Genomic DNA, 51,714 nt, shown 5'->3' with positions numbered 1-51,714 from the left:
GCTCAATCGGAGCTATCTCGGCGAGCTTCTCCGCAAGGAGAAGCGGCTCAACCGGAAAGCCGTAGATGAACGTGAAGTGGATTAACCGGTCCGCCTGCTCTTTTATCGCCTGGACAACGCGGGGATTGTTGTGGCCAACGTTCTGAACGGCGGCATCGCTCAGGAAATCTATGTACTCCCTGCCTTCGATGTCCCAGACGCGGGCGTTCTCGGCCTTAACCCCAACTATCGGAGCGTAGGTAACGCGCGCCGACCTCGGAAAAACCCGTGAGTATCGCTCCAGAACCTCCTCCTTGCTCGTGGGATAGTCCATGCTCTCACCGTACTGCTATACGCGCTTGGAATTAATAGCAATTTCGCCCAAATTTTGCTAATTTCGCAGAAAGAGTTAAATGGATAGCAAGATAATGACAAAAATCGGGGTGAAAAAATGCGTGTTAATGAACATCTTGACGAGCTTGACAGGATGATACTGCATATCCTTCAGGAGGACGGAAGGGCCAGCTACTCCGAGATAGCGAGACGGCTGAAGGTGCCGGAATCGACGGTCAGGCTCAGGGTAAAGAAGCTCATCGAGAGGGGTGTTATAAGAAAGTTCTCCGCGCTCATAAATCCCTTCAAGGCGGGCTACTCGATAGTGGCTTTCATAGCGGTCGACGTTGAGCCGAGCAGGGTCAAGAAGGCCGCAGAGGAGCTGAGCAAACTGCCGGAAGTGGATGTTCTCGGAATCGCCACCGGAGCGCACGACATACTCATGCAGGTGACTGTGAGGGATTTACACGAGCTTGAGAGCTTCCTCATCGAGAAGCTCGGGAGAATAGAGGGAATAAAAAGCACGGAAACGTCAATCCTCACGAGCGTCAGGAAGTGGGGCTACGCGAGGGTGTTTTAGGTCACCCTCTCCAGCCCGTCTTTCTTGACGATGTAGGTGTCCTCGTGCTTTATCGCGCCCTCCGGAATCATAAGCGGTGGATGTATTATCGTCAGAACCATGTTCTCCTGAACCTTCGCGGCCCTTTGAGGGACGACTATGGTGGCTATAGGCGGTTCCTCGATGAGCAGGCCAACGCCATGGGTGTAGCCAGCTATGTACGCATCTCCAAAGCCTTTCTCCCTAAAAAAGCTCGCGAGCTTCTTCTCAACGGCGTTGATCGGCACTCCCACCTTTGTCTCATTCAGTGCAAGCCTGTAAGCCTCCTCCTTAACCTCGATGGCCTCCCTGACCCTTTCGCCCGGCTCTCCTACAACGAAAGTCCTGGCCATGTTCGCGTAGTAGTGGTTCCAGTCGGATCCGATAACCACGGTAACGACGCCGTTCTCAGGAACCCTAAGGTCGCGGAACGGCTCCGCATGTGCCCTCGGAGTGACTGAGACGTAGACCTTGGGATCCTCGCTGCCGTTGAGCATCAGCTCACTAACAACTTCCGCCGCTATCTCAAGCTCGCTGAGGCCGGGCTTTATCGTCTCTTCAGCCACCTTCATGCCCTTCTTTGCTATCTTCCCGGCCTTCCTGATGTTGTCGAGCTCCCACTCGTCCTTTATCATTCTCAGCCCCATCGTGAGGTCCAGGATGTCAACTATCTCAATCGTGGGGTTAAGGCGCTTGAATATCTTGAAGAATATCAGGTAAGCGTCGCGCTCTATACCGAACTCGAGTCCAACGCGCTCCATTCCGTTGGAGTGTATCCACGTCACTATGCCGGCCATTAAATCCTCGACGCGCTGAAACTCGATGACGTTCTCTATCCAGCTCTTTTCCCGGAAAAGCTCTGCCTCCCCCTTGACCACGTAAACAACGGGCTCTCCTTCGGCTGGAATGAGGAGACTTGGACGCAACCACTTTGTTCCTGTGAAATATATGAAGGTGGAGAGGGTTCTTATGACGGCCCCATCAATGTCGTTCTCCCTCAGGAGTTCCTGAAAGCGCTCAACTCTTTTTCTGAATATCTCCCTATCCCCTCGCATCTACATCACCTTGATCACGAGGAATGCCATGTCAAGGCTTCCCTCGTTGGAAACCGCATGGGGGACTTCCTTCGGCAGGTATACTGCGGCCCCCTTTTTAACCTCAACCCTTTCCCCGCCAACCTCCACAGTACCTCTCCCTTTAATGACGTAAATGAAAGCATCGACAGGTGTCGTGTGTCTCTTCAGGCTCTCCCCCGGCTTCAGGGTTATGTAAAATATCTGGGCGCTTTTCTCATCCATCAGCTTCCTCACATCCACTCCGTGTGGGTTGTCCACCCGCGGGGCGTCTTCAACACTAACAACAATCATCTCAGTCCCTCCAGTCGAGCAGTCTCTTCTCGCCTTCAATCTTTTTATATGGTGCGATGTCCATCGTCATCTCCAGCGTCCCCAGGTAGTTTCCGTTCTTGTCGAAGAGGGGCACGTACTTTATGTAAACGTACTTGGGGCCAAGCCTGAGCCAGAAGGTCGCCTCCTTCTTCCGCCCCTCCTTGAAGGCCTTGAGGATTTTGTTCACGATGTGGACGCTCTTCGGCGGGTGGCAGAGCTGGACGGGCCTTCCGAGGACCGAGGGAGTCCTCGCGAATATCCTCTCGCCGGGTGAGAAGAACCTCACCCTGTCGTCCCTGTCTATGAAGGTAACATCAACGGGCAGGGCCTCGAATATCGCCTTCAACTCCTCGACGCTGACGTAGCCCGTTCCGAGGTCTATGTCCCCCTCGCGCCTCAGCTCTGTCCTGTCGAACTCCAGTGGCTGGCCCCTCAGTGCCTCCTGAACCTCCCTCGGAAGGTTGAGGAGTTCCTCGGCGCTCAGCTCGGGATCAATTTCCCAGGGGTGGAGGGGCTTAACGTCCTCCCCGGGGTCCCATGCGGGCGGATTTACCTTGTAAAATCCTATCTCATCTTCCTGAAGTCGTATCGCCTTCCACTCCCCGTCGCTCAGAAGGGCCTTCAGCGTGGGGTAGTAGATGTTGTTCTCCCTGAAGACCATGTCGCTCAGGGCAAATGAAGCTTCACCAGCTTTGTTTTTCAACCGCTCCACGAACTCCTCCCAGGGCATTTCGTCCCTCTTCCTTAAAAGCTCGGCGAGGTACTTTATCATGAACCTTATCTCGTCGTGCTTCGTCCAGAGGACGGTGGCTATGGCGGTGAGACCGCGGCGCTCGATGTAGGGGAATGTGAGCATCTCGTCACGGTTGTAGTGGGTGAAGCCGACCTTTCTGAGGTTACCAACTATCTCCTCCAGAACGCCGAGGATTTCCTGTCGCATGCGTTCGTCCTTCGTCGTCGCGAGGGTTCTGGCGTAGAGGTTGAGCATCTCCGCGTCCTTCATTATCTCCTTGTTCTCGTCGTACCTTATCTTGAGCGGATGTCCGTCGGGCAGGCCCTTCTCCTCGAGCTCATCTGTCCCGGCGACGGCCTCCCTCACGAGCTCCACGTGCAGGTCGCACATCTTCGCTATGTCCTTGGCGGAAACGCCCTCCCTCACGAGCTCCTGCTCTATGATAGGAATCTCTAGGGGTGAGATCGAACTCAATATCTCCTGGAACTCCTTCTTCAGGCTCTCAACGCTCTCTCCCTCATGGATTCTGAGGAGAAGTCTCTTCAGCTGCTCCTTCTTGTATTCACGATTGTTCAGTAGCTCAGTCATCTTTACCACCTTCATGACAGGTGTCATGAGAGATATTTATAAGCATTGCTGGGCATATTTGCCCAGCAAAGTTTATATGTCGCGCGTCATAAAATGGGTGGTGATGAACATGATGCTCGATGTTCGGGGATTACAGCCCCCTCAGCCGGCAGTTATGATTCTGGAGGCCCTTGGAAAGCTAAAGACCGGAGAAACGCTCGAAGTGATTGGTGATAAACCCTTCATTGACATGGTGGGGAAGCTTGAGGAAGCGGGCTACCTTGTTGAGCTGAGGGAGGTCGGCAGGGCCTTCGTGCTCAAGATAACCAAGACCGAGAACTCGAAGGAACCTGCAATGGAAGTCAAGGAGTGCGACGATAAGCTGGAGGAAATAAGTGAGAACACCAACGTGGCCAAGCTCCTGAAGGCCTACCCGGAGGCACTTAAGATACTCATCAAGTACGGTTTCTCACCTCTTGAGAATCCGGTCATGAGGAAAACGCTCGCCAGGACGATAACGCTGAAGCAGGCGAAGAAACTCATCGGGATGAGCGACGAGAAGTTCAAAGAGATGATGAAAGAACTGAAAGGGCTGGAAGAAGGTAGATAGTTCAGTTCAAAACATTTCCATTTAGGTTTATTTGTTTTTAGTAATCTCAACACCTACGATGAATTTATTGTTTGTTAATCCTTAAAGCCACCAAACTTTGGGGAGGCCGTTACCCGCTCAATATGGTTCAGCCCCTGTTTGAGCTTTAAAGTATTCCTCGGTCCTCTTGATTAAGAATTCGTTTTTAATTTTCTTTCCAATATGCTTGAAGATCAACGTGGTTACCTCTCCGCCGAACCATGCTTTGTCTTCAATTAACTCTCGGTAGCTCTCTTCATCGGTTAAATCGCTTTCTCTTACTGAAACAAGTATTTTATATCTATCCAATCTCTTGATTAGGACATACTCTTCCTCCTCCCTTCCGGGTCTTTCAATCAGCTCGTAGAGACCATTCTCCAAGCCTAAGAGTTCTTTCTCCACAATGGTAACGCCAGAGGGAATGACTTCAAGCTTTCCCCGTTTTACGGTTTCGACCAACCATTCGTACAGGAGGAACTGGTTGTTTTCTTCAAAGCCTGCATCTCTGAGGTCGTGGTCGTCCGTGTAACCACAGATGAAAACCGCCCCAACCCTCATCAGCTTTCCGAGGAACTTCATAAGTTCGGGGCTCAGGACGAACAGCCACCTGCCGGTGGAGACCCCAATCTGGAGGAGCGTCATGTTCTCCTTTGAGTACGTTTCAACCTCAAGCCAGTCAAAGGAATCTCCCTCAGTGGTCTTCAGCCCGTAGTGCAGTTCTCCCACTGCAACCAGCCTAAATCCCCTCATATCAAAGATGAACTTCAGGTGCTCTTCTCGTCTTTCCCGCTGGTACGCGAGTTCACGAGTGTACTTGAACTCGCGCGAGAGCTTATCAAGCACTTCCTTCCAAGATTTATCAAACACGGCAACGGTATAATAAGTAGTCCCCATTTCACTCCCCCCATGATTCATTACATGATGAAAAATCCCCAATGCTGTTCACGTGGATAATAAATCCAGACTTTAAAAAATCTACTATTGAAAATATTAACACAGCGATAGCAGTTAAAATACAATTACTGCTCCCAGGAAGTTCAGATTGCAACCACCAAAACAGGACAATCAAAGAACCGGCAGAAGCCTGATAGAATAAAAGAGAAAAAGAAGAGTTGATTTAATCAAGCTCCTCAGCGAGGGGTGAACCCTCTTCTATCTTTATTCCCCTGCTCAGCATGTCTCTGAGGTCGGCCTCGGGATCACCGGTAAGCCTGAGGTCAAACTGCCTCCGGAGGACTTCAAACACGTTGGGGGTCAGGAACTCAGGTGGTTTTGGTCCGATGTAGATGCCCTTGATTCCGAGGTAGAGGAGAGAGTAGAGTATCGCTATGGCTTTCTGCTCCATCCAGCTCAGGACTATGCTAACCGGCAGGGAGTTCACGTCGGTTCCGAGCTCGTTCGCGAGAGCAATTGCAATCTCGATTATCGAGTAGACGTTGTTGCACTGGCCGAAGTCGAGGAACCGCGGGATTCCTTCGATGGTGCCGTAGTTCCTTGCATTGTAGCGGAACTTGCCGCAGGCCGCCGAGAGTATCAGAGCATCGTCGGGGATCAGCTCGGTGAGCCTCTCGTAGTAGCCCATGCCCTTGTGCGGCGTATCACAGCCGCCCACCACGAAGATGTGCCTTATCTTGCCCTCCTGGATTAGTTCTATCAGCCTGTCCTTCATGGCCAGGACGTTTGTGTGGTGGAAGCCCGTGAGGAGCTTTCCGCCATCTATCTTCTTCATCTTCGGCGTCTCAAGGGCGCGCTTTATGAGTGGCTCGAAGTTGTAGTCCTCGATGTGGGGGACACCTTCAAGGCCGGCTATTCCAACGGTGAAAATTCTATCCTGATATGCCTTCGTTGGCTGCTGGACACAATTGCTGGTTCCGAGTATAACGCCCGGGAACTCCGCGAACTCCTTCTTCTGGTAGAGCCACGAGCCTCCCCAGTTGCCGTAGAGGGCTTTGAACTTCCTCAGCTCTGGGTAAGCGTGAGCTGGAAACATCTCGGCGTGGGTGTAGACCTTCAGCTCTTCCTCAAGGTCCATCTCTTCAATCTGCCTGAGGAGTTCGTAGAGGGCTTTGTAGCTGTGGCCGGTAACGAGTATGCCCTTCCCCTCTGCAGTTCCGGTCGGAACTTCAACGGGCTCGGGTCTTCCGAAGGTCTCAACGTAAGCTTTGTCGAGGAGCTTCATCGCCTCAAGGTGCACCCTTCCGTTCTCAAGGATGAGCTCTATGAAGCGGTTCTTGTCGAAGTTTACGTTGGTGAGGGTTGAGTAGAGGGCCTCAGCTAAAAAGTGGCCTATCCTCGGGTCGTCGTAGCCGACCTCAAGGGCGTGGTAGTAGTAGGCTGAGGTTCCTTTTATACCATACAGCAGGGCCTCCTGAAGGGAGTTGAGGTCCGGGTCTTTGCCGCAAACTCCCCTTATAGTGCATCCTCCAGCTAAACTCATCGAGCACTGGTTGCAGAGCATGTCCAGATTTTTGGGCGCCTTTATCATTTTCAATCCCCCTTTATGACACGTGTCATATCCTTCGATTATAGATGAAGCGTCCTTCATAAAAACCTTGCGGTTTCTTAACCTAAAGCGGTTATATGACTTATGTCATAGAAACGTGAAGGGGAGCTTGACAGAAACCCTTAAATATTCCACACGTCATAAATGATACCATGAAAACGAATGCGTTCGAAGTAGCTTCACGTTACGTCTATCCTTCGCTTAGGAGAAGGCTCGTGGAGATACTGTATGAAAATGGACTGAAACAGACGGAGATAGCGGAGCTTCTCCACATAACCCAGTCGGCCGTTTCAAGGTACCTCAACATGGGCCGGGGGGCGCTGATAGACGTTTCCCAGTTTCCCGATATAGATTCAGAGCTCTCAAGGCTCGCAGGGAGGATAACAGAGGAGCGTCCGAGCGAGTACGAAATACACTCCGAGCTCGTAAGAATTTCGCTCGAACTGCTCGGGAAGGGCTACGCCTGTTCCTTCCACGCCAGGATAGACCCGGAGGTAAACCCCGCCGAGTGCAATGTATGCCTCGAACTTTTCGGCTGAGCTAAGGCTTCTCGGAGTCTCTAAGGGAAGGTTTAATACCTTTCAATGCCTATTTTAGCCCGGTGATTGGCGTGAAAAGGGCACTCGTAACTTTAACCCCTCCGGAGAGCAAGAGGCTTATCGCAAAGGCGGTCGTAGCTATGCCGGAAGTTCAGCGTGCCCTAAAGCACGGTTTCGTTTACATAGCGACCGGCACCACCGCTGCTTACATAGCGGAGGAGATACTGGGGGAGGAAATCGAAAAGGAGAAGTGGACCGTTGGAGTGATAAGCAGGGGCAGAACCTGCGTTACGCCTAGGGAAACCTGGCCCAAGCACCTCGTCCTCTACAAGGGTGAACCCTTCGACGACCCTCTCGAAGCGCTCAAGCAGATGGGCCCGAAGGACGTCTTCATCAAAGGCGCCAACGCGATTGACATAAACTGGAACGTCGCCGTTTTTGCCGCCGCCCCCGACGGAGGGACGATAGGCAAGACCTTCGGCTGGACGATAACGAAAGGTGTCTTCACGATAACGCCGGTAAGCCTTGAGAAGTTCGTGCCGACGCCCGTCGAGGAGAGTGCCAAGCTGACCGGAATATACTCCTTCGACTGGGGGACCGGGCTTTATTCCGCTCTCGTGCCGATACCCCACTCCCACCCGGTAACGGAGGTTGAAGCATACAGGATACTCGCCGGAGTTGAGGCAATTCCGATAGCGGCAGGAGGAACCGGTGGGGCCGAGGGGAGCGTCACCCTCGTGCTTCAAGGCGAGGACGAGGCAATGGAGAGGGCAAAAGAGATAACGAAGGCCGTTAAGGGAGAGCCATACCTCAAGCCCTACACCGAGGACTGCTCGGTCTGCCCGTTCGCGAAGATATGCGGACTTGGAAGCGGGGTGTTCTGATATGTCGAGGAAGAAAACGTTTTTCGCCCTTTTGCTTCTCGTGCTGCTGGTAAGCCCACTGGCGCTTGCAGATGACTACGAGGAAGAAGATGAGTATCAGGCACGCTACATACCTCTGGCGGTTCTGGGCGTCGCGATGATAGCGATTGGAGTTGTCTACTACTCTCTGACGAAGAGAAAGCTAATAATAACTCATGAGACCTCGTCCGAGTGGGGCTTTAAGCTGAAGATGGAGAATCCCTACATGACTGTTATAGGCCCTGTTTCACCGATGACCGTTCACCACTTCTTCACGATAACTGGAACGGTACTTGCGCTGATTCACTTCTCCTCCTGCAACAACTACACCGGGACCGCGGGCGCCACAGGACTCGGAATGGCCATTGTGCTGATCCTCCTGAATTCCACCGGATTTATAGGCCGCCACCTGAATCGGAAGATCATAAGTGAAGCCAACGGTGGAGACATGGAAACCACCAAAAAGTACGTTGAGATATACGAGAAGTGGAAAAAGGTTCACATCATGCTGACTGTGATATTCGTGGTCCTGCTGATAGCACACATAAACGCAGTTGGTTGAATCTTTTTAAGTTTAAATTTTTTAAGCCAGTGCATTTCTATCCTTGAGGGGGATAACATGGACGAGCTCGAGATGATAAGGAGAAAGAAGATGCTCGAACTCATGAAGAGAGCCGGAATGATAGAGGTCAAACCAAAGGGGCCTAAGGTTGTAATTGAGGTCATAACTTCACCCGGCTGTCCCTACTGTCCGATAGCGTGGGCGATGGCCCAGGAGCTTGAGAGGAAATACGAGGGCGTCATAGCGAGGGAATTAAGCGTTGCAACACCCGAAGGCCAGAGGAAGGCCATGGAGCACAACATAATGGGAACCCCCACCATACTCATAGACAACAAAGTGGAGTTCATAGGGGTTCCGAATTTTGCGGAATTTGAGAGAAGGGTAAGGGAAAAGCTCGGTTTACAGTGAAGCACCCGTAAGAACCCACACCCCTATCGCAATCAGCAGTATCCCCGCTATGACCGACAGCTCCCGGCTGTGCCTCACCATCGCTTGCGAGAAGTGCTTGCTCTCGGTGACGCTCCCCATCGCCAGCAGGATTACAACGAGCGGGAGCACGAAGACGAGGTTGTAGAGAGCAAGGAGAAGGAAGGCGAGAGCTTTCCCGGCCTTTGAGATTATTATGGCGTAGACGAGGTAGCTGCCGGCGGAGCACGGGAGCAGGGTCGTCGAGACGATGACTCCGAGCGTGAATGCCCCGAGAGCGGTCGCGTCGCTGCTGAATATTTTCCTCCGGATTTTGCTTTTGTCGCCCACGCGGGACTTCTCCATCAGACCGGTTACTATCGTGTACCCTCCGAATACTATCGCCGCAATCCCTGCGACCCAAAGGGGCAGATAACCGGCAAAGTACAGCAGGCCAACTCCAAGGAGATAGTAAGAGACGTAAACGGCAGCAATGAAGGCCGCACCGATGAGGTAGAGCCTTCTCTTCGACACCTCCCTGACGGAGAGTGCTATTAGAAGCATCGTGTAGATAACGAAGGTGCATGGGTTTATCGAGTCGCTCATAGCGAGGGCAAAGAACTTTGGTACAAAGTCCACCATGCCCAGCGCCCACAGCGCGAGGGAGCTAACCCCAAAGGAGGCCAGAAGGATTATCGCCAGTCCCTTTACCTCACTTCTCATGGTAGAAAGTTATCGCGGGCCTTTTTGTGGATTTCGAAAACAAAAAGTTGGGAACAAAAGTATTCAGCTGGAGTCAGGCATCTTGTGCTCGACGAAGAGGACGTAGAGTTCGTCTATTACCTTGGCCGAGTCCTCCTTGTCGCGCGGCAGTATGTATGCCTGGCCGCCAACAAAGAGTATCACGCCATTATTGCTCATGGCTGCCTGGATTATCCTAGGCGTTGCGGTGACGTTGAACTCTCCTTCGATTATTGCGTAGAGAGTTCCGTTGTAGGTTATGGCTATTGCCGGGACGCCCTGTATTCCTGTCAGCTGGTAGATCTGCTGGAAGAGCTTTGTGTTCTCTTCGTTGTCCACCAGCTCGTAGTAGGTGAGGCTATCCTCTCCGTAGGTCTCAGGAATGAGCTTCTTCATGTTCTGACAGTGCGGACAGGTCTTCATACCGTACATGTAGAAGTGAATCTCGTCGAGGTATATCTTTGTCCCGTTCACGACGACGTAATCAGGAATGCTTGAAGTGGTCGTCTGGGTCGCCGTTGGGCCATTGGAGTTCGAAATACAGCCTGAGGCCACCCCAACGATCAGAAGGAGGACCAGTACAACCCCGGTTTTTCTCAATTTCATCACCCTGTGATAGTTGTACCCCGGAGTTATAAACCTTGGCCGCGGAACCCTTAAATTCTTCAACATCGATTATTGTAGGGGGTAAACATGCAGGAGTGGTACCGCTCCAGGGCACTGTACGAGGCCGTTCAAAAGCTGGTGGAGTCAGGCAGGATCGATGAGGCTCTCGAAATGGCTGAGGGGATACCCGATGGCAACATACGATCGAAGGCGTTCTCACACATAGCCGTGGAGGTGGCAAAGTCGGAAAGGGATTATCACGAGGCGCTGGAGAGGGCAGTTAAGGCGGCTCTCGACATCGACAACCGCGACGAGAGCACAAAAGCCCTGATGAGCCTGGCCTTTGAGTTCCTGAACATGGGCAATCCGGAGGAAGCCCTCAGAATTTCCCGGTACATAACCGACCTCCCGAATAAGTCAAAGGTCGAGGCGGAGGTGGCGCTGGTCCTCGCCAAATCCGGCAAGGTGAGCGAGGCGATGGAGATAATCAACGGCATCATGGACGACGACGTCAAGACCTGGGCCATGTCGAGGCTCGCCAGCCAGCTTTAGCGCGAATCTGTATATTTTCTGCCGATTTCTCCAGAATTTTGACATCGGAGGGGCCACAAGACTTTTTTAAGCTTCCCCCCTCCAAGGAGGGAGGTGAGAAAAGGTGGAGAGCGGAGCGATAATCGGACTTATTGGAATGCTTCTCCTGGTCAGCTCATGGGTTCCGCAGACGATAGAGACCATAAAAACGAGGAAATGCCCCCTGAACATGCAGTTTATACTGATCTACGTCACCGCTTCGACGCTGCTAACTGTTTACTCCTACATCATAGGGGACTGGATATTCTTCGCCCTGAACTTCCTGGCGGCCTTCCAGAGCGCCATAAACCTCGTCGTGAAGCTGATGGAGAGGAAGGGGTAGCTCACTCCCTTCCGTACAGTCCCACCAGCTCCCCCATCTGGATCACGTGGCCCTCCATGGCCCTCTCCAGCTCTTTTCTGCTCGCTCCCGGATCAAGCTCGAGGACTGTGTCGAGGGCGTAAACCCTGAAGTGGTAGTGGTGTACCCCGTGACCCTTGGGCGGACACGGGCCACCGTAGCCGATCTTTCCGAAATCGTTCCTCCCCTGGACCATCTTCACAGGAGCATCAACGACGCCTTGGGGCGGAACGCCTTTGGGAATTTCCCCCAGCGGCGGTATGTTCCAGGCTATCCAGTGGGTGAAGGTCCCTCCAGGTGCGTCGGGGTCGTCCATTATGATGACGAGACTTTTAGCGTTCGGATCTATGTGCCCTATGAATATCGGGGGGTTCACGTTCTCACCGTCGCAGGTGAACTCGACGGGTATGTAGTTCCCGTTGTGAAACACCGAACCTATCTCAAGATCCATTTCTACCCCTCCATCGGGCTTTTTCTCGGCGGTACAGCCGGCAGTACCGGCAATAAAAACCAAGAGCAGCACCACCATCAACCTCTTCATATGAAGAAATTGATTTTCAAACGTAAAAACATTTCGGGACCAGACTTTTCAAAACTTCACTAGGCCGGGAATTGATTTTTAAAGATGTCACCCATATTCTTTTGATGCCCCATGAAGGTGCTCTGGGAGAAGGAGATACCTGCGGAGAGCATAGTCGTCTCGCCGAGACCGGTCTGGAAGTGCCGGGCCTGTCCGATGTACGGAAGGAGGCCAAGCTGTCCGCCCCACGCTCCGGACTGGAGGGAAACCAGGGAGTGGGTGCGGCACTTCAGGAGGGCCCTGATAATCAAGTTCGAAATCGACATGGAGCGCTTCGAGGAGGAGAAGCGGGAGGCGATCCTCTACCTGCTCAGGCGCGAGGCCGAGCTCTTCAGGGAGGGGAAGCTCTACGCGATGGCGCTCTTTCCCGGGAACTGCAACCTCTGCGACGACTGCCCCTTCGAGAGGGGGGAGCCGTGCAGGCTTCCAACGAAGGTCAGGCCGAGCATAGACGCTGTAGGGATTGAGATCGGAGAACTCGTCGGGATAGACTTCTCCGAAAGCGTTTTGTACGGGATGGTGCTAATTGAGTGAAGGTGGTAAGATGAGGGAAAACGTTTCACCCCCGCGCCTGAAGTGGGGAATCTCGCTCATCATGACGCTCGTCTACGCCTTCGGAGCCACGTGGTTCTACTACCTGCCGTCGAGGGGGGAGCCGGAGCTGGACGTCACGTTCTGGGGACTGCTCGCCCAGTTCCTCGTTTTGAGCTTCCTGTTCTGGATAATCCTGATCCCGGAGAGAAGGTCAAGCAGGGCTCCCGATATGCTCATGCTCACAGTTCTAACCGTTCCAGCTGGAGTACTAGCGTCCCTGCTCTTCATCTTTGCGGTCACTTCCTTCGGGATTCACGAAACCTACGGCGCTGGCTACTTCGTCCTTGCCCTTGTGCCGTTCCTAATAGCCCACAAAACTGTGAAGAGTCGCATTTCCTGGATTCCATTTGCCCTTGCACTGGTTTATGGTCTCGTGGCGTACATATGGGGGAATATGCCATGGTGAAGGTGGCCTACATAACCCTTCTCGGCCGCTCCCCCTGGGCGGTCGTGAACACCTACTACAAGCTCCTGACGAGGGGCGGGAAGGCGGAGAGGATATACGTGTTCACCGAGGAGAGGTACAAGCACAACCTTCCAAAGGTGGTCTCGGCAATCAGGGCAATATCTGAGGCCTACAACCTCCACCCGAAGATAGAGACCGAGGTGGTGCCGGACTACGGGTTCTTCGTGGCGGACAGGAAGTTCAGGGAACTTTTCTCGAAGCTGGAGCGCGAGGGCTACCGCATGGGTCTGGACATAACCTCCGGCAGGAAGGCCCTCGTTGCAGCCGCCATAGTCCAGATAAAGGAGTTTCCGGTGTCGTTCATCGTCTACATGGGTCTCCTCGACACCGAGTTCCCGGACAGGCCCTACATGATGATTCCAACCCATCTCCAGCCGATAAAGAACTTCCTGGGTGATGAGAGTGAGGGAGATTAGCGAGGTCATCGAAAAGCCGGAGCTCCAGATACTCCTCAACGTCCTGGGGGAAATAAGGGTCAGCTATCCCCTCTACGGCCTTCCCCTGCTGAGGGCGAAGCCGACGGAAACCGGCTACCGCGTCGAGCTCACCGTGAGCAGGAGGGAGTTCAACGAGAGGGTCCCGGAAAGGCTCTCCAGCGAGCTTCCAACCTGGACCGACTTCTACGAGTGCTTCATATCCGCCGGAATAGTGCGGTACGCGAACATCGACGAGTTCCTCCAGAACCTTGAACTCTACGAGAGGCTCAAGAAGGGCGTCGCCTTCGCGCCCGACACCAACCTCTTCTACCATCGCTTTATCTCAGGGTTCAGACCCCTCGACGGGTACCAGATAGTCGTGGCCGAGGGGGTCAAGAAGGAGATAGAGAACGCCATGAACTACAAGTACAGGCACAGGGAGCTGGAGGAGATAAGGCGCGAGGTGAGGAACGCGAGCCTGCTCCGGGAGTTCAGCAACAGGAGGACAAAGAGGAGCAGGAAGGCTGCCTACATAGCCCTCAAGGAGTTCGAGAGGCTGAAGGACAGGATAATCATAGCCGAGAGCGTTAAGGAGCCGGCCCACAACAACGACGAGATAATCGTCAAGTCCCTGAAGCACTACGACAACATGACGCCCACGCTTCTCGTCTTCCTCACCGCCGACATAGCGATAACCGATGTGGCCGAGATGGAAGGCCTGGAGTACTTCCTCTTCAGGTACCCCCGGCAGGAGATTGGAAGGCACGAGGTTTCGGCCTACCAGCTCAGGACGCTCCTCTTCAACCTCGCGGCCGTCTTCGGCGTCATAGAGGTGAACGGGATAACCGTCTTCGGCGAGTTCGGCGGCAAGCAGGGTCTCAACGAACTGAAGCTCGTCTTTCCGGCCGAGAACAGGGCCTACCACGAGTTCGAATTCCACCTCAAGCTGTCAAGGAAGCTGATGGAGATAATGAACGGTTAAGCCTTCAGCTTGAATTTCACGAAAAGGGCCGCCAGCTCGAGCACGAACATGAAAACGGCCAGGAACTCCGCAAGGGTCTGGCTGATGGGGAGGAGAAGCAGGGGCACCGAAACCCCGAGCGCAACCAGCTCTTCCCCTTCCCTGCTCCCGCCACCGTAGCGGTACTCCAGCGCGAAGGTGAGCCAGCCAAGAAGGACGACAGCGGCCCTCGCGACCGTGGGCTCCCAGAACAGCAGGCCCAGCCCAAGGACGAGGAACGGGAGCGCATAGAAGAGCCGCCTCATTGGTCCACCCCCAGTACCCCCGACGACACCTCTGTGCCGTTGTGGAGGACCACAAACTTGAAGCGGTTGGGTTCCGTGACGTTGAGGGCAAGCTCAAGTTCCCCAGCCTCCAGAAGAACACTCCCCGAGGCGTTGTTCAGGTACTCCGCGCTCCACCTGCCCGACACTGCCTTTTCGTCCTCCGGGTGAACCGTGAGGTATGAAGTCGTCTCAAGGCTTCCTTCCGCCGACCAGACCGCGACGGGAAGCCTCTCGGCGTAGGGGACGTAGGTGACGCCCGTAACCATGTGCCCGTTGATGCTCACGTTGAAGTCCCTCGGAACGAAGGCCGGAGAGAGCCTAAGGACGGGAATGCTCATGCTCGCGTTTAGCTCCTTCCCCGTCACCTCGACGGTGAAGACGTAAAGGGTGACGTTGATAGAATTGAGAAATGCGTCCGTTTCGTTTAGGAACCTCCTCGGGACGGTGAGGTAGCCCGTGAAGGGACCGGTTACCTCGGCCGTGCCAACGGAGACCGTCACATTGGAGTTCCAGTGAGATGATGCGTTTTCAAATTCTCCCTTGGGAAAACCGCCGTCGATGTGGGTCCACCCAACGAGCAGGACATCGACGAGCAGAAGGGCCACGACCGTTAAAACTCCTCCCCGCATTATCCCACCGGAAGTGTTAAGGTGTCAAGACTTAAAAGTGTTACTTCAAAAACGAGTGGAAAGAGGAAAATCAGCTGAGCATGCCCTCAAGCTTCTCCACGAACTCAATGCTTCTCCTGAGGTCGGCGAAGTACTCCTTGGCCTTCTCGACGTGCTTCCTCTCAACCCTTCCGCCCTTGGCAAGAACGCTCGCCGGCGCAAGGAGCTGGACGGCGTAGCGGAGGCTGGTCTTCTCACCGAGCTCCGCGAGGTACTCGATTGCCTCCTCGCTCACCTCAATCTTCTCCTCCCTCGCCCTTATCTTGACTATCTCTCTGATTTCGTCCTTCTTGTAAGGCTCGGTGTTGATTATCAGGAGCCTGTCGAGCATGTCTATCGGCATTCCGTGCGGCGCCTCAAGGTCGGTGCCCCTTATCTTCGTCCTTCCGCGGTTGGTGGCGAGGATTAGGATCGGCGCCAGCTCGCTTTCCATGGCCCTCGCGAGGAACGAGAAGGCCTCGATGTCGAGCATGTGAACCTCATCTATGAAGAGCACTCCCGGAACGAGGGTGGCCTTCCCCTCCTCAATCCACTTCTTGACGGTCTCATCGACGCGCTGCCTTATCTCGTCGCTTATCTCGGCCCCGGTGCTGAAGAGCAGGCCGAAGATGTTGCCCCTGGCGTTGGCAACGTCGAGGTCGTGGAGCGTAACGGTGTAGGTGAACTCCTTTATCTTGAGCACCGGACCGCTCGGGAGGTTCACCTTCCTCTTGAAGAAGAGCCCCTCTTCCTCCTTGGTGGTTCCAATCTTGGAAATCCTGCCGGTCTCGGCGTCTATCTGTATGACGTCGCCCTCCTCGATGCCCATCTCAAGCAGCTGGTAGGCTATCTCCCTTCCTGCCCTAATCGTCTTCTCGTCGTCCTTGGTGCGGAGGGTTATGATGACGCTCTCCGGGATTTCGACGTAGGGGTTGAAGGGGTGCCTCGTCTTGTTGATTTTAATCTCCTTGACTTCACCTTCGTAGACCTTCCTCTCCTCGCTTATCCTTACTCCTATCGCCCTCCTGAGGGCCCCCTTCAGGAACTCCGTCTTCTTGACCTCGGCGGAGTAAATCTCGCTCCCTGCTATCTGAACGAAGGGCACATCTTCGCCAAGCTCCCTGGCTATGCCCATCGCTATTGCAGTCTTACCGCTTCCTGTCGGGCCAACGAGGAGAATTCCCTTTCCGGCGAGCTTGCCGCGCTTGATGAGCTCAACCGCTATTCCGGCGGCTTCCCTCGCCTTGACCTGGCCCACCATTCCGTCGGCCATGAACCTGGCCTTTCCGTTCTCATCAAGACCAAGGCCCTTAATGTGGGAGTGGCTTCCGATTCTCTCAAAGCTCTTGGTGGTCACTTCCTCGATAACCGCCATGCCACCACCCCCGATTTTAATCTTTCCAGGGGTTACTAAAAGGGTGGAGATTTAAAAATTTGACGGCGCGGCTCAGGCCGTCGATCCCGGGCATCGCTCACCCCAAAGGCCAATGTCATCATCGCCGGAAAAAGTTATGATGGACCCTTAAAAACCCTCTCAAAGCACGTTGAGATACTTATGAACCTGGAAGCTCAGCCCGACGTTCTTTCTCCCCATAACCAGGGCCGCCTCGCGGTAAATGTCCATCAGCTTTTCCTGGCTTATCTCTATTGGCTCCCTCGGCTGGATTACGAGGGGAGCCAGGCCCTTCAGCAGCTCCGCGTACCAGCGGACGTTCCCGGGCCTCGTCTCGGACGTAACGACGAGCTTGGCGTAAACTTTGGCCCCAGCTTCCTTCAGAATCCTTACGCTCTCGACCTCGCGGAGAACCAATGAGCGCCAGTCTTCAGTTGCCTTGGCAGTCTCGTCCTTTATGTCCACGCTCGCGTAATCTGTAACGCTAGCAACCTCCATGATCAGCTCCGGAAGGCCGCCGTGCGTCTCCAGAAAGTTGTCGAAGCCGAGGCTTTTCATCTCCTCCATTAGAGCTTTAAGCGGTTTCACCTGAAGCGTCGGCTCGCCCCCGGTGTAGCTTATCGAGTGTATATCGCCGGTATCGAGGCGGAGTATCGCTTCAACGACCTCATCGAGTGAAGCGGGGTTCGGCCTGTACTCGAACTTCCCGGTGAAGGGTTCAACCTCGTAGCGCCAGCGGGAAACGCGGGAGGCGTTGATGTACTCCCGGGAGTCGCACCAGAGGCAGTTAAGGTCGCAGCCGGCGAACCTTACGAAAATCTGCCTCCTGCCAAATGCTGAGCCTTCAACGCTCCCCCCTTCACCCTGCCAGCTGTTGAAGACCTCTGCCATTATGAGCCTCATGTTCACACCTCATCGAGCTCGATTCCCTTAACGTGTTCGCTCACATAGCCCTCGAGAATCTCAATGCGGACGCTTCTATCTTCACCCCTCATGTCCGCCATTAACTGCACTCCCCTCGCATAGTCCCAGAGGCGCCTCTTGGCTTCCTCGGTTACGCTTTCGGCCATGACTATTATTTCGCTGGCATCCTCACTGCTCGCTATCTCAATGACCTTCCTGGCGTCCTCCTCGGTGAAGGTTCCCCTCTTCTTGAAGAGCAAGCGACCACCCCCACAATTGCATAATTATGTGATTGCGTAATTGCATGGTTAATGGAGGCTCAAAGGTACCGCATCAGCAGTTCAACGGCCTCCTCAAATATCTCCCTGTCCCCTCCGTCGAGAACGCTCTCGAGGTAGTTGAGCGAGACGAGGTTGAGGATTATGTAGGCCGTGTTTCTGTCCAGGCCGAGTGAGTAGGCGTCGTAGTAAACGCGCTGCTCGCCGAGGGCCTCGTTGAGCATCTCGACGAAGTAGTTTATCTCCTCGACCGTCAGCTCGTCCCACCTGCTCTCCATCTCGTCGAAGTAGCGCTCCATCGTGCGGAGCGTTTCGAGGTCGAGCTTCAACGTCCCCTCGAAGTAGGGAAACTCCCCGACGCGGAAGACCTTTATCCCCTCGTCGTCCCGGATTCCAACATAGTCCCACAGGAGAACGCCTTCTATGGGATTGTGGCCGTACTTGCTCGCCAGATAGGAGAAGCGCTCCATCACCGCGTCCACATCCTCCAGGAACTCCTCCTCATCATGGAAGTGGATTATCTTGCTTATCGTTCCTGCCATGTCTTGCACCTATGGGGGAATAGGGCCAACTGTTATAAGGTTTTATGCATAGGGACGAATGCCCGACGAGTATTGGGTTGCGATGACGTCGGGACCCCCAGGGGGGCGACAGCTCAAATGCCCCCCTTACAAACTTCGCCTGCGCGAAGTTTGATCAAGGTTCGTGATTCCTTTTGGAATGACTATCAAGAGTGGATTTCTTCGAGAGTTATCTTTGAGTGTGGATTCTCTCATAGAAATGCTTTTTTGGAAGGGTTCAAGTTTTTAGCGCTCCGTAGGAGCGCGGTTTAAGTGGAACCCGTGTGGGAAAAACTCCGTCTAGTGAATCATCTTTCCAAGGACTAAATTGGGTGTTGAAATCCCTTTTCAAAGGAGCCTCGGGGAGGAATCACACCCTTTTATGAAACCTTGCCCGGCAAAGTTTCCAGGCAAAGGTTTATAAAACGTCCCCGGAAACACTCTCCAGTCGTGAAAATCGGTTGGTAATTAGGGGTGATGCTCATGGGAAGGACTACTAAGGTCGGTTCCGCTGGAAGGTTCGGTCCAAGGTACGGTCTCAAGATTAGAAGAAGAGTGGCCGCCGTTGAGGCCAAGATGAAGCAGAAGCACGTCTGCCCGGTCTGCGGAAGGAAGGCCGTCAGGAGGATAAGCACGGGCATATGGCAGTGCCAGAAGTGCGGTGCCACCTTCGCCGGCGGTGCCTACCTGCCGACCACTCCGGCGGGGAAGGTCGCCAAGCGTGTCACGGCCTCCAAGGCCTGATTCCTTTCCTTTACCTGGTTTTAGGGTGATAAACATGGTGATGGCCGTTTACCGCTGCGCGAAGTGCGGAAGGGAGGTCGAGCTCGACCTCGAGAACACCAGGGAAGTCCGCTGCCCCTACTGCGGCAGCAAGATACTCTACAAGCCCAGGCCGAGGGTGGCCAGGCGCGTAAAGGCGATCTGATTCTTTCGTTTCGAAAGCCTTTTATCGACCAAAGCGGGTTTTAAGTGAGGACCATGATGCTGATAACGACTTCCCACAGACCCACCAGAAGAACGAGGAGCTTCGGGCACGACCTGGAGAAGGTGTTCCCCAACTCCCTCTACCTGACAAGGGGAAAGAAGACGATACAAGATTTGCTCATGGAGGCCTACGATAGGAACTACGAGAGACTCTTGATAATCAACGTCTGGAAGGGCAACCCGCTCAAGATGACCTTCATCAAGGTCGACCCCGAGGACTGGGGCTACCTCGGCTACCTCTACCTCCACGGCATAAAGCTCCAGCGCGAGATCGGTTTCAGGGACGTGAGGCCGATACGGGAGGAGATGCCCCTCGTGGTGACCACCGCCAAGCGCGTCGGCCTCGACCACGTTGCCTTCGCCCAGGTTTTTGCAGAACTCACCGGTGGAGTGTTCGTCCCGAGGAAGGAGCGCTCGCTCCTCGGCATAGCCGACAGGTACAACACCGACGTCCTGAGCGTCATCGAGAGGCACCCGCGCGGAATGGCGATTAACTTCTACCGCCTGGACGTCAGCAGGGAGAAGGCCGTCGGCCCTCTCATAAGCGTCAAGATATGGATTATGGAGGACGGGCGGAGATGGGACTACAAGGAGGCGTCATGGCTGAAGAGGAAAACTGGCCCATCGAAGGAGTGATAGAGCTGTCCTTTCCAGATGAAGAGGTCGCCAGGGTCATCTATGAAAGCGTCCTCTACGAGCACGAGAGCGTGCCCTACAGGAGGAGCAGGATAGAGTTCCTCCGCGAGGGGAACAGGATAGTAATCCGCTTTCTCGCCAGGGACAACTCCGCCCTGCGCGGAACGCTGAACTCTTACCTCCGGTGGATAAAGGTAGCCATGGATTCCCTGGAAGTTTAGCCGAAACTATTTAAAGCCAGCCCCTTATTCTAACCCGGCATCGCGATTACGGAGGTGTTGTTAATGCAGAACATTCCGCCCCAGGTTCAGGCCATGCTCGGTCAGCTTGAGAGCTACCAGCAGCAGCTCCAGCTCGTCATTCAGCAGAAGCAGAAGGTCCAGCTCGAGCTCACCGAGGCAAAGAAGGCCCTCGAAGAGATCGAGAAGGTCGATGATGGAGCTACCATATACAAGACCGTCGGAACGCTCATCGTCAAGACCGAGAAGGGCAAGGCCGTCGAGGAGCTGAAGGAGAAGGTCGAGACGCTGGAGGTCAGGCTCAACGCCCTCGAGAGGCAGGAGAAGAAGCTCAACGAGAAGCTCAAGGAACTCACCGCCCAGATACAGTCCGCCCTCAGACCCACCGCGGGCTGACCTCTTCTCTTTTCCTTCGGGGTGAGAGCGATGGACGAGGGAACCAGCGGAAGAAGGGTCGTCCACATCGGTCTGCCGGAGTTGAGCGAGGAGCAGCTGATGGAGATAGGCGAGATGGCACAGGAAACTGTGATAAAGCACGTCTTCGACGCCCTCAACCGGAGCGACGTTAAGGACATCGAAGTGACGATGAGGATAAACCGCGACGAAACCCTCGACCTTGAGATAGAGGTTTACCTGGAGGTTCCGGTCTTCGTCAGGGTGGACGTCGATGGGCTGATAGAGGAGGCCGTTGAGAAGGCCTACGAGGCCGTTGAGAGGAAGCTGAGGGAGATTGCCAATGAAGGGAAAACTGGAGCTTAAACGCTTCCTTGAGCGCTCAGGGGGCAAATCCTTCCTGCTTCTCTGCCACCACAACGCCGACCCCGACTCCCTCGGCTCGGCGATAGCCTTTGCCCTCTACCTCAAATCAATCGGGGTCGAGAGGATTAGAATAGGCGTCGCCCAGAGCGTCTCCTCCTACGCCAAGCGGCTTTTAGCACTCTCACCCGTCCCCCTTGAAAAAGACCCGGTGGTTAAAGAAGATGTGGTTGTAATCTTCGACACCTCCTCCATCGAACAGCTTGAACCCATCGAGATCCCGCACGGTAAGGCCGTAATCGTCGTAGACCACCACATCGAGAAGGAGAGACCGATTAGAGCTGACATAGCGGTCGTTGATTCATCGCGCACCTCAACTGCCGAGATAGTCTGGGAGCTGTTCAAATACTTCGGCTTCTACGACGAGACCGCCGTTAAAGCCCTCCTGGCGGGAATAGTCACCGACACCGCCAACTTCCGCTTCGCCAACGCGAGGACCTTCAAAGCGGTAAGTGAGATGCTGGAGCGCTTCCCGGTTCAGATGGGTGAGATTTTCCAGCTTGTAGCCCCTGCCAGCGACGAGAACATCGACCAAGCAAAGCGCATGGCGGTCCTAAAGGCCTGCCAGAGAATGGAGATAAGGAAGTTCAGGAGGTACATCATTGCCGTCTCGAAGGTTTCCGCCTACGAGTCGCTCGCCTGCAAGGTCTTCCTCCAGCTCGGGGCCGATATAGCGGTTGTGGGGAGCGAGAAGAAGGGAGTGAGGATTTCGGCGAGGGCAAAGGAGAGTCTCGTCAAGAAGGGCCTCCACCTCGGTAAAATCATGGAGAAGGTCGGACCGGTCATAGATGGTTCCGGTGGTGGACACGCCGGTGCCGCCGGGGCGAACGGAAAGGGGAACCTTGACGAAGGAATCAAGTTAATCTTGAAGGAGATAGAGAAGTTTTTGAGGGAGGTAGATTGATATGGCAAAGTGTCCGCTCTGCGGAACGGCCCTTGACTGGGGGGAGCTGATCGAGCAGATGCTCGTCATTGAGGACGCCGAGGAGGTTTTCCAAGACCGCGAAAAGTTCACGGAGGCCTTCAAGGGCTTCGTCTTCAAGTGCCCCCACTGCGGCGAGGAGTTCTACGGGAAAAATCTGCCGACGAGGGAAGCGGAGAAGGTGTTTGCACTGCTCAACGAGTTTAAAGGCTCCATAGACTGGGAAAACCGGAAGGTTCGCCTCAGGCTCAACAGCCTTCTGGCACTCGACGCGATGCTTGAGAACTGGGACAGAAAGGTCAAGGGTTAGCGATAGCCTTTTTTACTTTCGCCCCCTATTTCTACCGGCTGGTGGTTCTCGTGGAGGCCGTTGAGCTTTACGTGTCGAAGGGCGACTACCGGGGCGCCCTCAAAAGCGCGTTGGAAATAAAAGACCCAATAAAACGCCTGATAGCCCTGACCGAAGTCCTGACGGCCTTTCCGCGGGACGAGGTTCTGAGCCATATGCTCGATGCTCTGGAATCCACTGGTGGTGCACCCGAGAGGGCCCTGGCATATTCAATCCTCGGAAGGGCGCTCTACACGCTTGATAGGGATCGGGACGCCGAGACGTACTTCGAGAACGCTATTGTCATGGCGAGGAGCATAGACTCGCCGAGGGTCCGGGGAGAGGTTCTGGCGGGAATAGCGAGGAACCTCGTCCTTTCCGACCGTTACAAGGACGGACTGGAGCTGTTCAGGGAGGCCGTTGAGCTGCTCCAGGCTTCTCGGGGACTGTCATCGGCGGCCACTTCATCGCTCATAAAGGTCGCCCGGCTAATTGAGAAGAGCGCCGACGAGATACCCAACGAGATTGCACTGGAGTTCTACGAACTGGCCAGGGACGTTTACGCCTCTATATTCTTCAAACTTCAGGCGAAGTACATGGAAGACAAAATGGAGCTCATCAAAGACGTTCTCAAGAGGGGCAAGGCAGCGGTGGAGGAGCTCCTTGAAAGGGGAGAAGTCGAGCTGGCCATCTCCATGATGCGCTTCCTCCCTCTGGAGGAGAGGGCCATAGCAATGCTTGAGCTGGCCTACTGGCTATGCCTCCACGAGCAGCCCAGGCTCGGCAGGAGGGTCTTTGACGATGCCCTGGAGATAGTCTTCGTCGGAAAGTTCAGGCCGACCGACAGGGAGCTGGGGGGAATAGCAAGGCGCTTCCTGCGCATAGGCTTCCTGGAGGAGCCGCTGATTCTGGCGGGTGTTATCAAGGACGATAGAATCGCCTCGGAGCTCCTTGGAGAGGTGGCCTTGGCCTACGCTCGCTGGGGTGACAAAGCCAGGGCACGCTCGATAGCCGAGGGAATAAGGGACGAAAGCGTTAAGAACCGCGTTTTAGAGGCACTGGAGGGTGAGAGCTATGTGGGACACGAGCAAGGATTACCGCTTACTGGTGGCGGAGAAATCGGTGGAGCTGTTCCTGAAGACGGTGGAGGGCGCGAAGTTCAAGGGGAAGTGGAACAAGAAGGGAGCGATTCAGCTGGCGAAGGAGATGATTCCGGAGATACAGGCGATGAGGTACAGCTACGTGGAGCCGAAGGAGCTGATTGAGACACCGCAGATGAAAGCTTTGAAAGAGAAGGCCTTAGCTATAATCGAGGCCCTTGGCGGGGAGGATTGGCACCACAAGTTCATCAGCCTAGCCGATAAAAGCGAGCGCGAGAAGGTCGAGGAGCAGGTTGCAAAGGTCCGCTTCTTCCTGAACACCATCCTCGGCCTTGACAAGCGCCTCGCCCTCGGGAAGATAAACGACCCGGTCATAGCGGTGGACATCAAGGTAGGTGAGGTCATGAGCGTCGGCAAGCACCCGAACGCCGACAGGCTTCTCGTCACCAACGTGAACATCGGCGACAGAGCCATTACCGTCGTTACGAACGACCTGACGGTGAAGGAAGGAAACCGCGTTGCCGTTGCCCTGCTCCCGCCGGCCAACTTTAGGGGAATCGTCAGCGAGGGTATGTTCCTTGGCGCTGGCGAGGGCGTCCTCAAGGACGTGAAGGGGGAGATAGGTGGCCTGCCCAAGGGGATTCCGCTGGAGGCCTTTAACGAGACGAGGAACCTCGTGGAGGCGTTTTTGAAGGGGTGATTTTTTACGCAATCAAAAAATTTTTAACTTTTTGGCGTGGGATAGTAACGTGGTAAATGTGAGAAAATTCATCTCGTCCATGCTCATACTGGTGATGGCGCTATCCCTCCTCTGGGCACTTCATTCAAAGGGAGATTCCGAACCGGAGAGGGTTTCTCCGATTCTCTCCGCGTACTTTCAGATTCAGGAACTGCTGGAGGAAGAGTATGGAATCCACGTGGAGATTGCTCCACTATACACCACCCTCTGGGTAAGGGGCGAATGTCCAAACTGCACGGTGGTGAAGGCGGAAGGTCTGGTAAACCGCTCGAACGAAACTTATTTGGTATCCGTTGATTTAGAAAATGGAAGCGTGAGACTAATTCTGGCGAACGAAAGCGTGAGGAAGAGCTATATCCACTTCTTTATGGAGCACGGCGGGAAAGTCTCCGACTGTAATTCAGTCGTGAAAAGCGCCTACAACGGGAGCTGGACCGCAGGAAATGTCGATGGAACGTGCGTTGTTCCGGCGATTGTTCGGGTTGGGTGAGGGGGTTCAAGGTGGCGTTGCTGCTCATCACGCCATTATTGCTTTACGGGTTGCTCTTCCTCCTGCCGGCACTCTATGATAAACTGCCCCCGAAAAAGGCCGACCTCGTTGCGGTGGCCCTCTACGGGTTTCTGCTCTTTCCATTGTCCTTCTACTTTACCTTTGTGAGTGCCGCCATGGCGGACACTTTCGGCATCTATGAGCACCTACCCGAAGCAATAGCGGTACTCATGGTGGCACTGGTCGCCGCTACGCTTTTCACAATCCTTGTCTCGCTCCCACTCCTGCTCATAAGGAAAAAGAGAGAAATCAAAAGGCTAATCGTCCTGCTTTTCATGGCGAGCTTCTTCTTTGACCTGGCCATAATTATCCCCGCAGGGTAATTCAAGACCGGCTGCCGTTCACCACTTTCCACAACCTCCAGTGCTCTCTCCACGATTACTCTTCTTTCTTTTAGCTTATCTCCATCATAAACCAACTCTGAATAAATTTATACTTAAAAAAAGAAGGAAGATATTTTATGAATAGTAAAGGAAAAGCTTATATATCACAACATCCATAAATGTTGTGGAAATTATTAGGATATGAACCATATGAGATGGAGGTATCTGATAGCAGTCCTTTTGGGACTGCTGATGATTGGAGTGACAGCAGTAACCACCACAGCATTGCCGCAAGATACCCCAGGCATATCAGCTGAGATCACTCCTCAGATTGCGGAAAAAGTTGCTCTGACTTATGTTGAGTGGATATCAAAAAACATCCCCCTGTATAAAGAATGGGAAGGCTCGGAAGTGTCAAAGACACCTCAGCCCTATTATTTACCCGATGGCAGTAAAGTTGCATACGAATTCACAGTCCTTAAAGATGGTAAGGTAGTAGGGTACTTGATGATAAGTGCCAGAAAAGATCTTCCGCCAGTTCTTGAATTTGGGAAGTCTAAGCCTCCAAGCATGAACATTGAGAAAGTTAATGCCAGGTACAGGGTTAAAAGACTCTTGTATCTTGGAGCACTCCTTTATGTTGCAGATATCGGAAACGGTAAGGCAGTACACCTTGGAGACATGAGACTCATGAACTATCCCCTGAAAGTGACTTTCAACGTGAATCGTAAAGCAGCTGAAGCATCATGGGAAGGCATTCTGAAAAACGTGAACAACGATATGTTTTCAAAGTCCGATGTTGGGATGGAGTCCTCGACGCCCGTTGTCTCAGACTGGGGGTACATATGGGGAGTCCCTTCTTGGACCTCAGATGATGCTGGAAATGCTAACATTCAGTATCCAGACAACGTTGGGGACCTTCCTGATCCATGGGACACATGGGATGGCTGTACTCCGATAGCAGCATCAATGGTTCTCGGGTATTACATAAGTTATCCTGACAAAGAAAGTATAATTGACATTCTTCACCACACAATGAATACGAATGATGATGGGGTTACTATGTGGTGGGGATATATCGATGATGGAATTGACAACTTTGCAGAGGAGTATCATAGGATATCTGGACAAACCATTCCCTACGACTTCGACGGAAGCAACGACTATTATGTTTCAATGGATGATGTAAAACGCCAAATCAAAACATATGGACGCCCCTTTGTTCTGTCTATTAATGGGGGCCCCTATGGATTAACTACAGGCCACAGTGTTGCAGTCGTAGGGTTTACAGAGTGGAAAAACTTGGAGAGCGGTGCCACGTGGATGTACCTGACAATTCACAACACGTGGTACAATGGAGAGGAAGGCGTGGATAGTATCCTGTTTGGAGATTGGACAATTGCAGTTGCAACCTACGTAACGGCGAATAGTTAGGGGATAGTCCATGAAAGGCTCTGACATCATTGTAATACTACTTTACGGGATTTTTCTCTTTATTTCCTCTTTATATTTTATCCTCGCAGGCTCGGCCCTTGTTGACAGCCTTGGGATTGACAGGCACGTACCTTGCCTACTAACCCCCGTTATTGTGGCTTTTACCTCATCCCTCATGTTTACGGCCCTGTCCTCGGTGCCTCTGGCCTTCACAAAGAGAAAGGGCATAAGAAGAGCCGTTTTCATGCTGTTTTCGGCCAGTTTTGCTTTCTATTCAATTGTCGTCTGGTTCTTTCTTGGTCTCAAATAATCCGAGAGTTGGAGAAAAAACTAAACTCCCACCCTCTTCCTCACGACCTCCAGCGCCCTCTCTGCATCTCCCCTGAACTCCTCGTAACCGAGCTCCTTCATCGTCTCCGGCAATGGAACGCCAAGCTCCTCGTGCCAGCCCCTGAGCCGGTAGAACTCCCTCCTGGCCTCAAGGAAGTCGTTGTGGTCAATGAAAGCTTTGTTGCCCTCCGCCGGCCCGTCCGGCTCCGGCTCCCACCAGCGCGGCGGAATTACATCGTCGAGCGGCGGCGTGACCCAGTCGAGGGCGTCGTGTATGCGCGCGATGCTCTCAACGGCCTGGGCAACCTTTCTGAGCTTCTCAACGGTCCACTCCTCGCCCGTCGCGAGGGAGTAGAACCTGGCCAGGTCTTCCATCTTGTAGGACACGAACTTGCAGGTTCCGAGCATGTCGGTGATGTAGCTCTCGTCCCTCGCCTCGATGAGCGAAGGCACCAGTTCCTTCGCAGGCCCCTGGTTCGGAAGCTGGTGGGGCCTCGGCCAGCCGCGGAGGTGGCTCGCTCCGACGTCTGCCGTGGCGTAGCTTAAAGCGTAGGTTCTCCTTCCGCGCGGGTCCCAGGCGGGGGCCTCCATGCCCTTGACGTGGACAGCCAGTTCACAGCCCCTGCCGAGCCTCTCGCAGGCCCTCTTCACACCGTCCGCCAGAACCGCGCCGATGCCCTTCCTCTCCGCCATCAGCCTTATGAGCCTCTCCTCGGCCTCCTCGTCGCCCCAGCCTTTAACGGGGAAGCCTATCTCCTCCTCTCCGATGAGACCGCGCTCGACCATCTCGAAGAGCCAGCCGATTGTGTTGCCGGTGGCTATGCTGTCCAGCCCGAGGTCGTTCGCCAGCCAGTTGAAGTACGCAACGGCTGGAAAGTTGAAGACCCCCGTGGCAGCGCCGAGCATGGCTATGCTCTCGTACTCGGGCTTGACGCGGATTTTTCTCCCCCTGTATTCCACCTCGACGTAGCGGGCGCACTTTATCGGACAGCTCTTGCCGTGGACGAACCACTCCGGCTCAACCTCGTACTTCTTCACCTCGTCTCCGGCCAGCTTGCTCGCCAGCTCGTCAGGTATGTGGGGCCTTGAGAAGTTGTAGGCCGGGCTCATGCCGAGGGAAGCTGAGCTCCTTAACCCATCGCTCGTGCCGTAGTTCCTGCTGTGCTCGTACTTGGGGTCGGTGGCGAAGTGGTCGTAGAACTCCCGCCAGAGCCTCCGGAACTCTTCCGGCTCCGCAACCCCGGGCTTTTCACCCGGCTCGACGACAACGGCTTTGACCTTCTTGCTCCCGAGGACTGCACCGAGGCCGCCCCTGCCGCTGGCCCTCTCGGTGTCATAGATGACGTTGGCTATCCTGCTCAGCTTTTCGCCGGCTGGCCCGATTGAGGCTATGCTCGCCTTCGGATGCTCCTTCCACAGCTCCCCGGCAACCTCGTAGTTGCCCTTCCCCCAGAGATGCTTCGCGTCCCTGATTTCGACTTCGCCATCGCTCACGTGGAGGTAAACCGGCTCCTCGGCCTTTCCCTCTATGACCAGCGCATCGAAGTGGCCCTTGAGCTTGGGCCCGAAGGCGTCCCCGCCGCTGGAGTCGCTTATCAAGCGCGTTTCGGGGCTCTTGCTCGCCGCTATGACCTTGCTCGAACCCGGAATCAGGCCGGTCAATCCACCGGGGGCGAAGACGAACTTGTTCGCCTCGCTCAGCGGGTCGGTCCCCGGCGGAACCTCGCGGTAGATCAGGTAGTAGCCGAGGCCCTTTCCGCCGATGAACTTCCTTATGACCTCGTCGGATAGCTTCTCGTAGGTAACCTTTCCAGTTGTCAGATTTACCCGCGCTATTTTGTTGTTGTAGGCAAACATCAGACGCACCCCCTAGCTTTCTCCCTGTCTTCCTTACTCAGCCTCCAGCCCATCGCCCCGGCGTTTTCCTCGACGTGCTCCTTCCTCCCCGCCTTGGGAATCGCGATAACGTTCTCCTCCCAGATGAGGTAGTTGAGTGCGACCTGAGCGGAGGTTCTGCCGTACTTCTTCCCAATCTCCGCCAGGCAGGGGTTCCTCGCGAGCGAGCCCTTCTCAAGGGGCGTGTAGGCTATGAGTGCAATCTTCTCCCGCTTCATGTAGTCGAGCAGGCCGCTCGTCTCGGGCCAGCGGTCTTTTAGGGAGTACTTCACCTCGTTGGCGACTATCTCGTACCTCCTCATCGCCTCCTGAGAGCGTCTGAGTAGCTCAAGGTCGAAGTTGCTCACACCGATGTACCTTATCAGCCCCTTATCGACCAGCTCCTCCAGCGCGTGGAGCGTCTCCTCTATCTTCCTCCAGCTATCCCCGGGCCAGTGGAGGAGGTAGAGGTCTATGTAGGTGCCGAGCCTCTTTGCACTCGCCCTCGCGGCCCTCTTGGCTTGACTGTAACCGAAGTGGCTCGGCCAGACCTTGCTAATGATGAAAATCTCCTCCCTGTCGAAGCCCTTGATTGCCCTTCCGACGAGCTCCTCGGAATGGCCTGCCCCGTAGAACTCGGCCGTGTCGATGAGGTTGATCCCCAGCTCAAGGCCGTGCCTCAGAACCTCGACGCTCTCATCGTCTCGGGAGTAGTCAGGGCTCTCGTAGCCGCCTATGCCTCACGTTCCCAGACCGATGGCCGTTACCCTATCATCGCCGACAACCTTCAAGTCCCTAAAAGCGCTCAAGCTATCACCTAACAAACAGAAGCGCTTAACCTCTTTTAAAGTTTCTGTCTGAACGCTAAAATGTGGGGTACAAAAGTGGGGAATCAGACTTCCTCAAGCTTTTTCTTAACCTCCTCTGTGTTTCTCCTCGTCTCCTCAAGGGCGTTCTTCAGCTTCTCGAGCTCGACCTTGAACTCGCCCAGGGTCTTGTTCACCTGGTAGAACGCGAATATGAGCACGACGAGGATTATCAGGCCCAGGATTATGCTTATCCACCCGCTCGGGGTTGTCATTGGCTCACCTCCCCACGGCATTTATTACACCTCCTCCAGCTTCTTCAACAGCTCGTTGTCGATGACTATCCTGAACTGCTTCGCGCGGTAGTATTTCTTCGCCCTCGGGTCGCCAGGCTCGAGGCGGAGCTCGCTTTCCACCAGCCCGGCCTTTTCGAGCTTCTTGAGGTGGAGGTAAAGGAGCTGTCGTGATATGCCAAGCTTCTTGGCCAGCTCGTAGACGTACCACTCCTTTTCGCAGAGCATCTTGAGTATCCTGACCCTCACGGGATTGCCGAGGGCTTCGCCCACCTTCACGAGCTCCTCGATCGTCTGTACCATGGCTATCACTCTTGACCACTGTGTAATCGAAGCACCAAATAAAAATCAGGAAAAGAAAGGATAAAAAGGTTTCCGGTCTCAGCGGCCCACTATGCTGAGGTACTCCTCCTGGCTCAGAACCTGGGGGGAATAGGTTACGTCGTACCGGTTCTCTAGCAGCCTCGTGAAGGCCCTGAGGTGGTTCTCGCTGCCGGCCATGAGGCTCTCGAAGACCGCCTTTACGTCCTCGTTGTCGGTTCTCTTCAGCCACTCCTCAAGGTCCTTGATGTCTATCTCCTCTATCAGCGCGCCGACCTTGAGGGCCTCAACCTCGTTCACACTTCCCTTGGAGACCAGCTCTTCATAGAGGTTTTGCATCTCGGTACTTTTGAACTCCCCGACCCCCATTCCCTCCACCGGGTCGGTGAGGTTGTACTTCTCTATGAGCGAGAGCACCATATCCATGTGGGTCTGTTCGCTCTTCGCTATGTTCTGGAACACCGGAAGTCCAGTCTTATTGTACAGCACGAGGTAGACGTCTCTGGCGAGCTTCTCCTCCTCTCGCATGTAGAGTATGGCGTCAATTTCGTCTTGGCTCAGCTCCTGGTAGGGCATCGCCGAGACGTTGGGAACTTCCGAGTAGCCTTCCCCAGGAATTCCACCGTACCCCCTGTCCTCGGGAGGTCCTCCGCTGGGGGAAACCGTCGTAGTTTCCATCGTTGAGTCTCCCGTTATACAACCAGCACCCAATACCGCGAGTAGGAGCAGGCCAGCTACCAGGATGCCCAGCTTCTTCACCCCTATTCACCCCTCAGCTCGGTTATTATCTCCTCGAGCATCGCCTTGAACTCCTCCCTATCAAGGTCATATTCATACTCTATTTCGGCTAGGGTGTCGTTGGCGCTAGCTTCTATCCCACGCTCCTTTAGCTGTTCCAGCAGATCAGTAACCGGGACGTTGAACTCCTGGGCGAGCTGCTCAAAGGTGTAGTACTTCATCATCGTGCCCGTTATGTACACAGTGGTGTTGTCCTCGTAGGAATAGTCCTCGTAAGTGTAGTCGGTGCTCTCCTCCTCTTCCTCCACGACGTACGTTGCAAAGGCCTGGTAGCCAGCGGCGAGCAGGAGCAGTGGAATCACGAAGGCCGCGGCCACCTTTAACCTGGATCCCCTGAAAGCTGACTTCAGCATCACCCACATGCTCTTCAGGCCTATTGCCAGGTGTATTGACACCAGGCCCGCCATAACGAAGCCGAAGTAGGTGTGGACGTTGGTGAGTGTGTCCTTGTCCATGCCCAGGAAGGTCCAGCCGATGGTATCGGCGATTCTGCCGCTGGGTGCAAGGTACAGTCCTATTCCGGTCACCAGCACAACAGCGAACACCACCGTCAGCAGGAGGTCGATGACTCCCCTGACAAGGGCCGAGGCCCTCATTCTCCCACCTCCGGTGGGCATTTAAAGTTGCAGTTCTTTTTCATCTCAATCACCTCATCTCTTCATTATTGCATACAGCAACGCTCCCAGGAGCAGGAACGGGAGCAGGAGGAATGCAAGTTTTGCGAACATGACGAAGATGGCAAATATCCCGAGGCCCCACCAGCCGAATCCCCAGCCGCGCCTTCCGTGCATGGGGCCCAGTGCAGGACCGAATCCCCTCGGCACCTTCACACCCCCAGGTAGAGCCAACCGACGAGTTTATCCCCACAGTCCAGGGTGACCTTGACTCCGAAGGGCGTCTGATAGGCGCTTCCTATGGTGACACTGGAGAGCTCACAGCCGACCACCTTGCCGATGTAGTTGCCGTACTCGTCGAGCAGCTTGAGCACCGTTCCCCTCGAAGTCTCGTAGCGCTCCACCTTAACGCGCCCGAGGAGGGTCAGGGCATCTTCCCTTACCTCTTCAACGTCTATCTCCTCGAGCGGAAACTCACCATACTCAACGAAGTGCCAGACCCGGGACTTGACTTCCATAAGGTTCGCCTCCCGAAAAGTTAGAGAAAGTTAGAAAGGAAAAACATCAGATGGGTATACCAACTCTCTGGGCGAGTCCGTTCATCCAGCCCCAGGCGTGCCTGAATGCGTTCATTATGCCGGTGACTATCCCAGTATCTTGCGCGGGCTGGGTTGTCCACATCGGGCCCCTAAAACCGTGGGCGGGAGCGGAGTTTATGACGCTCTGGTAGTAGTCCTCGCTGACGACCTGGGGCTCGTAGGTCACGCCGTAGGCCTCAAGCTGGCTCACGAAGGCCCTGAGGTGGTTCTCGCTGCCGGCCATGAGGCTCTCGTAGACCTGCTTAATGTCCTCATTGTCAGTCTGGGCTATCCTCTCCTGGAGATCGACGATGTCGGTCTCCTCTATCAGCGCGCCAACCTTGAGGGCATCAACGACGCTCTGGCTCCCCATCTCAACCAGCTGGTCGTAGAGGGCCTGAAGGTCGGGGTTGGTGAAGACCCCAATCTCGTCGCTGGCAGGATCTGTCAGGTTGTACTTCTCTATCAGGCTCAGCACGGTATCGGTGTGAGTCTGCTCGCTCTGGGCTATGTTGTAGAATATCTGGAGCCCATAGATCTCGTAGAGCGTCAGGTAGACGTCCCTGGCGAGCTTCTCCTCCTCTCGCATGTAGAGCAGCCCATCTATCTCTTCCTGGCTCAGGTCAGAGTAGTAGCTCGTGAGCGTGCTGTTGAGCATCGGGGCCGTCTGGACGGCGCCCTGTTGGGTGTATGGGTTCGGTCCTGGCTGTCCACGCCACGCCGAGACCGCCCCCAGGGACATTCCTATCAACAGGGCAATAAGCCCAAGTCCAAACCACATTTTTCTCATGTTCTCAACCTCCTCCATGTGTAAGTTCAATATTACATATGTGTGCTGGCTTTATAAATTTTTCGGTTGAGAACCCTTTTTAAGCCGAATGTCTAGTATACGCCTGGTGGGTGTAATGATCTCCGGGGGAGAAATCGCTTCATATCTAGCGATTGCCATGGGGATCGTTTACCTGATTGTGGAACTAAGGAGCAAAAGGCTGGCACAGAGGGATAAGATTTCAATGATTTTTACAATAGAGGTGGGCGCATACCTCATAATCGTTGGAATACTGGCACTTCTACTGAGGCAGGGCAGAATCGACGCGGGCCTCTACGCCGCGGTGATATGGGTCTTTGCCCTGACCCTCCTCCTGATGTTCATCTACATCATAGAGAAAAAAGGAACTAAGGGCAGACCAACTTAGGCCCCGAACTTCTCACTCCTGTTCATCAGATCCATCATAATGGGCACGATATCGTGGCCCTTGATCCTTCCGAGGCCACCGCGCATGCACTCGCGCTCACCAAAGCTCTCGGTGTAGTCTGTCCTGACTCCCCCGCCAGCTATGAGAACCGGAACAGGATCGCCGCTGTGGTTCATGACCTCACATGGCGTTGAGTGGTCGCCCGTTATCGCTATGACAACGTCCTCAAGGTTGATGTGATCGATGATGTAGCCTATCATTCTGTCCGCCTTCTCGATCATCTCTGCCTTGAGCCTTGGATTGTTGTCGTGACCTGCTGCATCTGTCGGCTTGAAGTGGAGGAAGACGAAGTCGTAGTCATTCAAAAGCTCGACTACTTTCCTTGCCTTGGCCATCTCATCGGTGTTGTATTCCCCAGTCGCGCCCTCTGGAGTATACACGTCGAAACCTATCGCCCTCGCGACTCCTTTGACGAGAGAGACGGCTATAACGGCAGCGGCCTTAACTTTCCACTGCTCGGTAAACTTCATCGGGATTCCGGGGTAGGTCCCAGCACCGCGAATGAGCAGGTAGTTAGCTACCGGCTTGCCCTCCTTCCTGCGCTTCTCATTGACCGGGTGCTTTTCAAGAACCTCGTGGGCCTTCTGGACGAACTCCTCAAGGATTTCGGCAACTTTCCTGCTCTCCTCGTCCTCCCAGGTGAACTTGTGCGGTGGTTTTCCGGCCTCGTGGGGATCGTTCTCCCCGACGCGATAACCGGAAGCCATGCCTTTGAGCACAAGAACTGCCCTGTGGCCGGTGGCGCCAACGAAGATGAAATCAACCGGGAGCTTAACGTTCTCCTGAACTGCCTTCGCAAGCTCGTGGGCCTCTTCGGTGCTTATTCTGCCAGCTCTCCTGTCGGTGATGACTCCGTTCTCTATGGTCGCAAAGTTCACGCGGAAAGCTAGGTCGTCCTCACTCAGGTCAAGGCCCACTCCCATCGCCTCGAGGTAGCCCCTGCCGCGGTAGACCTCGTACGGATCGTAGCCGAAGATGCTCAGGTGAGCTGTGTCACTCCCGGCAGGCTGTCCGGGCTTTATCGGGTCCTGCTGGCCGAGGATTCCTATCTTAGCGAGCCTGTCCATGTTCGGGGTGTCTGCGTACTCCAGCGGGGTCTTCCCCCCGAACTCCTCTATCGGCCTGTCGCCGAGGCCGTCTAGGATTATAAGAAGTCCCTTCCTCTTCTTCATACCTATCACCCGGGGTGAGTAGAGGGCGGAGGTTAAAAAGCTTTGTTGGGCGGCTTTGGGCGTTGGGCATTCGAAAAAGCTTTTAACCTGCCCCCGTTTCCCCTATCCTGAGGTGAGAAGATGAAGGTCCTCTGGGCACCGTGGAGAATAGAGTACATACGCTCACCCAAGCACGACGGTTGTATATTCTGCGACTTCCCGCGGGAGAACAGGGACAGGGAGAGGCTGATTCTCTACCGCGGGAAGTACAGCTTCGTGATAATGAACAACTACCCGTACAACCCCGGCCACGTCATGGTGGCTCCCTACCGGCACGTCGCCAACTGGGAGGAACTCACGGAGGAGGAACTCCTCGAGATAATGAAGCTCACCCAGCTGATGATCAGGGCCATAAAGAAGGTTATGAGTCCTCACGGCTTCAACCTTGGCGTGAACCTCGGTAGGGTCGCCGGCGCTGGAATAGACGACCACGTGCACCTCCACATCGTCCCGCGCTGGAACGGAGACACCAACTTCATGCCGGTGATAGCGGACACCAAGGTTATCCCGGAGTCACTGGAAGAAGCCTACGACGAGCTTAAGAGGGCAATAGATGAAATAACCGGTGAGGGAGCGGCTAAAGCTCCCTGACCTTTATCTCAAACCTTTTTTCGAGGGGGAGTCCCCTGAACACCTCCCCATCGAGCTCCAGAACTGGGACGTCCGACTCTATGACGCTCCTTCTGCCGGAGGGATCCTCCACCACCAGCCTGACGAGCTTTCCTCCCCTGACCTCCGCAGACAGACGGGTACCGTCCTCGGCCTTGCCCTCCAGAAGGAAGTCCCTCCCTTCCAACTCCCAGGAAACTCTCTTTATCAGGGCGGGGGCGGTTTCTGGTGTTATGTGCTCCACTACGCCTTCGTTTCCGGATATCTTGGCAACGGGACAGCTGGCCTGCGCGCTGCAGAAGTCCCTTATCGCCTCGGCTATACCTCTGGCAAAGTTCTCCAAGGGTTTCCCCATGAACGCCTCTCCAAATCCAGCCCAGCTCGCGGTTACCCTTAGCCTCTTCCCCTCCATCTCAAAAGTTATCGTCAGTATTCCCTTGTCCCCAGTGAAGGTGTAAACAGCGCGCCCCTCCTGAAACCCAACGGCCAGGTCAAACTCGTAGCCGAAGTTGAAGATGAAGCGGGGCACTTTAAAGCGAACCTTCGTCCCGCTGATGCTTTCGAAGTACGGGAAGAAAGGGAGGGTTTTCTCGGGCTCGCTGAGGACTACCTGCAGGCTCTCCCAGGGGTAGGGAAGTCCAATCTCCCAGCTCTTTGTTTTCATCTCTATCCACCGGAGGGTTATTGGAGGAAGGCATAAAAAGGGTTTCCTAAACCGTTGGTTTGGAACTCTCCACGAGGGATTTCCACTTTTCCCGGGTTCTCCTCCAGCAGCCAGGAGGCATCAGATCCCCCTCTGGGCAGTAGCCCAGCTGGACGCATCTGGGCCCGAGCCTTGCCCACTTAATTATGGGCCTCAGGTCGTCGTTTTTAGCTATCTCCTCCAGCATCTTCCAGGCGACCTCGCGAATCTCCCACTGCGCCCGTTCGCAGGCACGGAGGCCAAAGAAGTGCTTGAGTTCACGGAGGTTCATCGTCACGACAAGCTTAGTTCTCACCGCCTGGGGCAGAATGAAGCGCGCATCTTCCTGATGGACACCTGCCTTATAGCTTTCCTCGTATAGCTCTATCGCATTTCTCATCAGCTCCTTCCACTTCTCATAGATCTCAGGCCTTTTCTTCACGCTCTCAGGGATTATGAAGGTTTCCTCAACGTCGTCAGCGTTGAGCTTGATATAACGCTGGCTCTGCTGGGTGTAACTCGCTATCCTGTGTCGCACGAGCTGATGGGAACACACGCGAGAACAGCCCTCAATCGAGAACGTCAGAACCGCGTGCTCCAAGATTGACTCGTGGCCGTAGCCGAGAACCCTCGGCAGGTGCATCTCGACGTCCTTCTCGGCAATTCTCTCGAAGGTCTCGCTCTCCCAGCTGTCCCAGTAGCTTATAAGCGCTGACCAGGTGACAGTTTCCAGGGGTTTTTTCGTATAATTGACGAGCCTGACCTTGATTCCACTGCTCATGACCGCCACCGGAGGAGAAAGAGTTCCTAGTTTATTAGGTTTACTTCCAGAGAATAAGGAAAATTGAAACGAGACTTCACTGGGCAGATGTATCGCTCTGCGCCTCTCCTGACCCCTCTGGAAGCTCCTCGGGAAGCCCAAAGAACGCCATGGCCTCGAGAACCGCCGCTGCGACAATCAGCAGGTAGCCTATAAAGAAGAATATGAACACCGTCCCCCAGAGGTATAGAAGCCCCGCCGTGCTAAAGGTCTTGACGCCCGTCTCGGACGCTATCGTGTCGTAGCTCCTCCTCAGGAACCAGACGCCTATGAGCATTATGAGCGCGCCGAGGAAGAACCACCAGTTGAGGCTCCTGAATATGGCGTTGATCTCCTCGGGGTTGCCGATGACGTCCTGCATCTGGTCCCAGGCGCTGTAGAATGCCCCGAGCATTACCAGGTTTCCGATGATGTTCAGCATAGCTGCCCACAAGTAGTCCTTCATGACCTGCTCCTTCTTGAGGTACGCCGATATCTCCTTGACTGCAAAGAGCTTCATGATGAAGCCCAGGAAGTAGGTAAAGTAGAACATGCTGAGAACTGCCCCGAATCCACCCCATGTCCTTGCGGTTTTTAGACTGGCCATCTGACTCACCATAGATAGTGGACATTGAAGGTTATAAACGTTGCCTCATGAACATAATTGAAAGAGGTTCAATAAACCTCTTCAGGAACCTCAAGAGGCCCGCTCTCCTGCTCCACTGAGTCAGGGAGCGAGAAGAAGGCTATTATCTCGAGTATCGCCGCAACCACGATGAGGAGGAGGCCTATCACGATTATCGACAGCACGGCGCCGACGATGTAGAGCAGGCCGACCGTGTGGAAGGTCTTAACGCCGGTCTCTTCGGAGATCATGTCATAACTCTGCTTCAGAAACCACATTCCTGCTATCATAAGCAGCGCCGCCACGAGTCCCCCGATGCCCATCATTCCCAGGCCCATCTCGGGGGAGCTGTTCATGCCCATAATCGAGCCGAATATCGTCCCAAACCAGACAAGGCTAGCTATTATGGCCAGAATAGCGGCCCAGAGGTACTTACTGAATATCTCCTCCCTCCCGGTGGCCTCGGCGATGTTCTTGACCGCCAGGAGCTTCAGGATAAAGCCTATGAAGCCAATACCGACGACGGTCAGGATAGCACCTATGCCACCAAGGAGTTTGGCATTTTTCAAATCTGTCATGGAAAATTCACCTCAAAAATGAATGCGACATTTATATTATAAAAAGTTTTTCACGCCCTCCAACAAAATCACGAAGCGTTTACCTGGAAATACCTGAAGTCCCGGGAAGATGAAGCGCAGGCATTACGTTTGGAAAGTAAGCACCCCTGGACCCTCAAAAGATTTCAGCTGAGTACAGGTTTATCCGACGAAAGGGTTATTAAATTCGCCGTCCAGCTCTGAACGGTGATGCACATGGTGGTTAGCCTCGCCGGAAGGGACGTTCTCTGCCTTCAGGACTTCACGAGGGAGGAGATTGAGACCATTCTCAAGACGGCCGAGATGATGAAGATTTGGAACAAGATCGGCAAGCCGCACCGTGTTCTTGAGGGAAAAACCCTCGCCATGATCTTCCAGAAGCCCTCAACCAGGACGAGGATATCCTTCGAGGTCGGCATATACCAGCTCGGAGGCTACGGTCTCTACCTCAACGCCAACGACCTCCAGCTCAGGCGCGGTGAGACGATAGCAGATACCGCCCGCGTCCTCAGCAGGTACGTTGACGGAATAATGGCGAGAGTTTTTGACCACAAGGACGTTGAGGACCTCGCCAAGTACGCGAGCGTCCCGGTCATCAACGGCCTCTCGGACTTCTCCCACCCGTGCCAGGCTTTAGCGGATTATCAGACCATACTCGAGAAGAAGGGCAGGATTCAGGGGCTTAAGATAGTCTACGTTGGAGATGGAAACAACGTCGCCCACTCCCTCATGATAGCCGGAACCAAGCTTGGAGCGAACGTCGTCGTTGCCACCCCCGAGGGCTACGAGCCGGACAAGCGCGTCATCAAGTGGGCCGAGCAGAACGCGGCCGAGAGCGGCGGAAGCTTCGAGCTCCTGCACGACCCGGTCAAGGCCGTTAAAGATGCAGACGTCATCTACACCGACGTCTGGGCCTCGATGGGACAGGAGGCCGAGGCCGAGGAGAGGAGGAAAATATTCCAGCCGTTCCAGGTGAACAGGGAGCTCGTCAAGCATGCCAAGCCTGACTACATCTTCATGCACTGCCTCCCGGCCCACCGCGGCGAGGAGGTCACCGACGACGTCGTCGACTCACCGAACAGTGTCGTCTTCGACGAGGCCGAGAACAGGCTCCACGCGCAGAAGGCCGTCATGGCTCTCGTCATGGGCGGGATAAAGGCCTGAGCTCTCTTTTCTTCTATTTTAGACAGTTGATTGCCGGGCGATTCTGAGTGGTTGGATTGCGGTTATTTTGCCCCGATTTATGAAACTCCTCTTTCACAGATGTGGTGATTTGTGAAAGTGCACTTTCATAAAATGGCCGTTTTGTGAAAATTGGCTTTCACAAAACGAAGTATTTTAAACCCCTCCTCCAACTACTCACCATGCTCGAAAAGCTCTTCAGCCTCGGCTACTCAAAGACCTTCGCGGAGCGCTATTACGAGCTCTGGGGCGAGAGAGCCTTAGCGATAGCGGAGGCGATGGAGAGGCCCCTGCCAAGGTGTTTCCGCGTGAACACGCTCCGCATCGAGGTTCCAAGGCTCACCAAGCTCCTCAATAAGAAGGGCTTCCAGTTCAGGCGCGTCCCCTGGGCCAGGGAAGGTTTCTGTCTCACGCGCGAGCCCTTCTCGATAACCTCGACCCCCGAATACCTGAGCGGACTGCTCTACATTCAGGAGGCGAGCTCGATGTATCCGCCCGTCGCCCTTGAACCCGGACCCGGTGAAACCGTCGCGGACATGGCCGCCGCCCCCGGTGGGAAGACGAGCCACATGGCACAGCTGATGGAGAACGAGGGCATCATTTACGCCTTCGACGTCGGCGAGGAGAGGCTCAAAGAGACGCGCCTGAACCTCTCCCGCCTCGGCGTCACCAACGCCGTGCTCTTCCACAAATCCTCGCTCCACATAGATGAACTCGGCGTCGAATTCGATAAAATTCTTCTCGATGCCCCCTGCACCGGCTCCGGGACGATACACAAGAACCCCGAGCGAAAGGCAAACAGGACGATGGACGACGTCAAGTTCTGCCAGGGACTGCAGATGAAGCTCATCGAGAAGGCCCTCGAAGTCCTGAAAAGGGGAGGGGTTCTCGTCTACTCCACCTGCTCCCTCGAGCCGGAGGAGAACGAGTTCGTAATCCAGTGGGTTCTTGATAACTTCGACGTTGAGCTCCTGCCCCTCCGCCACGGCGAGCCGGCCTTAACGAATCCCTTCGGCGTTGTGCTAAGTGAAGAAATCAAAAAGGCGAGGCGCTTCTACCCGGACAGACACGGCACGAGCGGCTTCTTCGTGGCGAAGATTAAAAAGCTCTAATCCCTGGCTTCACTTACTAGGACTTCCTCTATCCTGTGCAGTCTCTCCAGGACGTCCCCGCTGAGATTCTTCTCCAGCTCCTCACGGGCGGCCTTGGCCAGCTCGAACTTTGAGTCGTACTTCCCGAGGGACGTCCAGTGAATCTTCTTGCCCTCTACGAAGACGTCGATGTCGCAGAGGCGCTTGTAGCCCCTGTACTCCAGCCCCTTCAGGAGGAACTTGACGCGCACCGGGTCCTCCCACGTCAGGAGCTTGAGCTTGTAGACGGGAACGCGCATGAAGGGCCGCGGGTAGTCCCAGTCCCAGCCCTCGCCGACGACGAAACCGAGGTCGAGGTCCTCGATCACCATCATGAGACGCTCTATGTTCTCCTCATAGCACTTGTCAGTGTCGTAGATTTTAATCGTAATCTCGTTCCACTCGGGCATCAGCTTAAGAAGCAGAACGGGAAGGTCGATGCTCAGCTCGCGGTAGACGCTCAGGAAGTCCCTGCGGACGAGGACGGCACCATCGATGTCCTCCGGCCCGATCGGAGAGTTGAGCTTCTTCCGGGTCACGCCGATTATCGTGTCCCCGGTCTCGCCCTCATCGAGGGCGGTTCGTATATCCATTATCACTCCGCCGTACTTTTCGGAGAGAAGCTTCAGGCCCTCCTCCACCCTGCTGGGTACCCTTATGAAGATCAGCGTGCTCTCGACGTGAACCTTCTCAACCGGCAGGCCCGCGTTGATTATTCCGCTCAGGACGACCGGGGCGTGGAAGCCGATAAGAAAAGCCGTCTCCGGTGGAATCGTTTCCTTCTTCCACTCCTCAGTAACGAAGACTATCGTCTCGAACTCACTGCTCATCTTTATGGCCTCGTCGGTTGGCATCTCCTCCACTCCAAACATCTCCGCCAGGGCTCCGCGGACGGCTTCCGCATGGGGAGTCCTGAGGAAGAGGATCGAGGGACCGAAGCGGAGTATCCTCATCACAGCCCCCTCCACATTTTGTATCCCCTGTCAAAGTCCGTCCCGCCAGGGTACTTCACACGGTACGTCCTCCTGCTCGGAAGAAGAATGAAATTGACGCCGAGAACACCATTCAGGCCCCTCTCAATGAGCTTGAAGTTGTGGCCGTAGAGCCTGAAGTCGGCATTGAGGTTCACGACGTCCTTCCACGTGTGACCGAGGGCAAGCTTTGTCCCCTCTATCTCGACGACGGTTCCAGGATCGACCACGGATTCGCCAAAGAACTCATTGACGGTTTCGTAATCGTCCTCGTTTCCCGGAACGACGTAAAGCTTTGCGCCCGAGGACTTGAGAACCCTAGCCAGCTTTCGGACGGCCCCGATGTAGAGGGGCTTTAATTCCGGCCTCCTCTCCAGCTTTATGTTGTCCGCCAGATCGCCGGTGTGAACTATGTGATCCGGCTGGGTTTTCTCAATAACCTCACCGATGAAGCGGTAGACGCTCTCCGGTGTGTCGCTGACGTGCATCACCTTGGTCTCGTCAGAGGAGGCGAGCAGGTCGAGCACCTTCTTCCTGAAGAGGGGGAGTCTTATCGGCATTGAAATAAGTTGGGGCAGGGCTTATATATACCTTCTCTAAGTTACTTCTGGGGGTTAGCATGAAGGTTCTCGTTCTCGGTGCTGGAAACGTCGGGAGGGCCATAGCCTGGGACTTGAGGGAGGAGTTCGAGGTTCACGTGGGCGATGTGAGCGAGGAGAGGCTGAAGGCGATTTTTGAGTTCGCCACCCCGGTAAAGGTGAACGCGACGGACTTTGACGAGCTCGTGGAGGTCATGAGAGGCTTCGAGCTGGTGATCGGGGCGCTTCCGGGGAGGTTTGGCTACCGGGCCGTCAGGGCGGCAATACGGGCCGGCGTCGATATGGTCGATGTCTCATTCATGCCCGAAAACCCCCTGGATCTCAGGGACGCGGCCGAGGAGGCAGGGGTTACGGTCATCTTCGATGCGGGCTTTGCTCCGGGGCTCAGCCATATCCTGATGGGGCGCATCTGGCAGGAGATGGACGAGCTGAGGGAGGGCTACATATACGTCGGGGGGCTCCCGAAGGAGCCAAAGCCACCACTTTATTACAGAATCACATGGTCACCTAAAGATTTAATCGAAGAGTACACCCGCCCGGCGAGGGCAATCCGGGACGGTGAGGTTAAGGCCGTGGACCCATTCGAGGAAATTCGGGAGGTAAAGGTGGGCGGCTTCGAGTTCGAGGCCTTTCTCAGCGACGGGCTGAGGAGTCTGCTGGAGAGCGTTAGAGCTGGGAAGCTTGAGGAGTGGACCCTCCGCTGGCCGGGACACCTGGAGAAGATGAGGATTCTGAGGGAGCTGGGCTTCTTCAGGCCGGAACACGTCGATAAGACGCTCGAGGTCATAGCGCCCCTGATGAGCTACGAGAGCCCCGACTTTTCGATAATGCAGGTCCTCGGAAGGGGAACGCTGGACGGGGAGGAGAAAGAGATAGGATACCTCCTCTACGACGAGGAAAGGGACGGATTCACGTCGATGGCCCGCGTTACTGGCTTTACTGCAGCCGCGGTGGCTAGGATAGTCGCAGAAAGTGGCTGCATATTCGGCGTCATTCCCCCCGAGATACTCGGAATGCGCATAGACACCTTCACAAGGATAACCGGTGAGCTTGAGGAGAGGGGAATAAAGCTGGAGAGGTGGGAGAATGCTCCATCTGGTGATAGCTGAGGCAGAGCTTGAGCTTGTTCCGAGGGCAATAAGGGACCACCCGGCCATCGTCAATTATGCCAGGAGGAGGGGCAAAAAGCCTGAGGAGGTGCTCCTGGACAGCACCTATCATCACTCCGCGCTGAAGAAGTTGGACGACGGGGAGAGGCGCGGAAGGCCAGACATAGTCCACATCTGCCTGTTGAACGCCCTCGAGAGCATAGCCAACAAGGAGGACAAGCTGAGGATCTACGTGCACACGAGAAACGATGAGGTTATTCACATCAAACCAGAGACGAGGATTCCAAGGAACTACAACAGGTTCGTCGGACTGATGGAGAGCCTGTTCAAGAAAGGTGCCGTGCCCGAGGAGCTGGAGCTTCTGAGGCTGGAAAGGAAGAGCCTCGGGAAGCTGGTGGAGGAGATAAAGCCGGACGGCGTCTTCGTGATGCACGAGAGGGGCAGGCTGGTAAAACCACCGGAGTTCGGAAAGATTCTTGCAGACCTCGAGAATCCCCTTGTCATAGTCGGGGGTTTCCCCCACGGTGACTTTAGAAGTGAAACACCATGGGAGAAGATAAGCCTTTACAATGTCCCGTTGATGGCATGGACAATTGTGAACGAGATAATCATCAACTTTGAGCACTGGGTTCTCTGATCCTGGCCAAAGGACTACACAATGTTTTTATATTTTGCCGCTGTTTACTTTTCTGCCGCTCTAGATCAATACGGAAAAAGCGATATCGGAGGTGCCGGTTCATGCGAAAAATAAGCTTCCTGATGGCGTTTTTGATAACCGGATACATCTTGGGAATATGGAACTTCCTAGTTCTACCGAAGTACTACATAACCTTTGGACTTAAGGGATTTCTAATCTCCCTCGTCCCGATGCTGGTGGCGATGTTCCTCATTTACAGTGAGGCAGAGAGCACCAAAAAAACCCGCTACCTAATCTACGAGCTGTTCTTCAAGATAGCTAGAACACCAGCACTGATATTCACCCTGCTGATGTTCTTGATGATAATGCTGGGCGTCACGACCTACTATTCCGCATACGGGATTGCCCTCCTCGCCGGAGTGGGTTCGATTTACGTGCCGGTTATCGCAGTGGGAACCGTTCTGCTCTCGGTGTTTCTGCTGGTGATGGCCAAGGGCAGAACCCTAGAGTTCATATCGATCATATCAATCCTCTTCGTCCTCTTCGCCATAGTCTCTGCGGTTCTCATCAGGGGACAGGCGCTTGACACCGTTACCGACCCGCAGGCCGTTCAGTACATGGAGCGCGCCGTGTCAGCGATAACTTCCCTTGACCTGCCTCTCACCACAAAGGGAATCCTCTTTATGATCGTCTCAGTCTTCATCTCCTTCGGCCTTGGAACTGGAGTTTACTACGTCATAGGCAGCTTCACCCCCGAGGAGCTCGACCTCAAGAAAGTTCTCGCGGCGGTGTTCGTACTCCAGATAATCCTGAGCTTCGCGGCGGCCTTCACGGTCGCCTACTCCATAGGCGCCGCTTACCAGGCGTACGGCGAGGCCTTCCAGAATCCAGACATTCCAGCGGACGAGTCTATGAAGCTCTTCCTGAAGTTCAACGACCTAAAGGACTACGCCACCAACAGCGAGAAGAGCCCAATGGATTCCATCGAGGTGTTTTACTCGATTCCCGAGATACTGAGGGGCAACGTGCCCAACGACACCACCCTCATAGCCCTGCTGATGCTCTCCCTCTACCTCGCGGGTCTGACCACCATAATAGTCCTCATCGAGATGGGAAGCCAGATGCTATCGGAGGTCATGCAGCTCGGCAGGGGGCAGAGCCTGGGCTTCGTTGCACTCCTGGGAGCCATAATCGCGGGCTCGATGGTCATAGGGGACATTAGAACAATGTTCGTCGTCGTTCCATTCGCAGTGGCCGCCCTCATAGCCGCGGTTGAAGGCTACCCTCTGCTCTCTTCAGAACTGACCCACAACAAGGCGATAATCGCGGCAGTGATGGTCGTGCTCTTCGTCAGCGGCATGGCGGTGCTCTACTACTCCCTGACGGCTCCCAAGATGCCGGTGAAGATAGGTGCCCTCCTCGGCCTGGTTCTCCTAGTGCCGGTTCTCATGAACAACATGCTCCTGAAGTCCCGCCGCTGAGTTTTCCCGTTTCAAAAATTTTTTAAAGACCCTTCCCAATCGGTTTTAGAACGCTTATTAGGAGGTCTGAAAAATGGGAGACAAGACCAAGGTTCAGGTTAGCAAGCTCAAGCCGGGAAGGTACATACTCATCGACGGCGAGCCCTGCAGGATAGCCAACATAACCGTTTCCTCGCCCGGAAAGCACGGCTCCGCCAAGGCCAGAATCGAGGCCGTTGGAATCTTCGATGGCAAGGTCAGGAGCATCGTCAAGCCCACCAGCGCCGAGGTCGATGTCCCGATCATCGACAAGAGAACCGCCCAGATCATCGCCATGACCCCAGACACCGTCCAGATCATGGACATGGAAACCTACGAGCTCTACGACATACCGATCGAGACCGGCGTCGCCGACGAGATCAAGGACCAGCTCAGGGAGGGCATCAACGTCGAGTACTGGGAGACCCTCGGCAGGATCAAGATCATGAAGCTCAAGGGCGAGTGAGCCTCTGGCTCTTCTGTTTCCCCTAACCTTTTAAGCAGGCGCTCCAATTCTTCCAGGAGGTGCCCTCATGGATTTCCTCTACACCTACGAGACGCTTAAACTGGAATTTCCTCTCGTCGGGCCTGAAAGAGCGAGATTCGTAATCCTCGGCGTTCCCTTTGACGGCACGACCAGCTTCAAGGCCGGCGCGAGGTTCGGGCCAACCCTTATCAGGCACGCCACCCTCAACCTCGAGAGCTACGTGCTTGACTACGACGTGGATATAGCCGAACTCCCCATAGCAGACATAGGGGACGTTGCCGTTGTCGCCGGGGATCCGAGGAGAACCGCGGACAGAGTGCGGGAGACCATCGAGGAGCTGAAGCGCATAAACCCCGACGCCCTACCGGTGCTCCTCGGCGGCGAGCACTCTCAAACCCTCGGGGCTGTGGAAGCACTAAAACCTGCCAGCTACGTCGTCTTCGACGCCCATCTGGATCTCCGCGAGAGCTACGAGGACAATCCCTACAACCACGCATGCGTGGCGAGGAGAATATCGGAGCTCGGGGTCAAGGAGGCGATGTTCGGAATCCGGAGCGGAACCAGGGAGGAGGTCTCTTACGCCCAGGAAAAGGGGATTCCCTGGGTTCACGCGAGGGACTACAGCTTTGACGCCTTCATCGAGCTTGTCAAGCCCCTCCCCGAGCCGGTTTACCTGTCCGTGGACATAGATGTATTCGATCTGTCCCTGGTTCCATCAACAGGAACACCAGAAGCCGGCGGCTTGGGCTTCTGGGACGTGATAAAGGCCCTTGAATGGCTGGCAGAAAACAAGAAGATAGCAGGTTTTGACATAATGGAGGTGGCAGGGGAAAACCTTGGGAATCCGACCTCACTAACCGCCGCAAAGCTCTTGTTCTATTTCATAGGAATGATGGGGGTGTAGTCACCCCCTGAGTTTTTCCGGACTTGATAGCGTGCCGACGGAAGATTTCTTAAGCTCCGGGCCGTTCGAAAATGGTTTGATCATGGAGTACGGGTATTCAATGCGGTAAACTAGCAAGATTCCAGTCAGGAATCCAAGAACCTCCATCACAACGTCCTGGGTTTTATTTCTCAGACTCTCGTAGAGCCAGGGCATCGCGGGCTGCATGGCCACTTCAAAAAACTCCCAGACAACACCAACCAGAAGGAGGGCAAAGAAACTTATGCCGATGATCCTCCGGTGGCTCCAGTTTAGGTTGTAGGTTCTTGAGGACTCCAGAACGACCTCATTGAATATAACCCACGTGACCAGGCCCCCAAGGTAGTGGCTGGGAACGTCGGCGTAGCCCCAGACCTGGTTGTAGAGGTCAAGGTGAACAAAGGGCACGTTGAGGAAGGTTATATGGGCCGCCATGAAGATCGAGAAGAGAGTGTAAATTCCATCGTTGTAGAAGGGACTTATCCAGGGCCAGATCCTTCTGCTGGGGTGCGGATAGATCCTGCGAACGATGCTCGGGACGAAGAGGGCCACGAAGCCCGCAGCAGCAGCTATGATCTGGTCGAATTTGCCGTACATCAATGTACTTATGAGACCAAAGAAGACGAGCGTTCTTGCTGCAAGGATAACGGCTTTTTCCCAGGCTTTCATAGGGCAACCCCCTTATTCACAACGTGAAGTTTAGCAACTCAAGCTTATATAGTTATCTCTGCCATAGCGGCCTTCCTTTGAAAGTCTCGCCCTTGAAGATGAAGTATGAGTCGATGATTGGGAAGTATGGAAAACGAACCTGCCGCCCGTAGTCCAAAATTCAAGTCCCTGAAGAACACTGGTACAATGTTCTAACCGTGTCCCCTGTGCTCCTTGCGTCCCGCAAATCCTTAAATAGAACCTTTTTCATCAGTTGGAAGTGGTGGTGACGATGGACATCGAAGCGGCCCTTGAGAGGTTTCACTCGCTTAAACTGACCGACATCATGCCCAGGCTCGAGAGCATGCCCGTGGTCACCGCAGATGCAGATCTCCTCAGCGTCCTCAAGGTACTCCGCACGAGGCACCACGTTTGGGTTGTGAAGGACAGGGATAGTATGGAGCTGGTTGGGTTTATCCGTTATATAGACGTTATCGACGTCCTCCTGCCACCCGGGGCCCACAAGTTCAAGCTGGGGATAACGAGCAAGACCATGAAATCCATGCTCGGCGGCGCGGCAAGGGCCGAGGACATCGCCGAGAGGCATGCACTGACGATAGAGGAAAACGCCACGGTTCTTGAAGCCCTCGTGAAGATGAGAAAGTACAGGACACAGGTTCTGGCCGTCGTCGAGGGGAAGAAGCTCGTAGGTGAGGTGAGCCTCCGCATACTGATAGACGAGCTGCTGAGACTGCTCCGGGTGGGTGGTGCACAATGGAAACCGTGACGTGGCTGCTGTTCGCCATCGGCATCTCACTGATTCTGGCAAAGATCGGAGACAGCATAATAGAGCGCTTTGAGCTTCCAGGAGTTCTCGGAGAGCTTCTCATGGGAATGCTTCTCGGCAACCTCGTCTACTTCGGCATAGTTGCGCCCCAGTACCTGCCCATCGTCAGCGGCGAGGGCTTCACCACGGACCTGACGGTCGTCTCTAACTTCCTGGCAAAGCTGGGCATAATATTCCTGCTCTTCCTCGGCGCCCTCGACGCCGACCTTGAACAGCTGAAGAAGACAGGTCTGACGGCAACGGTCTCAACGATTCTAGGTGTCTTCGTTCCCCTTGTTCTCGGCTGGTTTGCCCTCATGGAGCTTGGCTACAACAGCAGGGAAGCCTTCGCCGGCGGCGTTCTGCTCACAGCAACGAGCATAGGCCTAACCGTCAGGGTGATGATGGATTTAGGCGTGCTCAAGAGCGAGGTGGGAGCGGCTTCGCTTAGCGCGAGCGTCATGGACGATTTCCTTGGTATAGCGCTCGTGATATTCGCCGTTGGGAGCGGGAGCTTGATAGAGCTGAGCGCCAAGATAGTAGCGTTTTTCGTGATAACCGGGGTGATATGGTGGTTCCTGGTTGATTATTACATAAGGTTCGCCGAGAGGCTCCACGTTGAGAAGGGAATCCTCGGAATGGTCCTCGGAATGACCTTCCTTTTTGCGGCTCTGGCGGAGGGCTGGTTTGCCGCTGCCATAGAGGGCGCCTTCATGATGGGCCTCGTCCTTTCGAGGCTTCCTGAGGGAAAGAGGCTCATGGACGACGTGAGGGCCATAGGCTACGGCCTGCTGATACCGTTCTTCTTCGTGCACACGGGGGCGATGCTAAACCTGACCGTTTTTGAAAACGCCGACGCACTGATCCTGGCGGGAGTTTTAACTGTCGTTGCCGTCTTTGGAAAGGTGTTCGGAAGGGGAATCGGAGCGTGGATAACCGCATGGGGGCGCGGAAGGGATTTCCTCTTCACCCGGGAGAACTTCATGATGTCGCTCCAGATGGGCATAGGCTCGGTGCCGAGGACGGAGGTTGCACTCGTCGATTTGATGGTGGCGATACACGGGGGGGCGATAAGCCCGGAGCACGCCCCAGAGTTCATAGCGGCGACGCTGATATTCATAACCGTCTCAGTGCTGATAACGCCGCCACTCCTCAAGTGGGCGTTCAGGCAGGAGATTGAAGAGAAGAGAAGCACGAAAGCGGCCCAGAAGGTAGAGAGAATCCAGGAAACCAAGAAGAGGATAAGAGAGGTGAAGGGCTCCGGCTAGTTTTCAACCGAAGAATGCCCCCATAACCTCCATCTGCTCCTCGCTCATGGATTTTATTTTGAACTCAGACATCTCGGCCTTGAGATCCTCGTACTCCTTTTTCGTTATCTCCTTGGCTTCGCCGTTCTCGACGAGGTAGAAGACCCCGTAATCCGGGTCGCGGTAGGCAACGAGGAACCTCTCAACCTCGATGTCGTCGAAGTTCACGAATATGACGTTTCCGCCGGTGTAGGGCCTCTTGCACTTGAAGGGGAAGCTCGAGGAGTTGAGCATCGCATCGCCGAGGGCCTGATTGGCCTTCTCGCCGTTTATCTCTGTCCAGAAGGGCCTCCCCTCAAAGTCGCCCTCAACCACTATCAGAAACCTCTGGCCGTCCAGCTCAACGAGGGGGCCCTTCTCGTCCAGTATCTTGAAAAGCTCGCCGATTGTCTCGGCATTCCTGAGAGATGCTATGAAACCTTCAACCTTCATAATCTTCCACCAACCGGTCTTCGGGCCAGGGGTATAAAAGCTTAAGCTTTTTATTCCCCAAGCTAATTTCATGTGATGGCCTCCGAAACGGGAGCGTACCTCAGGAAGTGGGGCGTGGTGATAGTTTTCTCCATACTGGCCGGCATAGTCGGTGGCATCGGGGCCATAGCCTTCAGGATCGCCATAGGCATCGTCCACGAGCTGTTCTTCGGAAAACTCCTCCCGGTGGTCTCCTACGAACTGGCCGGCCTCAACGTCGGGTACGTTCTACTCCCCACCCTGGGGGCGCTCGTGGTTTCCCTCTTCATCGCCAGGTGCCCCGAAATCCGGGGCAACGGGGTTCCCGAAGTCATCGAGGCGGTGATATTCAAGGGCGGCAACATTCCGGGCAAGTTCGCGGTTCTGAAGACGATAGCGACGGCGGTAACGATAGGCTCCGGCGGAAGCGTTGGGAGGGAGGGACCGATAGGCTTCATCGGCGCGTCGCTGACGTCAATCCTGGCAAGGTGGTTCAACCTCTCGCGCGAGATGAGGAAGCTCCTCGTCACCTGCGGCCTCGCGGCGGGAATAGCGGGAACTTTCAACACCCCGCTGGCCGGGGCAATGTTCGCGCTCGAGGTAGTCTACATGGGGGCCTTCTCGATAAACCTCGTTCCCATCTTCATCGCCGCCGTCACTGGAAACGCCGTGACGATGGCGGTTCTTGAGAGGGCCGTGGAGATCGACATACCCGGAGGAATTGCCCACACGCTCCCCGAGCTTCCCTTCTTCTTCATGACCGGCTTAATCCTTGGAACCCTGGCGGCATTCTACGCCCGCTTCCTCTACCGCGTGGCGGACGGCTTCTCCGGCTCGGGGATTCCAGAGACTATCAAGCCCGTCATAGGAGGCCTCGGTGTAGGCCTGCTTGGAATGCTCTTCCCCGCCTACGGGATCTTCGGCATAGGCTACGAGGGAATGAGAATGGCCTTCTACGGGGAGCTGGCGGTGGGTCTGCTCGTAACCCTCGGGCTGGTAAAGATGCTCGCCACCGCGCTGACCGTCGGCTCCGGCCAGAGCGGCGGCGTCTTCGCCCCGAGCCTCTACATAGGGACGATGTTCGGGGCCGCCTTTGGCGCCATCGTGAGTTCCCTCTTCCCCTCCCTCGGTGCCAATCCGGCCGTTTATGCTCTGGCGGGAATGGCGGCCTTCTTCAGCGGAATGACGCAGGCCCCGCTGACCCAGATACTGATGGTCACGGAGCTGACGAGGAGCTACGCGGTTCTTCCTGCCGTCATGACGTCCGCAACGATGGGTTTCCTGACGGCCAGGTTCTTCCTGAAGGGCGAGTCGATATACACCCTCAAGCTCATCAGAAAGGGCTACCGCGTCAAGACAGGGAAGCCCGTAATCCTAGAAACTATATCCGTGGGCGAGATAATGACCCGCGAGCCAGTCTACGTCACCCCGGAGATGACGCTCTTCGAGGTGGAGCATTTAATAGGCGAAACCGGCCACGACTGCTTCCCGGTGGTCGATTCCAAGGGACGGGTCGTGGGCATAATCGGCGTCAAGGACATACTGAAGAAGTCCTCCTCGCTGAAGAGAATGAAGGTGAGGCGCTTCCTCCGCAGGGCCTACGGAATCACATACCCCACCGAAACGGCCGAGGAGGCACTGGAGAAGCTGATGGCCTACGACCAGAACCTTCTCCCAGTCGTGGAGAGTCCGGAAAGCAGGAAGCTGGTTGGTGTGATAACCAAAAGGGACATATACCGCGCCTACTACCGCGGGCTGGAGGGAATGTACATAGACTGAGGTGGTTCCATGCTGGTTGATGCGGACCTTCACATTCACTCGCGCTATTCGAAGGCGGTCTCGAAGGCAATGACCATAGCCAACTTGGCCGAAAACGCGCGCTTCAAGGGACTCGGCATAGTAGGAACCGGTGACATACTCAATCCGAAGTGGGAGGAAGAA

General features: G+C 54.9%; 70 protein-coding genes and 1 pseudogene (2 of these 71 running past the window's edge). 38 read left to right on the top strand and 33 right to left on the bottom strand.

Annotated features, from left to right (window positions below):
- Positions 1-313, bottom strand: the beginning of a protein-coding gene (locus tag E3E27_RS03640; RefSeq protein WP_167773462.1) for a leucine/methionine racemase. The gene continues 1,031 nt to the left of window position 1, outside the view; only the first 313 of its 1,344 coding nucleotides appear in the window; its start codon is at positions 311-313; the stop codon falls past the left edge of the window.
- Positions 314-430: 117 nt separating this feature from the next.
- Between E3E27_RS03640 and E3E27_RS03635 the strand changes: the two genes are divergently transcribed.
- Positions 431-892, top strand: coding sequence for an Lrp/AsnC family transcriptional regulator (locus tag E3E27_RS03635; protein ID WP_167773461.1), 462 nt, complete (start codon positions 431-433; stop codon positions 890-892).
- Here E3E27_RS03635 and E3E27_RS03630 read toward each other — a convergent pair.
- Genes E3E27_RS03630 through E3E27_RS03620 form a run of 3 tightly spaced genes read right to left on the bottom strand, consistent with a single transcriptional unit; the run spans position 889 to position 3,619 of the window.
- Positions 889-1,965, bottom strand: coding sequence for a Xaa-Pro peptidase family protein (locus E3E27_RS03630; protein WP_167773460.1), 1,077 nt, complete (start codon positions 1,963-1,965; stop codon positions 889-891). The two genes, E3E27_RS03635 and E3E27_RS03630, sit on opposite strands and share 4 nt — an antisense overlap.
- A complete protein-coding gene (locus tag E3E27_RS03625; RefSeq protein ID WP_167773459.1) occupies positions 1,966-2,277 on the bottom strand; it encodes a cupin domain-containing protein in 312 nt (103 codons plus the stop codon).
- Between the two features lies 1 nt (position 2,278).
- Positions 2,279-3,619: a DUF438 domain-containing protein gene (locus E3E27_RS03620; RefSeq protein ID WP_167773746.1), complete on the bottom strand. Its 1,341-nt coding sequence runs from the start codon at positions 3,617-3,619 to the stop codon at positions 2,279-2,281.
- A gap of 103 nt (positions 3,620-3,722) precedes the next feature.
- Here E3E27_RS03620 and E3E27_RS03615 point away from each other — a divergent pair, with 103 nt between their 5' ends.
- A complete protein-coding gene (locus tag E3E27_RS03615; protein ID WP_240910666.1) occupies positions 3,723-4,208 on the top strand; it encodes a DUF1858 domain-containing protein in 486 nt (161 codons plus the stop codon).
- A gap of 117 nt (positions 4,209-4,325) precedes the next feature.
- On the opposite strand, the gene E3E27_RS03610 is transcribed toward E3E27_RS03615, so the two are convergent.
- Both E3E27_RS03610 and hcp read right to left on the bottom strand, forming a co-directional pair.
- Entirely contained in the window at positions 4,326-5,120 is a 795-nt protein-coding gene (locus E3E27_RS03610) for a hypothetical protein (RefSeq protein WP_167773458.1), read from the bottom strand.
- 223 nt (positions 5,121-5,343) lie between these two features.
- Complete coding sequence (gene hcp / locus E3E27_RS03605) at positions 5,344-6,711, bottom strand: hydroxylamine reductase (protein WP_167773457.1); 1,368 nt, start codon at positions 6,709-6,711, stop codon at positions 5,344-5,346.
- 170 nt (positions 6,712-6,881) lie between these two features.
- Between hcp and E3E27_RS03600 the strand changes: the two genes are divergently transcribed.
- The 4 genes from E3E27_RS03600 (at position 6,882) to E3E27_RS03585 (ending at position 9,140) form a co-directional block, all read left to right on the top strand.
- The gene (locus tag E3E27_RS03600) at positions 6,882-7,268 is read left to right on the top strand and encodes a transcriptional regulator (RefSeq protein WP_167773456.1); all 387 of its coding nucleotides are present in this window, start codon (positions 6,882-6,884) and stop codon (positions 7,266-7,268) included.
- Between the two features lie 71 nt (positions 7,269-7,339).
- The gene (locus E3E27_RS03595; RefSeq protein WP_167773744.1) at positions 7,340-8,152 is read left to right on the top strand and encodes a hypothetical protein; all 813 of its coding nucleotides are present in this window, start codon (positions 7,340-7,342) and stop codon (positions 8,150-8,152) included.
- A 40-nt stretch (positions 8,153-8,192) separates the two neighbouring features.
- The gene (locus tag E3E27_RS03590) at positions 8,193-8,732 is read left to right on the top strand and encodes a hypothetical protein (protein WP_371731548.1); all 540 of its coding nucleotides are present in this window, start codon (positions 8,193-8,195) and stop codon (positions 8,730-8,732) included.
- A 57-nt stretch (positions 8,733-8,789) separates the two neighbouring features.
- On the top strand, positions 8,790-9,140 hold the full coding sequence (locus tag E3E27_RS03585; RefSeq protein WP_167773455.1) for a thioredoxin family protein: 351 nt from the start codon (positions 8,790-8,792) through the stop codon (positions 9,138-9,140).
- Here the strand turns inward: E3E27_RS03585 and E3E27_RS03580 are convergent.
- Positions 9,132-9,860, bottom strand: a complete 729-nt coding sequence (locus E3E27_RS03580; RefSeq protein ID WP_167773454.1) for a cytochrome c biogenesis protein CcdA — start codon at positions 9,858-9,860, stop codon at positions 9,132-9,134. The two genes, E3E27_RS03585 and E3E27_RS03580, sit on opposite strands and share 9 nt — an antisense overlap.
- A 63-nt stretch (positions 9,861-9,923) precedes the next feature.
- Entirely contained in the window at positions 9,924-10,484 is a 561-nt protein-coding gene (locus tag E3E27_RS03575) for a glutaredoxin (protein ID WP_240910665.1), read from the bottom strand.
- Between the two features lie 87 nt (positions 10,485-10,571).
- Between E3E27_RS03575 and E3E27_RS03570 the strand changes: the two genes are divergently transcribed.
- The gene (locus tag E3E27_RS03570) at positions 10,572-11,036 is read left to right on the top strand and encodes a hypothetical protein (protein ID WP_014788067.1); all 465 of its coding nucleotides are present in this window, start codon (positions 10,572-10,574) and stop codon (positions 11,034-11,036) included.
- Between the two features lie 103 nt (positions 11,037-11,139).
- Positions 11,140-11,397 carry a membrane protein gene (locus E3E27_RS03565; RefSeq protein WP_014788068.1) on the top strand — a complete coding sequence of 86 codons (258 nt, stop codon included), beginning with the start codon at positions 11,140-11,142 and terminating at the stop codon, positions 11,395-11,397.
- Position 11,398: 1 nt separating this feature from the next.
- Here the strand turns inward: E3E27_RS03565 and E3E27_RS03560 are convergent, their stop codons facing one another.
- Entirely contained in the window at positions 11,399-11,866 is a 468-nt protein-coding gene (locus E3E27_RS03560) for a YbhB/YbcL family Raf kinase inhibitor-like protein (RefSeq protein WP_167773743.1), read from the bottom strand.
- A 201-nt stretch (positions 11,867-12,067) separates the two neighbouring features.
- On the opposite strand from E3E27_RS03560, the gene E3E27_RS03555 reads away from it, so the two are divergent.
- The 4 genes from E3E27_RS03555 to E3E27_RS03540 are packed head-to-tail and all read left to right on the top strand — an operon-like array spanning position 12,068 to position 14,453.
- On the top strand, positions 12,068-12,529 hold the full coding sequence (locus E3E27_RS03555; RefSeq protein ID WP_167773452.1) for a DUF2284 domain-containing protein: 462 nt from the start codon (positions 12,068-12,070) through the stop codon (positions 12,527-12,529).
- A gap of 10 nt (positions 12,530-12,539) precedes the next feature.
- Entirely contained in the window at positions 12,540-12,995 is a 456-nt protein-coding gene (locus E3E27_RS03550) for a hypothetical protein (RefSeq protein WP_167773451.1), read from the top strand.
- Positions 12,989-13,471: a hypothetical protein gene (locus tag E3E27_RS03545; RefSeq protein WP_014788072.1), complete on the top strand. Its 483-nt coding sequence runs from the start codon at positions 12,989-12,991 to the stop codon at positions 13,469-13,471. Before E3E27_RS03550 ends, E3E27_RS03545 begins: the two co-directional genes overlap by 7 nt.
- Positions 13,452-14,453 carry a PIN domain-containing protein gene (locus E3E27_RS03540; protein WP_048151685.1) on the top strand — a complete coding sequence of 334 codons (1,002 nt, stop codon included), beginning with the start codon at positions 13,452-13,454 and terminating at the stop codon, positions 14,451-14,453. Before E3E27_RS03545 ends, E3E27_RS03540 begins: the two co-directional genes overlap by 20 nt.
- On the opposite strand, the gene E3E27_RS03535 is transcribed toward E3E27_RS03540, so the two are convergent.
- The 6 genes from E3E27_RS03535 to E3E27_RS03510 form a co-directional block, all read right to left on the bottom strand.
- Positions 14,450-14,737, bottom strand: a complete 288-nt coding sequence (locus tag E3E27_RS03535; RefSeq protein ID WP_167773450.1) for a hypothetical protein — start codon at positions 14,735-14,737, stop codon at positions 14,450-14,452. The genes E3E27_RS03540 and E3E27_RS03535 overlap by 4 nt on opposite strands.
- The gene (locus E3E27_RS03530; protein ID WP_167773449.1) at positions 14,734-15,387 is read right to left on the bottom strand and encodes a hypothetical protein; all 654 of its coding nucleotides are present in this window, start codon (positions 15,385-15,387) and stop codon (positions 14,734-14,736) included. Before E3E27_RS03530 ends, E3E27_RS03535 begins: the two co-directional genes overlap by 4 nt.
- A gap of 70 nt (positions 15,388-15,457) precedes the next feature.
- Positions 15,458-16,780 (bottom strand): RuvB-like helicase, encoded by a 1,323-nt coding sequence (locus tag E3E27_RS03525; protein WP_167773448.1) that lies wholly within the window; start codon positions 16,778-16,780, stop codon positions 15,458-15,460.
- A gap of 159 nt (positions 16,781-16,939) precedes the next feature.
- Positions 16,940-17,701, bottom strand: coding sequence for a 7-carboxy-7-deazaguanine synthase QueE (locus E3E27_RS03520; RefSeq protein WP_167773447.1), 762 nt, complete (start codon positions 17,699-17,701; stop codon positions 16,940-16,942).
- A 2-nt stretch (positions 17,702-17,703) separates the two neighbouring features.
- Complete coding sequence (locus E3E27_RS03515) at positions 17,704-17,961, bottom strand: hypothetical protein (RefSeq protein WP_167773446.1); 258 nt, start codon at positions 17,959-17,961, stop codon at positions 17,704-17,706.
- A 59-nt stretch (positions 17,962-18,020) separates the two neighbouring features.
- Positions 18,021-18,521 carry a hypothetical protein gene (locus E3E27_RS03510; protein ID WP_167773742.1) on the bottom strand — a complete coding sequence of 167 codons (501 nt, stop codon included), beginning with the start codon at positions 18,519-18,521 and terminating at the stop codon, positions 18,021-18,023.
- Positions 18,522-19,022: 501 nt separating this feature from the next.
- Between E3E27_RS03510 and E3E27_RS03505 the strand changes: the two genes are divergently transcribed.
- From E3E27_RS03505 to E3E27_RS03440, 13 genes are all read left to right on the top strand, one after another.
- On the top strand, positions 19,023-19,283 hold the full coding sequence (locus E3E27_RS03505; RefSeq protein WP_014788081.1) for a 50S ribosomal protein L37ae: 261 nt from the start codon (positions 19,023-19,025) through the stop codon (positions 19,281-19,283).
- Positions 19,284-19,317: 34 nt separating this feature from the next.
- On the top strand, positions 19,318-19,467 hold the full coding sequence (locus tag E3E27_RS03500) for a DNA-directed RNA polymerase subunit P (protein ID WP_014788082.1): 150 nt from the start codon (positions 19,318-19,320) through the stop codon (positions 19,465-19,467).
- Positions 19,468-19,520: 53 nt separating this feature from the next.
- A complete protein-coding gene (locus E3E27_RS03495; RefSeq protein WP_167773445.1) occupies positions 19,521-20,162 on the top strand; it encodes a ribosomal biogenesis protein in 642 nt (213 codons plus the stop codon).
- Positions 20,126-20,383 (top strand): KEOPS complex subunit Pcc1, encoded by a 258-nt coding sequence (gene pcc1 / locus E3E27_RS03490; RefSeq protein ID WP_014788084.1) that lies wholly within the window; start codon positions 20,126-20,128, stop codon positions 20,381-20,383. The genes E3E27_RS03495 and pcc1 overlap by 37 nt, the downstream gene beginning before the upstream one ends.
- A gap of 63 nt (positions 20,384-20,446) precedes the next feature.
- A complete protein-coding gene (locus E3E27_RS03485; RefSeq protein ID WP_167773444.1) occupies positions 20,447-20,797 on the top strand; it encodes a prefoldin subunit beta in 351 nt (116 codons plus the stop codon).
- 30 nt (positions 20,798-20,827) lie between these two features.
- Positions 20,828-21,160, top strand: coding sequence for a DUF3194 domain-containing protein (locus tag E3E27_RS03480; protein WP_167773443.1), 333 nt, complete (start codon positions 20,828-20,830; stop codon positions 21,158-21,160).
- Positions 21,138-22,121 (top strand): bifunctional oligoribonuclease/PAP phosphatase NrnA, encoded by a 984-nt coding sequence (locus E3E27_RS03475; protein WP_167773442.1) that lies wholly within the window; start codon positions 21,138-21,140, stop codon positions 22,119-22,121. The genes E3E27_RS03480 and E3E27_RS03475 overlap by 23 nt, the downstream gene beginning before the upstream one ends.
- Before the next feature lies 1 nt (position 22,122).
- Positions 22,123-22,449, top strand: coding sequence for a hypothetical protein (locus E3E27_RS03470; protein WP_167773441.1), 327 nt, complete (start codon positions 22,123-22,125; stop codon positions 22,447-22,449).
- A 1,092-nt stretch (positions 22,450-23,541) separates the two neighbouring features.
- Positions 23,542-24,267, top strand: coding sequence for a tRNA-binding protein (locus tag E3E27_RS03460; RefSeq protein WP_167773440.1), 726 nt, complete (start codon positions 23,542-23,544; stop codon positions 24,265-24,267).
- A 49-nt stretch (positions 24,268-24,316) separates the two neighbouring features.
- The gene (locus tag E3E27_RS03455; protein ID WP_167773439.1) at positions 24,317-24,796 is read left to right on the top strand and encodes a hypothetical protein; all 480 of its coding nucleotides are present in this window, start codon (positions 24,317-24,319) and stop codon (positions 24,794-24,796) included.
- Positions 24,797-24,807: 11 nt separating this feature from the next.
- Positions 24,808-25,179 (top strand): hypothetical protein, encoded by a 372-nt coding sequence (locus tag E3E27_RS03450; protein WP_167773438.1) that lies wholly within the window; start codon positions 24,808-24,810, stop codon positions 25,177-25,179.
- A gap of 201 nt (positions 25,180-25,380) precedes the next feature.
- Positions 25,381-26,613, top strand: a complete 1,233-nt coding sequence (locus E3E27_RS03445; protein WP_167773437.1) for a C39 family peptidase — start codon at positions 25,381-25,383, stop codon at positions 26,611-26,613.
- 10 nt (positions 26,614-26,623) lie between these two features.
- Positions 26,624-26,923, top strand: a complete 300-nt coding sequence (locus E3E27_RS03440) for a hypothetical protein (protein ID WP_167773436.1) — start codon at positions 26,624-26,626, stop codon at positions 26,921-26,923.
- Positions 26,924-26,943: 20 nt separating this feature from the next.
- Here the strand turns inward: E3E27_RS03440 and E3E27_RS03435 are convergent, their stop codons facing one another.
- The 9 genes and pseudogenes from E3E27_RS03435 to E3E27_RS03395 all read right to left on the bottom strand — a co-directional run bounded on the left by E3E27_RS03435 (position 26,944) and on the right by E3E27_RS03395 (position 33,018).
- Positions 26,944-28,800 carry an aldehyde ferredoxin oxidoreductase family protein gene (locus E3E27_RS03435; protein WP_167773435.1) on the bottom strand — a complete coding sequence of 619 codons (1,857 nt, stop codon included), beginning with the start codon at positions 28,798-28,800 and terminating at the stop codon, positions 26,944-26,946.
- A pseudogene (locus E3E27_RS03430) lies at positions 28,800-29,627 on the bottom strand (aldo/keto reductase). Before E3E27_RS03430 ends, E3E27_RS03435 begins: the two are co-directional and overlap by 1 nt.
- 83 nt (positions 29,628-29,710) lie before the next feature.
- The gene (locus tag E3E27_RS03425; RefSeq protein WP_206204768.1) at positions 29,711-29,920 is read right to left on the bottom strand and encodes a hypothetical protein; all 210 of its coding nucleotides are present in this window, start codon (positions 29,918-29,920) and stop codon (positions 29,711-29,713) included.
- 3 nt (positions 29,921-29,923) lie between these two features.
- A complete protein-coding gene (locus E3E27_RS03420) occupies positions 29,924-30,220 on the bottom strand; it encodes a winged helix-turn-helix domain-containing protein (RefSeq protein ID WP_014788095.1) in 297 nt (98 codons plus the stop codon).
- 78 nt (positions 30,221-30,298) lie between these two features.
- Entirely contained in the window at positions 30,299-30,997 is a 699-nt protein-coding gene (locus E3E27_RS03415; protein ID WP_014788096.1) for a DUF2202 domain-containing protein, read from the bottom strand.
- A gap of 2 nt (positions 30,998-30,999) precedes the next feature.
- On the bottom strand, positions 31,000-31,632 hold the full coding sequence (locus E3E27_RS03410) for a translation initiation factor IF-2 N-terminal domain-containing protein (RefSeq protein WP_167773434.1): 633 nt from the start codon (positions 31,630-31,632) through the stop codon (positions 31,000-31,002).
- A gap of 54 nt (positions 31,633-31,686) precedes the next feature.
- Positions 31,687-31,860 (bottom strand): hypothetical protein, encoded by a 174-nt coding sequence (locus E3E27_RS03405; protein ID WP_167773433.1) that lies wholly within the window; start codon positions 31,858-31,860, stop codon positions 31,687-31,689.
- A gap of 2 nt (positions 31,861-31,862) precedes the next feature.
- On the bottom strand, positions 31,863-32,168 hold the full coding sequence (locus E3E27_RS03400) for a hypothetical protein (protein WP_167773432.1): 306 nt from the start codon (positions 32,166-32,168) through the stop codon (positions 31,863-31,865).
- Positions 32,169-32,214: 46 nt separating this feature from the next.
- Positions 32,215-33,018, bottom strand: a complete 804-nt coding sequence (locus E3E27_RS03395; protein WP_167773431.1) for a DUF2202 domain-containing protein — start codon at positions 33,016-33,018, stop codon at positions 32,215-32,217.
- A gap of 115 nt (positions 33,019-33,133) precedes the next feature.
- Between E3E27_RS03395 and E3E27_RS03390 the strand changes: the two genes are divergently transcribed.
- The gene (locus tag E3E27_RS03390; protein WP_167773740.1) at positions 33,134-33,424 is read left to right on the top strand and encodes a hypothetical protein; all 291 of its coding nucleotides are present in this window, start codon (positions 33,134-33,136) and stop codon (positions 33,422-33,424) included.
- Here E3E27_RS03390 and E3E27_RS03385 read toward each other — a convergent pair.
- Positions 33,421-34,656 carry a 2,3-bisphosphoglycerate-independent phosphoglycerate mutase gene (locus tag E3E27_RS03385; RefSeq protein ID WP_167773739.1) on the bottom strand — a complete coding sequence of 412 codons (1,236 nt, stop codon included), beginning with the start codon at positions 34,654-34,656 and terminating at the stop codon, positions 33,421-33,423. The two genes, E3E27_RS03390 and E3E27_RS03385, sit on opposite strands and share 4 nt — an antisense overlap.
- Positions 34,657-34,776: 120 nt before the next feature.
- On the opposite strand from E3E27_RS03385, the gene E3E27_RS03380 reads away from it, so the two are divergent.
- Positions 34,777-35,286, top strand: a complete 510-nt coding sequence (locus E3E27_RS03380) for an HIT domain-containing protein (protein WP_014788102.1) — start codon at positions 34,777-34,779, stop codon at positions 35,284-35,286.
- On the opposite strand, the gene E3E27_RS03375 is transcribed toward E3E27_RS03380, so the two are convergent.
- The 4 genes from E3E27_RS03375 to E3E27_RS03360 all read right to left on the bottom strand — a co-directional run bounded on the left by E3E27_RS03375 (position 35,273) and on the right by E3E27_RS03360 (position 37,988).
- On the bottom strand, positions 35,273-35,968 hold the full coding sequence (locus E3E27_RS03375; RefSeq protein WP_167773430.1) for a hypothetical protein: 696 nt from the start codon (positions 35,966-35,968) through the stop codon (positions 35,273-35,275). The genes E3E27_RS03380 and E3E27_RS03375 overlap by 14 nt on opposite strands.
- Positions 35,969-36,014: 46 nt before the next feature.
- On the bottom strand, positions 36,015-36,767 hold the full coding sequence (thyX, locus tag E3E27_RS03370) for an FAD-dependent thymidylate synthase (RefSeq protein WP_167773738.1): 753 nt from the start codon (positions 36,765-36,767) through the stop codon (positions 36,015-36,017).
- 76 nt (positions 36,768-36,843) lie between these two features.
- The gene (locus tag E3E27_RS03365; protein ID WP_240910663.1) at positions 36,844-37,392 is read right to left on the bottom strand and encodes a DUF996 domain-containing protein; all 549 of its coding nucleotides are present in this window, start codon (positions 37,390-37,392) and stop codon (positions 36,844-36,846) included.
- A 68-nt stretch (positions 37,393-37,460) separates the two neighbouring features.
- Positions 37,461-37,988 carry a DUF996 domain-containing protein gene (locus E3E27_RS03360; RefSeq protein ID WP_014788106.1) on the bottom strand — a complete coding sequence of 176 codons (528 nt, stop codon included), beginning with the start codon at positions 37,986-37,988 and terminating at the stop codon, positions 37,461-37,463.
- A 234-nt stretch (positions 37,989-38,222) separates the two neighbouring features.
- Here E3E27_RS03360 and argF point away from each other — a divergent pair, with 234 nt between their 5' ends.
- On the top strand, positions 38,223-39,170 hold the full coding sequence (gene argF, locus E3E27_RS03355) for an ornithine carbamoyltransferase (protein WP_167773737.1): 948 nt from the start codon (positions 38,223-38,225) through the stop codon (positions 39,168-39,170).
- 200 nt (positions 39,171-39,370) lie between these two features.
- Positions 39,371-40,300, top strand: a complete 930-nt coding sequence (locus tag E3E27_RS03350; protein ID WP_167773428.1) for an RsmB/NOP family class I SAM-dependent RNA methyltransferase — start codon at positions 39,371-39,373, stop codon at positions 40,298-40,300.
- Here E3E27_RS03350 and E3E27_RS03345 read toward each other — a convergent pair.
- Positions 40,297-41,271: a hypothetical protein gene (locus tag E3E27_RS03345; RefSeq protein ID WP_167773427.1), complete on the bottom strand. Its 975-nt coding sequence runs from the start codon at positions 41,269-41,271 to the stop codon at positions 40,297-40,299. The two genes, E3E27_RS03350 and E3E27_RS03345, sit on opposite strands and share 4 nt — an antisense overlap.
- Positions 41,271-41,849, bottom strand: a complete 579-nt coding sequence (locus E3E27_RS03340; protein WP_014788111.1) for a metallophosphoesterase — start codon at positions 41,847-41,849, stop codon at positions 41,271-41,273. The genes E3E27_RS03345 and E3E27_RS03340 overlap by 1 nt, the downstream gene beginning before the upstream one ends.
- A 59-nt stretch (positions 41,850-41,908) precedes the next feature.
- Here E3E27_RS03340 and E3E27_RS03335 point away from each other — a divergent pair, with 59 nt between their 5' ends.
- The 5 genes from E3E27_RS03335 to speB all read left to right on the top strand — a co-directional run bounded on the left by E3E27_RS03335 (position 41,909) and on the right by speB (position 46,524).
- Complete coding sequence (locus E3E27_RS03335) at positions 41,909-42,997, top strand: saccharopine dehydrogenase family protein (protein WP_167773426.1); 1,089 nt, start codon at positions 41,909-41,911, stop codon at positions 42,995-42,997.
- A complete protein-coding gene (locus E3E27_RS03330) occupies positions 42,975-43,634 on the top strand; it encodes a 16S rRNA methyltransferase (RefSeq protein ID WP_167773425.1) in 660 nt (219 codons plus the stop codon). The genes E3E27_RS03335 and E3E27_RS03330 overlap by 23 nt, the downstream gene beginning before the upstream one ends.
- Before the next feature lie 101 nt (positions 43,635-43,735).
- Positions 43,736-45,115: a sodium-dependent transporter gene (locus E3E27_RS03325; RefSeq protein ID WP_014788114.1), complete on the top strand. Its 1,380-nt coding sequence runs from the start codon at positions 43,736-43,738 to the stop codon at positions 45,113-45,115.
- 73 nt (positions 45,116-45,188) lie between these two features.
- Positions 45,189-45,599: a translation initiation factor IF-5A gene (locus E3E27_RS03320; protein WP_014788115.1), complete on the top strand. Its 411-nt coding sequence runs from the start codon at positions 45,189-45,191 to the stop codon at positions 45,597-45,599.
- A 67-nt stretch (positions 45,600-45,666) separates the two neighbouring features.
- Positions 45,667-46,524: an agmatinase gene (speB, locus tag E3E27_RS03315; protein ID WP_014788116.1), complete on the top strand. Its 858-nt coding sequence runs from the start codon at positions 45,667-45,669 to the stop codon at positions 46,522-46,524.
- On the opposite strand, the gene E3E27_RS03310 is transcribed toward speB, so the two are convergent.
- Complete coding sequence (locus tag E3E27_RS03310) at positions 46,525-47,211, bottom strand: hypothetical protein (protein ID WP_167773424.1); 687 nt, start codon at positions 47,209-47,211, stop codon at positions 46,525-46,527.
- 271 nt (positions 47,212-47,482) lie between these two features.
- Between E3E27_RS03310 and E3E27_RS03305 the strand changes: the two genes are divergently transcribed.
- Both E3E27_RS03305 and E3E27_RS03300 read left to right on the top strand, forming a co-directional pair.
- Complete coding sequence (locus tag E3E27_RS03305; RefSeq protein WP_014788118.1) at positions 47,483-47,977, top strand: CBS domain-containing protein; 495 nt, start codon at positions 47,483-47,485, stop codon at positions 47,975-47,977.
- Entirely contained in the window at positions 47,965-49,284 is a 1,320-nt protein-coding gene (locus tag E3E27_RS03300; RefSeq protein WP_167773423.1) for a cation:proton antiporter, read from the top strand. The genes E3E27_RS03305 and E3E27_RS03300 overlap by 13 nt, the downstream gene beginning before the upstream one ends.
- 3 nt (positions 49,285-49,287) lie before the next feature.
- Here E3E27_RS03300 and E3E27_RS03295 read toward each other — a convergent pair whose 3' ends face one another.
- Entirely contained in the window at positions 49,288-49,755 is a 468-nt protein-coding gene (locus E3E27_RS03295; RefSeq protein ID WP_167773422.1) for a hypothetical protein, read from the bottom strand.
- A gap of 75 nt (positions 49,756-49,830) precedes the next feature.
- On the opposite strand from E3E27_RS03295, the gene E3E27_RS03290 reads away from it, so the two are divergent.
- Both E3E27_RS03290 and E3E27_RS03285 read left to right on the top strand, forming a co-directional pair.
- Positions 49,831-51,552 carry a chloride channel protein gene (locus E3E27_RS03290; protein WP_167773421.1) on the top strand — a complete coding sequence of 574 codons (1,722 nt, stop codon included), beginning with the start codon at positions 49,831-49,833 and terminating at the stop codon, positions 51,550-51,552.
- Positions 51,553-51,561: 9 nt separating this feature from the next.
- On the top strand, positions 51,562-51,714 hold the 5' end (the start) of the coding sequence (locus tag E3E27_RS03285; protein WP_167773420.1) for a TIGR00375 family protein. Its footprint extends 1,110 nt past the window's final position; only the first 153 of its 1,263 coding nucleotides appear in the window; it begins with the start codon at positions 51,562-51,564; the stop codon falls past the right edge of the window.

Source organism: Thermococcus sp. MV11 (assembly GCF_012027285.1).
GTDB lineage: Archaea > Methanobacteriota_B > Thermococci > Thermococcales > Thermococcaceae > Thermococcus > Thermococcus cleftensis.
This window is presented reverse-complemented; position numbering and strand designations above follow the sequence as displayed.

What these genes read in the sequence shown, in the direction of transcription:
- E3E27_RS03580 (WP_167773454.1), bottom strand. Translation starts at nt 9,860, where the DNA reads ATGAGAAGTGAGGTAAAGGGACTGGCGATAATCCTTCTGGCCTCCTTT.
- E3E27_RS03540 (WP_048151685.1), top strand. Translation starts at nt 13,452, where the DNA reads ATGAGAGTGAGGGAGATTAGCGAGGTCATCGAAAAGCCGGAGCTCCAG.
- E3E27_RS03575 (WP_240910665.1), bottom strand. Translation starts at nt 10,484, where the DNA reads ATGAAATTGAGAAAAACCGGGGTTGTACTGGTCCTCCTTCTGATCGTT.
- E3E27_RS03510 (WP_167773742.1), bottom strand. Translation starts at nt 18,521, where the DNA reads ATGGCAGGAACGATAAGCAAGATAATCCACTTCCATGATGAGGAGGAG.
- E3E27_RS03460 (WP_167773440.1), top strand. Translation starts at nt 23,542, where the DNA reads ATGTGGGACACGAGCAAGGATTACCGCTTACTGGTGGCGGAGAAATCG.
- E3E27_RS03380 (WP_014788102.1), top strand. Translation starts at nt 34,777, where the DNA reads ATGAAGGTCCTCTGGGCACCGTGGAGAATAGAGTACATACGCTCACCC.
- speB (WP_014788116.1), top strand. Translation starts at nt 45,667, where the DNA reads ATGGATTTCCTCTACACCTACGAGACGCTTAAACTGGAATTTCCTCTC.
- E3E27_RS03620 (WP_167773746.1), bottom strand. Translation starts at nt 3,619, where the DNA reads ATGACTGAGCTACTGAACAATCGTGAATACAAGAAGGAGCAGCTGAAG.
- E3E27_RS03365 (WP_240910663.1), bottom strand. Translation starts at nt 37,392, where the DNA reads ATGGCCAGTCTAAAAACCGCAAGGACATGGGGTGGATTCGGGGCAGTT.
- E3E27_RS03390 (WP_167773740.1), top strand. Translation starts at nt 33,134, where the DNA reads ATGATCTCCGGGGGAGAAATCGCTTCATATCTAGCGATTGCCATGGGG.
- E3E27_RS03630 (WP_167773460.1), bottom strand. Translation starts at nt 1,965, where the DNA reads ATGCGAGGGGATAGGGAGATATTCAGAAAAAGAGTTGAGCGCTTTCAG.
- E3E27_RS03420 (WP_014788095.1), bottom strand. Translation starts at nt 30,220, where the DNA reads ATGGTACAGACGATCGAGGAGCTCGTGAAGGTGGGCGAAGCCCTCGGC.
- E3E27_RS03435 (WP_167773435.1), bottom strand. Translation starts at nt 28,800, where the DNA reads ATGTTTGCCTACAACAACAAAATAGCGCGGGTAAATCTGACAACTGGA.
- E3E27_RS03385 (WP_167773739.1), bottom strand. Translation starts at nt 34,656, where the DNA reads ATGAAGAAGAGGAAGGGACTTCTTATAATCCTAGACGGCCTCGGCGAC.
- E3E27_RS03480 (WP_167773443.1), top strand. Translation starts at nt 20,828, where the DNA reads ATGGACGAGGGAACCAGCGGAAGAAGGGTCGTCCACATCGGTCTGCCG.
- E3E27_RS03520 (WP_167773447.1), bottom strand. Translation starts at nt 17,701, where the DNA reads ATGAGGCTCATAATGGCAGAGGTCTTCAACAGCTGGCAGGGTGAAGGG.
- E3E27_RS03570 (WP_014788067.1), top strand. Translation starts at nt 10,572, where the DNA reads ATGCAGGAGTGGTACCGCTCCAGGGCACTGTACGAGGCCGTTCAAAAG.
- E3E27_RS03535 (WP_167773450.1), bottom strand. Translation starts at nt 14,737, where the DNA reads ATGAGGCGGCTCTTCTATGCGCTCCCGTTCCTCGTCCTTGGGCTGGGC.
- E3E27_RS03600 (WP_167773456.1), top strand. Translation starts at nt 6,882, where the DNA reads ATGAAAACGAATGCGTTCGAAGTAGCTTCACGTTACGTCTATCCTTCG.
- E3E27_RS03325 (WP_014788114.1), top strand. Translation starts at nt 43,736, where the DNA reads ATGCGAAAAATAAGCTTCCTGATGGCGTTTTTGATAACCGGATACATC.
- E3E27_RS03635 (WP_167773461.1), top strand. Translation starts at nt 431, where the DNA reads ATGCGTGTTAATGAACATCTTGACGAGCTTGACAGGATGATACTGCAT.
- E3E27_RS03485 (WP_167773444.1), top strand. Translation starts at nt 20,447, where the DNA reads ATGCAGAACATTCCGCCCCAGGTTCAGGCCATGCTCGGTCAGCTTGAG.
- E3E27_RS03425 (WP_206204768.1), bottom strand. Translation starts at nt 29,920, where the DNA reads ATGCCGTGGGGAGGTGAGCCAATGACAACCCCGAGCGGGTGGATAAGC.
- E3E27_RS03615 (WP_240910666.1), top strand. Translation starts at nt 3,723, where the DNA reads ATGAACATGATGCTCGATGTTCGGGGATTACAGCCCCCTCAGCCGGCA.
- E3E27_RS03625 (WP_167773459.1), bottom strand. Translation starts at nt 2,277, where the DNA reads ATGATTGTTGTTAGTGTTGAAGACGCCCCGCGGGTGGACAACCCACAC.
- E3E27_RS03445 (WP_167773437.1), top strand. Translation starts at nt 25,381, where the DNA reads ATGAACCATATGAGATGGAGGTATCTGATAGCAGTCCTTTTGGGACTG.
- E3E27_RS03560 (WP_167773743.1), bottom strand. Translation starts at nt 11,866, where the DNA reads ATGGATCTTGAGATAGGTTCGGTGTTTCACAACGGGAACTACATACCC.
- E3E27_RS03340 (WP_014788111.1), bottom strand. Translation starts at nt 41,849, where the DNA reads ATGCCGATAAGACTCCCCCTCTTCAGGAAGAAGGTGCTCGACCTGCTC.
- E3E27_RS03375 (WP_167773430.1), bottom strand. Translation starts at nt 35,968, where the DNA reads ATGAAAACAAAGAGCTGGGAGATTGGACTTCCCTACCCCTGGGAGAGC.
- E3E27_RS03475 (WP_167773442.1), top strand. Translation starts at nt 21,138, where the DNA reads ATGAAGGGAAAACTGGAGCTTAAACGCTTCCTTGAGCGCTCAGGGGGC.
- E3E27_RS03555 (WP_167773452.1), top strand. Translation starts at nt 12,068, where the DNA reads ATGAAGGTGCTCTGGGAGAAGGAGATACCTGCGGAGAGCATAGTCGTC.
- E3E27_RS03550 (WP_167773451.1), top strand. Translation starts at nt 12,540, where the DNA reads ATGAGGGAAAACGTTTCACCCCCGCGCCTGAAGTGGGGAATCTCGCTC.
- E3E27_RS03410 (WP_167773434.1), bottom strand. Translation starts at nt 31,632, where the DNA reads ATGAGGGCCTCGGCCCTTGTCAGGGGAGTCATCGACCTCCTGCTGACG.
- E3E27_RS03360 (WP_014788106.1), bottom strand. Translation starts at nt 37,988, where the DNA reads ATGACAGATTTGAAAAATGCCAAACTCCTTGGTGGCATAGGTGCTATC.
- E3E27_RS03505 (WP_014788081.1), top strand. Translation starts at nt 19,023, where the DNA reads ATGGGAAGGACTACTAAGGTCGGTTCCGCTGGAAGGTTCGGTCCAAGG.
- E3E27_RS03610 (WP_167773458.1), bottom strand. Translation starts at nt 5,120, where the DNA reads ATGGGGACTACTTATTATACCGTTGCCGTGTTTGATAAATCTTGGAAG.
- E3E27_RS03295 (WP_167773422.1), bottom strand. Translation starts at nt 49,755, where the DNA reads ATGAAGGTTGAAGGTTTCATAGCATCTCTCAGGAATGCCGAGACAATC.
- E3E27_RS03470 (WP_167773441.1), top strand. Translation starts at nt 22,123, where the DNA reads ATGGCAAAGTGTCCGCTCTGCGGAACGGCCCTTGACTGGGGGGAGCTG.
- E3E27_RS03495 (WP_167773445.1), top strand. Translation starts at nt 19,521, where the DNA reads ATGATGCTGATAACGACTTCCCACAGACCCACCAGAAGAACGAGGAGC.
- E3E27_RS03440 (WP_167773436.1), top strand. Translation starts at nt 26,624, where the DNA reads ATGAAAGGCTCTGACATCATTGTAATACTACTTTACGGGATTTTTCTC.
- E3E27_RS03310 (WP_167773424.1), bottom strand. Translation starts at nt 47,211, where the DNA reads ATGAAAGCCTGGGAAAAAGCCGTTATCCTTGCAGCAAGAACGCTCGTC.
- E3E27_RS03345 (WP_167773427.1), bottom strand. Translation starts at nt 41,271, where the DNA reads ATGAGGATACTCCGCTTCGGTCCCTCGATCCTCTTCCTCAGGACTCCC.
- E3E27_RS03500 (WP_014788082.1), top strand. Translation starts at nt 19,318, where the DNA reads ATGGTGATGGCCGTTTACCGCTGCGCGAAGTGCGGAAGGGAGGTCGAG.
- E3E27_RS03525 (WP_167773448.1), bottom strand. Translation starts at nt 16,780, where the DNA reads ATGGCGGTTATCGAGGAAGTGACCACCAAGAGCTTTGAGAGAATCGGA.
- E3E27_RS03335 (WP_167773426.1), top strand. Translation starts at nt 41,909, where the DNA reads ATGAAGGTTCTCGTTCTCGGTGCTGGAAACGTCGGGAGGGCCATAGCC.
- E3E27_RS03585 (WP_167773455.1), top strand. Translation starts at nt 8,790, where the DNA reads ATGGACGAGCTCGAGATGATAAGGAGAAAGAAGATGCTCGAACTCATG.
- E3E27_RS03395 (WP_167773431.1), bottom strand. Translation starts at nt 33,018, where the DNA reads ATGAGAAAAATGTGGTTTGGACTTGGGCTTATTGCCCTGTTGATAGGA.
- E3E27_RS03400 (WP_167773432.1), bottom strand. Translation starts at nt 32,168, where the DNA reads ATGGAAGTCAAGTCCCGGGTCTGGCACTTCGTTGAGTATGGTGAGTTT.
- pcc1 (WP_014788084.1), top strand. Translation starts at nt 20,126, where the DNA reads ATGGCTGAAGAGGAAAACTGGCCCATCGAAGGAGTGATAGAGCTGTCC.
- E3E27_RS03290 (WP_167773421.1), top strand. Translation starts at nt 49,831, where the DNA reads ATGGCCTCCGAAACGGGAGCGTACCTCAGGAAGTGGGGCGTGGTGATA.
- hcp (WP_167773457.1), bottom strand. Translation starts at nt 6,711, where the DNA reads ATGATAAAGGCGCCCAAAAATCTGGACATGCTCTGCAACCAGTGCTCG.
- argF (WP_167773737.1), top strand. Translation starts at nt 38,223, where the DNA reads ATGGTGGTTAGCCTCGCCGGAAGGGACGTTCTCTGCCTTCAGGACTTC.
- E3E27_RS03350 (WP_167773428.1), top strand. Translation starts at nt 39,371, where the DNA reads ATGCTCGAAAAGCTCTTCAGCCTCGGCTACTCAAAGACCTTCGCGGAG.
- thyX (WP_167773738.1), bottom strand. Translation starts at nt 36,767, where the DNA reads ATGAGCAGTGGAATCAAGGTCAGGCTCGTCAATTATACGAAAAAACCC.
- E3E27_RS03545 (WP_014788072.1), top strand. Translation starts at nt 12,989, where the DNA reads ATGGTGAAGGTGGCCTACATAACCCTTCTCGGCCGCTCCCCCTGGGCG.
- E3E27_RS03530 (WP_167773449.1), bottom strand. Translation starts at nt 15,387, where the DNA reads ATGCGGGGAGGAGTTTTAACGGTCGTGGCCCTTCTGCTCGTCGATGTC.
- E3E27_RS03330 (WP_167773425.1), top strand. Translation starts at nt 42,975, where the DNA reads ATGCTCCATCTGGTGATAGCTGAGGCAGAGCTTGAGCTTGTTCCGAGG.
- E3E27_RS03305 (WP_014788118.1), top strand. Translation starts at nt 47,483, where the DNA reads ATGGACATCGAAGCGGCCCTTGAGAGGTTTCACTCGCTTAAACTGACC.
- E3E27_RS03300 (WP_167773423.1), top strand. Translation starts at nt 47,965, where the DNA reads ATGGAAACCGTGACGTGGCTGCTGTTCGCCATCGGCATCTCACTGATT.
- E3E27_RS03320 (WP_014788115.1), top strand. Translation starts at nt 45,189, where the DNA reads ATGGGAGACAAGACCAAGGTTCAGGTTAGCAAGCTCAAGCCGGGAAGG.